This is a genomic window from Nostoc sp. CHAB 5836 (genome assembly GCF_020829445.1).
In the GTDB taxonomy this organism is placed as follows: Bacteria; Cyanobacteriota; Cyanobacteriia; order Cyanobacteriales; family Nostocaceae; genus Nostoc.
The window spans coordinates 1-57671 of record NZ_JAIVFV010000002.1; the positions used below are offsets into that span (position 1 = coordinate 1).

Annotated in this window: 59 protein-coding genes; 29 read left to right on the plus strand and 30 right to left on the minus strand. The window is 41.5% G+C overall.

The features are described 5' to 3' along the window. Positions 1–261 precede the first annotated feature (261 nt). Genes phoU through LC605_RS00520 form a run of 3 tightly spaced genes read right to left on the minus strand, consistent with a single transcriptional unit; the run spans position 262 to position 3084 of the window. Positions 262–930 (minus strand): phosphate signaling complex protein PhoU, encoded by a 669-nt coding sequence (gene phoU / locus LC605_RS00510; RefSeq protein WP_229545625.1) that lies wholly within the window; start codon positions 928–930, stop codon positions 262–264. A 28-nt stretch (positions 931–958) separates the two neighbouring features. Further along, a complete protein-coding gene (locus LC605_RS00515) occupies positions 959–2278 on the minus strand; it encodes a cell wall metabolism sensor histidine kinase WalK (RefSeq protein WP_229545626.1) in 1320 nt (439 codons plus the stop codon). A 53-nt stretch (positions 2279–2331) separates the two neighbouring features. Continuing rightward, a complete protein-coding gene (locus LC605_RS00520; RefSeq protein ID WP_229545627.1) occupies positions 2332–3084 on the minus strand; it encodes a winged helix-turn-helix domain-containing protein in 753 nt (250 codons plus the stop codon). A 443-nt stretch (positions 3085–3527) separates the two neighbouring features. Here LC605_RS00520 and LC605_RS00525 point away from each other — a divergent pair, with 443 nt between their 5' ends. Then, positions 3528–4511, plus strand: a complete 984-nt coding sequence (locus LC605_RS00525) for a hypothetical protein (RefSeq protein ID WP_229545628.1) — start codon at positions 3528–3530, stop codon at positions 4509–4511. A gap of 182 nt (positions 4512–4693) precedes the next feature. Then, the gene (locus LC605_RS00530; protein ID WP_229545629.1) at positions 4694–5773 is read left to right on the plus strand and encodes a hypothetical protein; all 1080 of its coding nucleotides are present in this window, start codon (positions 4694–4696) and stop codon (positions 5771–5773) included. 233 nt (positions 5774–6006) lie between these two features. On the opposite strand, the gene LC605_RS00535 is transcribed toward LC605_RS00530, so the two are convergent. The 4 genes from LC605_RS00535 to LC605_RS00550 all read right to left on the minus strand — a co-directional run bounded on the left by LC605_RS00535 (position 6007) and on the right by LC605_RS00550 (position 8595). Next, entirely contained in the window at positions 6007–6678 is a 672-nt protein-coding gene (locus LC605_RS00535; protein WP_229545630.1) for a Uma2 family endonuclease, read from the minus strand. Between the two features lie 117 nt (positions 6679–6795). Then, a complete protein-coding gene (gene hisA / locus LC605_RS00540; RefSeq protein ID WP_229545631.1) occupies positions 6796–7569 on the minus strand; it encodes a 1-(5-phosphoribosyl)-5-[(5-phosphoribosylamino)methylideneamino]imidazole-4-carboxamide isomerase in 774 nt (257 codons plus the stop codon). 258 nt (positions 7570–7827) lie between these two features. Next, positions 7828–8127 (minus strand): DUF3593 domain-containing protein, encoded by a 300-nt coding sequence (locus LC605_RS00545; protein WP_229545632.1) that lies wholly within the window; start codon positions 8125–8127, stop codon positions 7828–7830. Positions 8128–8268: 141 nt separating this feature from the next. Next, entirely contained in the window at positions 8269–8595 is a 327-nt protein-coding gene (locus tag LC605_RS00550; RefSeq protein WP_229545633.1) for a DUF2499 domain-containing protein, read from the minus strand. Between the two features lie 280 nt (positions 8596–8875). Here LC605_RS00550 and csaB point away from each other — a divergent pair, with 280 nt between their 5' ends. The 3 genes from csaB (at position 8876) to LC605_RS00565 (ending at position 12348) form a co-directional block, all read left to right on the plus strand. Further along, the gene (csaB, locus tag LC605_RS00555) at positions 8876–9919 is read left to right on the plus strand and encodes a polysaccharide pyruvyl transferase CsaB (RefSeq protein ID WP_229545730.1); all 1044 of its coding nucleotides are present in this window, start codon (positions 8876–8878) and stop codon (positions 9917–9919) included. Between the two features lie 425 nt (positions 9920–10344). Then, the gene (locus LC605_RS00560; protein WP_229545634.1) at positions 10345–11796 is read left to right on the plus strand and encodes a glycosyltransferase family 87 protein; all 1452 of its coding nucleotides are present in this window, start codon (positions 10345–10347) and stop codon (positions 11794–11796) included. Between the two features lie 99 nt (positions 11797–11895). Next, complete coding sequence (locus tag LC605_RS00565; RefSeq protein WP_229545635.1) at positions 11896–12348, plus strand: retroviral-like aspartic protease family protein; 453 nt, start codon at positions 11896–11898, stop codon at positions 12346–12348. A gap of 282 nt (positions 12349–12630) precedes the next feature. Here the strand turns inward: LC605_RS00565 and pgeF are convergent, their stop codons facing one another. Beyond that, positions 12631–13413: a peptidoglycan editing factor PgeF gene (pgeF, locus tag LC605_RS00570; protein ID WP_229545636.1), complete on the minus strand. Its 783-nt coding sequence runs from the start codon at positions 13411–13413 to the stop codon at positions 12631–12633. A 78-nt stretch (positions 13414–13491) separates the two neighbouring features. Here pgeF and LC605_RS00575 point away from each other — a divergent pair, with 78 nt between their 5' ends. Both LC605_RS00575 and LC605_RS00580 read left to right on the plus strand, forming a co-directional pair. Beyond that, positions 13492–14310 carry a biotin--[acetyl-CoA-carboxylase] ligase gene (locus LC605_RS00575; protein WP_229545637.1) on the plus strand — a complete coding sequence of 273 codons (819 nt, stop codon included), beginning with the start codon at positions 13492–13494 and terminating at the stop codon, positions 14308–14310. A 90-nt stretch (positions 14311–14400) separates the two neighbouring features. Continuing rightward, positions 14401–15957, plus strand: coding sequence for a M23 family metallopeptidase (locus LC605_RS00580; RefSeq protein ID WP_229545638.1), 1557 nt, complete (start codon positions 14401–14403; stop codon positions 15955–15957). Between the two features lie 193 nt (positions 15958–16150). On the opposite strand, the gene pgsA is transcribed toward LC605_RS00580, so the two are convergent. Both pgsA and LC605_RS00590 read right to left on the minus strand, forming a co-directional pair. Next, positions 16151–16669, minus strand: coding sequence for a CDP-diacylglycerol--glycerol-3-phosphate 3-phosphatidyltransferase (gene pgsA / locus LC605_RS00585; RefSeq protein ID WP_229545731.1), 519 nt, complete (start codon positions 16667–16669; stop codon positions 16151–16153). 20 nt (positions 16670–16689) lie between these two features. Beyond that, a complete protein-coding gene (locus LC605_RS00590) occupies positions 16690–17253 on the minus strand; it encodes a Uma2 family endonuclease (protein WP_229545639.1) in 564 nt (187 codons plus the stop codon). A 170-nt stretch (positions 17254–17423) separates the two neighbouring features. Here LC605_RS00590 and LC605_RS00595 point away from each other — a divergent pair, with 170 nt between their 5' ends. Then, positions 17424–18854: an aspartate ammonia-lyase gene (locus LC605_RS00595; RefSeq protein ID WP_229545640.1), complete on the plus strand. Its 1431-nt coding sequence runs from the start codon at positions 17424–17426 to the stop codon at positions 18852–18854. A 135-nt stretch (positions 18855–18989) separates the two neighbouring features. On the opposite strand, the gene LC605_RS00600 is transcribed toward LC605_RS00595, so the two are convergent. After that, entirely contained in the window at positions 18990–21737 is a 2748-nt protein-coding gene (locus LC605_RS00600) for an HAD-IC family P-type ATPase (RefSeq protein WP_229545641.1), read from the minus strand. A gap of 294 nt (positions 21738–22031) precedes the next feature. Here LC605_RS00600 and LC605_RS00605 point away from each other — a divergent pair, with 294 nt between their 5' ends. Next, positions 22032–23114 (plus strand): ATP-binding protein, encoded by a 1083-nt coding sequence (locus LC605_RS00605; protein ID WP_229545642.1) that lies wholly within the window; start codon positions 22032–22034, stop codon positions 23112–23114. 52 nt (positions 23115–23166) lie between these two features. Next, positions 23167–24138, plus strand: coding sequence for a DUF362 domain-containing protein (locus LC605_RS00610; protein ID WP_229545643.1), 972 nt, complete (start codon positions 23167–23169; stop codon positions 24136–24138). Positions 24139–24297: 159 nt separating this feature from the next. On the opposite strand, the gene LC605_RS00615 is transcribed toward LC605_RS00610, so the two are convergent. The 5 genes from LC605_RS00615 to LC605_RS00630 form a co-directional block, all read right to left on the minus strand. Beyond that, positions 24298–25146 carry an A24 family peptidase gene (locus LC605_RS00615; RefSeq protein WP_229545644.1) on the minus strand — a complete coding sequence of 283 codons (849 nt, stop codon included), beginning with the start codon at positions 25144–25146 and terminating at the stop codon, positions 24298–24300. Between the two features lie 102 nt (positions 25147–25248). Continuing rightward, positions 25249–25509, minus strand: a complete 261-nt coding sequence (locus tag LC605_RS00620; RefSeq protein ID WP_229545645.1) for a hypothetical protein — start codon at positions 25507–25509, stop codon at positions 25249–25251. Positions 25510–25546: 37 nt separating this feature from the next. Then, positions 25547–25672 carry a hypothetical protein gene (locus tag LC605_RS32700; RefSeq protein ID WP_267868355.1) on the minus strand — a complete coding sequence of 42 codons (126 nt, stop codon included), beginning with the start codon at positions 25670–25672 and terminating at the stop codon, positions 25547–25549. A 410-nt stretch (positions 25673–26082) separates the two neighbouring features. Further along, entirely contained in the window at positions 26083–26439 is a 357-nt protein-coding gene (locus LC605_RS00625; RefSeq protein WP_229545646.1) for a translation initiation factor, read from the minus strand. A gap of 95 nt (positions 26440–26534) precedes the next feature. Next, positions 26535–27029, minus strand: coding sequence for a hypothetical protein (locus tag LC605_RS00630; RefSeq protein ID WP_229545647.1), 495 nt, complete (start codon positions 27027–27029; stop codon positions 26535–26537). Between the two features lie 327 nt (positions 27030–27356). Between LC605_RS00630 and LC605_RS00635 the strand changes: the two genes are divergently transcribed. From LC605_RS00635 to LC605_RS00645, 3 genes are all read left to right on the plus strand, one after another. Further along, positions 27357–28013 carry a hypothetical protein gene (locus LC605_RS00635; RefSeq protein WP_229545648.1) on the plus strand — a complete coding sequence of 219 codons (657 nt, stop codon included), beginning with the start codon at positions 27357–27359 and terminating at the stop codon, positions 28011–28013. A 114-nt stretch (positions 28014–28127) separates the two neighbouring features. After that, positions 28128–29939 (plus strand): P-loop NTPase fold protein, encoded by a 1812-nt coding sequence (locus LC605_RS00640; RefSeq protein WP_229545650.1) that lies wholly within the window; start codon positions 28128–28130, stop codon positions 29937–29939. Positions 29940–30064: 125 nt separating this feature from the next. Then, positions 30065–31510, plus strand: a complete 1446-nt coding sequence (locus tag LC605_RS00645; RefSeq protein WP_229545651.1) for a DUF1802 family protein — start codon at positions 30065–30067, stop codon at positions 31508–31510. A 141-nt stretch (positions 31511–31651) separates the two neighbouring features. Here LC605_RS00645 and LC605_RS00650 read toward each other — a convergent pair whose 3' ends face one another. The 4 genes from LC605_RS00650 to LC605_RS00665 all read right to left on the minus strand — a co-directional run bounded on the left by LC605_RS00650 (position 31652) and on the right by LC605_RS00665 (position 33210). After that, on the minus strand, positions 31652–31954 hold the full coding sequence (locus LC605_RS00650; protein ID WP_229545652.1) for a type II toxin-antitoxin system RelE/ParE family toxin: 303 nt from the start codon (positions 31952–31954) through the stop codon (positions 31652–31654). Then, on the minus strand, positions 31951–32217 hold the full coding sequence (locus tag LC605_RS00655; protein ID WP_229545653.1) for a type II toxin-antitoxin system ParD family antitoxin: 267 nt from the start codon (positions 32215–32217) through the stop codon (positions 31951–31953). The genes LC605_RS00650 and LC605_RS00655 overlap by 4 nt, the downstream gene beginning before the upstream one ends. Before the next feature lie 316 nt (positions 32218–32533). Then, a complete protein-coding gene (locus tag LC605_RS00660; RefSeq protein WP_229545654.1) occupies positions 32534–32896 on the minus strand; it encodes an aspartyl protease in 363 nt (120 codons plus the stop codon). Continuing rightward, complete coding sequence (locus LC605_RS00665) at positions 32893–33210, minus strand: hypothetical protein (protein WP_229545655.1); 318 nt, start codon at positions 33208–33210, stop codon at positions 32893–32895. Before LC605_RS00665 ends, LC605_RS00660 begins: the two co-directional genes overlap by 4 nt. A 278-nt stretch (positions 33211–33488) precedes the next feature. On the opposite strand from LC605_RS00665, the gene LC605_RS00670 reads away from it, so the two are divergent. Beyond that, the gene (locus tag LC605_RS00670) at positions 33489–34148 is read left to right on the plus strand and encodes a Nif11-like leader peptide family natural product precursor (protein ID WP_229545656.1); all 660 of its coding nucleotides are present in this window, start codon (positions 33489–33491) and stop codon (positions 34146–34148) included. Positions 34149–34893: 745 nt separating this feature from the next. On the opposite strand, the gene LC605_RS00675 is transcribed toward LC605_RS00670, so the two are convergent. From LC605_RS00675 to LC605_RS00685, 3 genes are all read right to left on the minus strand, one after another. Continuing rightward, positions 34894–36480, minus strand: a complete 1587-nt coding sequence (locus LC605_RS00675; RefSeq protein ID WP_229545657.1) for a glucose-6-phosphate isomerase — start codon at positions 36478–36480, stop codon at positions 34894–34896. Positions 36481–36592: 112 nt separating this feature from the next. Further along, positions 36593–36850, minus strand: a complete 258-nt coding sequence (locus LC605_RS00680) for a cytotoxic translational repressor of toxin-antitoxin stability system (protein WP_229545658.1) — start codon at positions 36848–36850, stop codon at positions 36593–36595. Positions 36851–36932: 82 nt separating this feature from the next. After that, positions 36933–37130 (minus strand): hypothetical protein, encoded by a 198-nt coding sequence (locus tag LC605_RS00685; RefSeq protein ID WP_229545659.1) that lies wholly within the window; start codon positions 37128–37130, stop codon positions 36933–36935. A gap of 314 nt (positions 37131–37444) precedes the next feature. Between LC605_RS00685 and LC605_RS00690 the strand changes: the two genes are divergently transcribed. The 4 genes from LC605_RS00690 to LC605_RS00705 all read left to right on the plus strand — a co-directional run bounded on the left by LC605_RS00690 (position 37445) and on the right by LC605_RS00705 (position 40396). Next, a complete protein-coding gene (locus LC605_RS00690) occupies positions 37445–38578 on the plus strand; it encodes a branched-chain amino acid ABC transporter permease (protein WP_229545660.1) in 1134 nt (377 codons plus the stop codon). Then, positions 38568–39350 (plus strand): ABC transporter ATP-binding protein, encoded by a 783-nt coding sequence (locus LC605_RS00695; RefSeq protein WP_229545661.1) that lies wholly within the window; start codon positions 38568–38570, stop codon positions 39348–39350. The genes LC605_RS00690 and LC605_RS00695 overlap by 11 nt, the downstream gene beginning before the upstream one ends. A 37-nt stretch (positions 39351–39387) precedes the next feature. Continuing rightward, entirely contained in the window at positions 39388–39636 is a 249-nt protein-coding gene (locus LC605_RS00700; protein ID WP_229545662.1) for a type II toxin-antitoxin system HicB family antitoxin, read from the plus strand. A 184-nt stretch (positions 39637–39820) separates the two neighbouring features. Beyond that, a complete protein-coding gene (locus LC605_RS00705) occupies positions 39821–40396 on the plus strand; it encodes a Uma2 family endonuclease (RefSeq protein WP_229545663.1) in 576 nt (191 codons plus the stop codon). 364 nt (positions 40397–40760) lie between these two features. Here LC605_RS00705 and LC605_RS00710 read toward each other — a convergent pair whose 3' ends face one another. Next, entirely contained in the window at positions 40761–41351 is a 591-nt protein-coding gene (locus tag LC605_RS00710; protein WP_229545664.1) for a Uma2 family endonuclease, read from the minus strand. A 734-nt stretch (positions 41352–42085) separates the two neighbouring features. Here LC605_RS00710 and LC605_RS00715 point away from each other — a divergent pair. Both LC605_RS00715 and LC605_RS00720 read left to right on the plus strand, forming a co-directional pair. After that, positions 42086–42955: a substrate-binding domain-containing protein gene (locus tag LC605_RS00715; RefSeq protein WP_229545665.1), complete on the plus strand. Its 870-nt coding sequence runs from the start codon at positions 42086–42088 to the stop codon at positions 42953–42955. A gap of 12 nt (positions 42956–42967) precedes the next feature. Beyond that, positions 42968–44983, plus strand: a complete 2016-nt coding sequence (locus LC605_RS00720) for an ATP-binding protein (RefSeq protein WP_229545666.1) — start codon at positions 42968–42970, stop codon at positions 44981–44983. Positions 44984–45019: 36 nt separating this feature from the next. Here the strand turns inward: LC605_RS00720 and LC605_RS00725 are convergent, their stop codons facing one another. Beyond that, positions 45020–45610 carry a Uma2 family endonuclease gene (locus tag LC605_RS00725; protein WP_229545667.1) on the minus strand — a complete coding sequence of 197 codons (591 nt, stop codon included), beginning with the start codon at positions 45608–45610 and terminating at the stop codon, positions 45020–45022. Between the two features lie 261 nt (positions 45611–45871). Between LC605_RS00725 and LC605_RS00730 the strand changes: the two genes are divergently transcribed. Further along, positions 45872–46585 carry a Uma2 family endonuclease gene (locus tag LC605_RS00730; RefSeq protein WP_229545668.1) on the plus strand — a complete coding sequence of 238 codons (714 nt, stop codon included), beginning with the start codon at positions 45872–45874 and terminating at the stop codon, positions 46583–46585. Between the two features lie 14 nt (positions 46586–46599). Here the strand turns inward: LC605_RS00730 and LC605_RS00735 are convergent, their stop codons facing one another. From LC605_RS00735 to glpX, 3 genes are all read right to left on the minus strand, one after another. Next, complete coding sequence (locus LC605_RS00735; RefSeq protein WP_229545669.1) at positions 46600–47160, minus strand: metalloregulator ArsR/SmtB family transcription factor; 561 nt, start codon at positions 47158–47160, stop codon at positions 46600–46602. A gap of 100 nt (positions 47161–47260) precedes the next feature. Then, positions 47261–48547 carry a glutamyl-tRNA reductase gene (locus tag LC605_RS00740; RefSeq protein WP_229545672.1) on the minus strand — a complete coding sequence of 429 codons (1287 nt, stop codon included), beginning with the start codon at positions 48545–48547 and terminating at the stop codon, positions 47261–47263. A 464-nt stretch (positions 48548–49011) separates the two neighbouring features. Next, a complete protein-coding gene (glpX, locus tag LC605_RS00745; protein ID WP_229545674.1) occupies positions 49012–50049 on the minus strand; it encodes a class II fructose-bisphosphatase in 1038 nt (345 codons plus the stop codon). Between the two features lie 311 nt (positions 50050–50360). Between glpX and LC605_RS00750 the strand changes: the two genes are divergently transcribed. The 4 genes from LC605_RS00750 to LC605_RS00765 all read left to right on the plus strand — a co-directional run bounded on the left by LC605_RS00750 (position 50361) and on the right by LC605_RS00765 (position 52981). Continuing rightward, positions 50361–50933, plus strand: coding sequence for a DUF981 family protein (locus LC605_RS00750; protein ID WP_229545675.1), 573 nt, complete (start codon positions 50361–50363; stop codon positions 50931–50933). Between the two features lie 47 nt (positions 50934–50980). Then, positions 50981–51295 (plus strand): glutaredoxin 3, encoded by a 315-nt coding sequence (gene grxC, locus LC605_RS00755; protein WP_229545676.1) that lies wholly within the window; start codon positions 50981–50983, stop codon positions 51293–51295. A 329-nt stretch (positions 51296–51624) separates the two neighbouring features. Beyond that, complete coding sequence (tadA, locus tag LC605_RS00760) at positions 51625–52110, plus strand: tRNA adenosine(34) deaminase TadA (RefSeq protein ID WP_229545677.1); 486 nt, start codon at positions 51625–51627, stop codon at positions 52108–52110. 112 nt (positions 52111–52222) lie between these two features. Further along, positions 52223–52981: a 1-acyl-sn-glycerol-3-phosphate acyltransferase gene (locus LC605_RS00765; RefSeq protein ID WP_229545678.1), complete on the plus strand. Its 759-nt coding sequence runs from the start codon at positions 52223–52225 to the stop codon at positions 52979–52981. Between the two features lie 119 nt (positions 52982–53100). On the opposite strand, the gene LC605_RS00770 is transcribed toward LC605_RS00765, so the two are convergent. Further along, on the minus strand, positions 53101–53250 hold the full coding sequence (locus tag LC605_RS00770) for a hypothetical protein (RefSeq protein ID WP_229545679.1): 150 nt from the start codon (positions 53248–53250) through the stop codon (positions 53101–53103). 736 nt (positions 53251–53986) lie between these two features. On the opposite strand from LC605_RS00770, the gene LC605_RS00775 reads away from it, so the two are divergent. The 3 genes from LC605_RS00775 (at position 53987) to grxD (ending at position 55489) form a co-directional block, all read left to right on the plus strand. Continuing rightward, positions 53987–54592, plus strand: coding sequence for a hypothetical protein (locus LC605_RS00775; RefSeq protein ID WP_229545680.1), 606 nt, complete (start codon positions 53987–53989; stop codon positions 54590–54592). 224 nt (positions 54593–54816) lie between these two features. Further along, complete coding sequence (locus LC605_RS00780; protein WP_229545681.1) at positions 54817–55074, plus strand: BolA family protein; 258 nt, start codon at positions 54817–54819, stop codon at positions 55072–55074. A gap of 91 nt (positions 55075–55165) precedes the next feature. Beyond that, positions 55166–55489, plus strand: coding sequence for a Grx4 family monothiol glutaredoxin (gene grxD / locus LC605_RS00785; protein WP_229545682.1), 324 nt, complete (start codon positions 55166–55168; stop codon positions 55487–55489). Between the two features lie 563 nt (positions 55490–56052). Here grxD and LC605_RS00790 read toward each other — a convergent pair. Then, positions 56053–56301: a DUF6761 family protein gene (locus tag LC605_RS00790; protein WP_229545683.1), complete on the minus strand. Its 249-nt coding sequence runs from the start codon at positions 56299–56301 to the stop codon at positions 56053–56055. 585 nt (positions 56302–56886) lie between these two features. On the opposite strand from LC605_RS00790, the gene LC605_RS00795 reads away from it, so the two are divergent. After that, positions 56887–57660 (plus strand): response regulator transcription factor, encoded by a 774-nt coding sequence (locus LC605_RS00795; protein WP_229545684.1) that lies wholly within the window; start codon positions 56887–56889, stop codon positions 57658–57660. The last annotated feature ends 11 nt before the right edge of the window (positions 57661–57671 follow it).

Genomic DNA, 57671 nt, shown 5'->3' on the forward strand with positions numbered 1-57671 from the left:
TGGTTCGAGATTATGAGTTATTGCCCGAAACATCAGAGACTTTTATTTATCTTGCCATGATCCGTATCATGGTGAAGCGATTAGCATAGTTTTTTACTCCTAAAAACTTTTCAAACAACCTCTTAGACGACTTTCGCTACAAGAGAGGTGAATTCATTCTGAGGCGGGCTAGATGAGAATGAAATAGCCCTGCGTGTGGGGTGCAAAGACTGTGGGAATCACAATTAATTATGCGGACATGATACTTAGTACAGAATTGAATTAAGAGCGTTGACCGGTGACAATATATGCTACCCTTTGACCAATATTAGTGGCGTGATCTGCCATACGTTCCAGACAACGAATTGCCAGTGCTAGCAGTACAATTGGCTCGACTACACCAGGCACATCGCGTTGTTGGGCTAAAGTCTGATAAACGCGATCATAAGCATCGTCTACAGTATCATCTAAGTGCTTTAAACGGCGTCCGCCGGCTTCATCGAAATCTCCCAAAGCCTTTAAGCTAGTTGCTAGCATCGCCTGTGCGTGAAGGGACATAGCTTCAATCTCAGATAAACACGTATGAGGCGCATAAGGAAAAATTTTAATCGCAATCTCAGCTAAATCCTCAGCATAATCACCAATGCGCTCTAAGTCTCGCACCAACTGCATAAAGGCACTCAAGCAACGCAAATCTTGAGTTGTAGGCGCTTGCAGCGTCATAATTGCCGTACAGTCTGATTCGATTTGTCTATAAAAGCGATCAATCTTTTTATCTAATCGGGGAAGTTCGTCAGCAGCTGTCAAGTTACGAGCAAATAACGCTTGGTGGCTGAGGCGAAATGATTGTTCTACCAAAGCACCCATGCGCAATACATCACGTTCTAAGCGCCTAATGGCGCGTGCGAGTTGGGGTCTTTGCGGATTGGAACTGTAATGAACAGCTTTCACACTTGTTGTCTCAAACGTGAAGATATTACTAACTATAGTCTTGGCTTAAGGAGTTTGCCATAACTTCAGGAAATTGGAGTTGTATCCACGCACCTCCAGTTTCTGGATGATTCATAGCTTTGATTGAGCCACCGTGGGCGATTATAATTTGCTCAACGATCGCTAATCCTAACCCACTACCAACGATCGCCCCGATGGAGTTACCATCTTGGGGGGAATGGGTTCGGGCTTTATCTCCGCGATAAAATCGCTCAAAAACGTGGGGTAAATCTACCTCAGAAAACCCGACTCCCGAATCAATAAGATTTATTTCTAGGATTGGGGAAGCAGCATCATTATCCTTTGTGGATAAAATTTTCGCTTCAATGTAAATACTTGTACGAGGAGAACTGTACTTAATACTATTGTCTAGCAAGTTGAGAAAAACTTGGTAGATACGGGCTTGATCTGCCTTAATCCAGAGATTTTCTGGGCCAGAATAAGAAAGAGACAGATGTTGGCGCCCTGCCAAAGGTTCTAGTGTTTCCCAAACAGATGCAATCAGCGATCGCAATTCTACAGCTTTGGCTTGTAATTGCATATTTGGGTTTGCTTCCATTTGGGTGAGGTCTAGCCAGCTTTGCACTAAGTTAATCAGCCGATCAACTTCTTGCATTAGGCGGTTAACCCAGCGATTGAGAGGTGGTTCCAAGCGGATTTGTAAAGTTTCCGCAACCAAGCGAATCGAAGTTAGTGGGGTTCTGAGTTCGTGTGCTAGATCAGAAAAAGAGCGATCGCGTACTTTATTTATATCTAATAGGGGTTGACGATTTTCTAAAAACACCCCTACTTGTCCATTGGGTAAAGGCAAGCTAGACGCCCGCAAAGCCAAAGATTTTATTGTTGCCATCTCTGCCGCATCATCACAAGATGGATGAAATATCCATTCTCCCATCTGTGGTTTTTGAATATCACGAGTTTGCTCAATTAGATGGTCAAGTTCATAAGACCTTACCAACTCCAGTAACAAGCGCACCTGTCCTGGTTGCCACCTTTGCAAATCCAAAATTTCCTGCGCCTGTCGATTGCACCACAGCAGTTGACTTTCCTCATCCACCTGCAAATATCCCACTGGTGCAAAATCTAGCAGGTCTTGGTAAGTTTGCAACGACTGCTGCAAATCTTGCTCGTGCTGTTTCACCATCGCTATTTCCTGCCGCAACCCAGGAATCAGCAGCAGTCGCATCTTGTAAGAATGGGAGGTTAACGGTGGGAGTAAGCGCCCCAGGTAGCGGCTAAGTTGAACCTGTTGCCAAACCCAAAACCCAATGCCTACCGCTAAACCCAGAAAAAATCCCAATAAAAGCATTTGAGTTGTTAGTTTGTTGGTGACTACTAAAAACTAACAACTATCCCAACTAATTATCCAAATCTATAGCCAAAACCTCGTACAGTCACAATATATTCGGGATGACTGGGGTCTTGCTCTAATTTTTCGCGCAACCACCGAATGTGAACGTCTACAGTTTTACTATCGCCAACGAAATCTGGCCCCCAAATCTGATCTAGCAATTGTTCCCGTGACCATACCCTGCGGGCGTAACTCATAAACAGTTCCAGCAACCGGAACTCTTTGGGGGAAAGACTCACCTCGACATCACGAACCAGCACACGACATTCTTGGGGATTCAAGGTGATATCCTTGAATTTTAATACTGGTACTTGTGGTAAATTACTTAGGCGTTGGCGGCGGAGTAAAGCCCGACAACGAGCCACTAACTCCCGCATACTAAAGGGTTTGGTCAGGTAGTCATCTGCTCCCACCTCTAACCCCAGCACGCGGTCAGTTTCACTACCCTTAGCACTCAGCATTAAAATTGGTACTGGGTTTCCTTGATGACGCAGCAAACGGCAAATATCTAGCCCATTGATTTGAGGGAGCATTAAATCAAGAATGAGCAAATCAAAGGGAAGTTCCCCTGAATTGGTTTCAAAACTTTTGAGATACTCTATAGCAGATCGCCCATCGGGTGCAGTTACCACCCCATAACCTTCCTCTTCCAGAGCTACAGCTAGCATTTCCTGGATTAATTCTTCATCTTCTACTACTAGAATCCGGCTGGTTTGTCCAATGTCCGTTCTAGGAGAATATTTGGTCGATTCACTGGTATACATTGATATCACAAAAGTCTAGGACTGTGCTTGTATCAATTACGATGATTACATCTATTATCTCCCCTGACTGCAACCACGCTTCTACTAGGGTTAATTCTTTTAGATTTTCTTTATAAAAAGTAACATATGCCACAGCACTCTCATAAATCAAATATAACTTATGCAAAAAACTCTTAAACTCTTATCTTGACAAGAGCAGATTAATTTAGGTATATTTATCTTAGTACAAAAATACTATTACCAGAAAGGGAAAACTATACTTGAAAAACAGAAGGACATATATGTGGAAAATTCGTACCCAACTAAGTGTCCTACGTTGATTATTCTAGTATTTCCACGGTGCTAAAAAGCTTGAGTAAAAGGCTACTCTGATGTCTGCATAGGGTAGTCATTGGTATGGCTTGCTACCCAATAAATCATTGCCTATTGAAGGGAGTTGGAAGATGACTATAGTTGCAGTCAAGGACAGCAAACAACAACTAATGCAAGCATTTCAACAAATTATTATCCAAAGAAAAAAGCTGGAATCTAAAATAGCAACCAAACAAGAGGAAGCAGAAAAGGCAAAAAGTCAAGAAATTCTGCAAGCAGCTTCTACATATACGGTTGATAGTATTGTCAAAGGTTTAGCTGATTTACAATTAGAGTTTGGCAGTATTCTCAACGGACTATCTGAAAAACTAGCTCAGGAAAATTTGAAGTTAGATGAATTGAACCGAGCTATAGAAATTGAAACTCAACGCCTACAAGAGCTTCAGCAAATCAGAGTCGTTGCAGATACTCTAGATATTTTAAGTCAAGAACACCAAGAAAAGTTAAAAACCCTAGAACAAGATACTATCAGCAAAAGGGAAGCATTAGAGAAAGAAATTACAATCAGACGAAAAGAATGGCAAAAAGAGCAAGCAGAGTATGAAGAAAAGCTCCAAATATATAACAATTTATTAGCCAAAGATCGCCAGAAAGAGCAAGAAGAATTTCAGTATATATTAGAAAATACTCGGAAACTAAATACAGACAGCTACGAAGCTATAAAGCGTCAACAACAAAGGGAAATACAAGAAAACTCTCAAAATAAAGACAGAGATTGGGCACAACGAGAAAAGATATTGACTGAACGCCAACCACTCTTTGCAGATTATCAACAAAAAGTAACTACATTTCCTAATGAACTGGAAGAGGCTGTTAAAAAATCGAGAGAAGAATCCATTAAAGAAACAAGCCAGAAAGCTAAAATTGAGGCTGATTTATTTGAAAGAGAATGGGAATCGAGCAAACAGAGTTATGAACTAAAAATTCAATCTCTGGAAGAAACAATTAAGAAACAGTCTGAGCAAATAGAAGGTATTTCTGCTCAATTGCAAACTGCATTAAAACAAGCACAAGACTTAGCTATGAGGGCTTTTGGTAGTTCTACACCTAAATAGTTATGAATCTGTAAGTAGAGCGACGCAAATAAAGCTAACTGGCTAAGGCTGTCATTTGTCATTTGTCCTTACTCATTTATAAGGGTTTAAGGTATATTTACGTTTCGTAGTATAGTTTGATTTATTGTTGCCGACTTACTTAGCATCTTAATCATTTTTAATTCCTGAAGAGGAGGTTTGTTGTGGTGGGAAAGAAACCGACTGATAAGAATACTAAAGTAGAAATTCTTCAGGCGTATGAGGAGTTAGCTAAAGAAAAAGCAGTGTTGAAATCGCAACTAGAACAAATTGGTAAAGAAAACAAGTCTGGAACTCAAGAACAGCCTAAATTAGAACAAAAAACACCTATGAATCAGCTTTCTAGTGTCCAACAAAAGATGAATAATACAATTGAAAGCTTGGCAAAGATTCAATTAGGTTTTGGCAGTGCGGCTAATGAATTATCGGAACAACTAACCACAAAAGCCTCTAATTTAGAAGAAATCAGGCGAAATTTAGAAGAAGAAATCCAACAATTAACACAGTTGCACAATTTAGAGATTTCTGATGATATCTTGGATACTCTCATTGACGCCTATGAAGATAATACTAAAACTTATCAGGAAGAATATAGTCGGCGTTCTGAAGTTTTATTCCAAGAAATACTAGAGCAAAAGAATGCTTGGGGTAAAGAACAAGAGGAACAGCAACGGGCGATAAAAGAACGGAATGAAAACTTGAATAAAACTCGACAACGGGATACTTCCGAGTATAAGTATAATTTAGAACTCCAGAGGCAACTGCAAAATGACGAATACGAACAAGAGCAGAAAGCACTATATAAACAACTAGAAGAATTACTACAAAAAACAGAAAAACAGTGGGCTGAACGGGAGAAAGCAATTTCTGAGAGAGAGAAACAATTTGAAGAATTAAAAGCCAAGGTAGAGGCTTTTCCCAAAGATAAGGAAACAGCTATAAAAAAAGCTACAGAAGAAGGCAAAGGCATCGCCTACTACCAAGCTAAAGTAAAATCAGACTTATATTCTAAGGAAGTGGAAGGGCAAAAGCGTTTCTATGAACAAAGGCTGCAATCTCTAGAACAAACTATTACTAATCAAGAGACGCGGATTCAAAATCTTTCTAAACAACTTGAATCTGCTCTCAAACAAGTTCAGGATTTGGCAGTTAAAGCTATTGAAGGTACTTCAAATGTTAATTCATATCAGGCTATTAAAGAAATAGCTTTAGAACAGGCAAAGACTCAAGCGAAAAATAAATAAGCTAATTTATTTCTGATCACAATTGTAGAGACTTAATTTAAGTCTCTACAAGGAACTATAATGCTTTTTATCCAAACTTGATGTTATATCATGTCCGGTTGATTACTTAGTAAACCCGAAGAACCCCACCCCGCCAAAGCTATGCTTTGTCTCCCCTCCCCGCTTGCGGGGAGGGGATTAAGGGGTGGGGTGCAATGACTGTGGGAATCATAACTAATTATGCGGACATGATATTACTGCGCTAATGCCTCACGCACCCACTGCCTAAATGCTCGTCGCGCTGTACTAGATCCTTCTGTCAGGCTGAATTGTAAAAACTGCAATATTCCCTCAATCACAGGCAAATTGCCAAATGTGGGACTAGTTTCCATCTCAACGTATTCTGCTTGATTTAAGACAAATACTTGCAACTTGCCACCTCCGTAACACCAAAGTTCAGGTACACCCAATGCCACATAAGCACTAAGGTGGGTCTTTGAGGTAACATCGATTTCAATTGCTAAATCTGGTGGTGGATCAACTGACAAATCTAACCGTCGCTTGCCGATCATTTGGCGAGCATTTTGGATATAAAAGTAGGTATCCGGTTCTATACCTGCTGCCATTTGCGTAGGCGCAGCCCGCTGTAGGCATCGCTTAAATGTTGTTGAGCCGTAAGGTTCCCAGTCAAGCTCTAACTCATCCAGTACAATTTTAACCATGTCGCCAATTAATTCTTTGTCAACTTCATGTTCTGGTGAAGGCATCCGAATCTCTAACAGCCCTTGATAGTAAGCAACTCGTGCAGCGCGATGTTCTCCAAGTTCCTCTAGAATTGCTTCAAACTCTGCCCAACTGATCTCGCGCAATGCCAAGCACTGCCCTGGTTGAACGTCGATCTGGCGCAGTTGCAGTGTAACAACCATTTCATCCTCCGTACCGTTCACTCTTTAGCTAAAACAAATAGCCGGACTGGTTAAGAGAAGCCACTACTGTACTTGGTACTCCGAGTACAGTAGTGGCTTCACCAAAGACAGAAAATGTCAAGCAAAGGTGGAAAAACCTAGATTGGGGGGGATATCCTGAATCCGCCCAGGCCCGATCGCTCGTAATGCTTCTTTAAGTAAAATATCCCCAGTATACAAGGCACGTCCGACAATCACACCACTCACGCCTTGAGGTTCTAATGCCAATAAACTTAACAAGTCGGTAATAGAACTTACCCCGCCAGAAGCAATTATGGGGATGGAAATTACTGCTGCAAGTTCTCGCAAAGCTTCTAAATTGGGGCCGATAAGTGTACCGTCACGGTGGATATCTGTGTAAATTATGGCGGCTGCACCCAATTCTTGCATTTGTACAGCCAGTTGAGTTGCTAAAACTTCTGAGGTTTCTAACCAACCGCGAGTTGCGACGCGACCGTTACGGGCATCAATACCGATGATAATCTGTCCAGGAAATTCTTGGCAGAGTTCTTGCACTAGCTGGGGTTGTTCTACGGCGACGGTGCCGAGAATTGCCCACTGTATGCCCAGATTGAATACTTGTTGCACGCTGGTGCGATCGCGCAATCCTCCACCAATTTCAATGGGCACTGACACTGCATGAGCGATCGCTTCAATTGCCCCCAGGTTTACTACTTTACCTGCTTTGGCACCATCTAAATCAACTATATGCAATCTGGTAGCACCTTGATCTACCCACTGTTTGGCAACATCAGCCGGATTTTCGCTAAAAACTTGCGAGCGATCGTACTCTCCTTGATACAGTCGCACACAGCTACCTTCTAATAAATCAATTGCTGGAATTACGTCCATTTATTTTTTCCTCATAACTCAATGCAATCAAAACGCTACCTATAGTAGTTCTAAATCATTTGTAATAATAAATTAACCGCAGAGGCGCAGAGAGCGCAGAGAAAGTAATTGCAGATTTTCACGACTTATTGAGGATTGCTATAAGTACGTTGGTGCGAAAAAAACCAAGTATGTTACGAAACGTAAATAAGCTTAAAACCCTTACTAATGACAAATGACAAATGACCAATGACAAATGACAGCCTTAGCCAGAATTTACTATTTTTCATGTTTCATTTTTAATTGCCTTACAGCTTGCTCAAAACCCAGCACAAGCAAGATGTTAGAAAGGGTCAAAAATACTTCTGCACCACCGTGCAACCAATCTACATTGGCCAAAGACTCGCCATAATGCAATTGGGCATAAATTCCGGCTGGGATGGTGATGGCAACAAAGACGAGAGTACCGTAAAATCCATACAGCGCTAAACGCGGCATTTGTGGACTGCGGCTGATAAACCACAAGAAACCCAAATAGGGAAACAGTGAAAGTGCAAACAGGGTTTCTTTAGAAATCATTGCTCTGATTTAAGTAGGTCGGCACAATTAAAGCTAACTGGTTAAGGCTGTCATTGGTCATTTGTCATTTGTCATTTGTCATTTGTAAGGGTTTTAAGCTTATTTATGTTTTGTAACATACTTTAATTTTTTCGCGCTAACTTACTTAGTAGGTTTTGGTTCAACAGTGTTATTGGACTTGCTAGAACGCCAAATTAAAAACGCCGCCGCCCAAAGTGTAAAATTACCAACTAAGGTCATGGTAGCTTGAAGTGTTACCAGCCATTCTAGAGATTCGGCGTTGTCGAAATAATGCCAGGTACAAGCACACATGGCGCTGACTAAAGCTGGTAACATGGCAAGGGATAATCCCCACCAATTGCGATTACCAGTGAGTTCGCCATAAGTCCAAATTAACCAAATAGCTACAATCCACTCAATAACGCTAGAAATATGAATAATCCAGGTGGGAATCGATAGGGCGTGCATAAGAAAGTTAGGAGTTAGGAGTTGGGAGTTGGGAGTTGGGAGTTAGGAGTTGGGAGTCCTTTTTATCTTCCTCTGTTAGGAAGTTGGAAAATATCAACGACAGATATTCTGTATAAGTAAGTTGGCGCGAAAAAATCAAAGTATGTTACAAAACGTAAATAGCCTTAAAATCTTTACTAGTGACCAATGACAAAGGACAAATGACAGCCTTAGTCAGTTAGCTTTAATTGCGCCGACCTACTTAAAAAAAGTTGTTAATCTAAAATCCAAAATGGTTAAGATGCGGGCGTTATTGTCTGGATATTACGGTAAAGGTAATGGTGGTGACGAAGCTTTGTTGGCGACGCTTTTGCAAATGTTACCATCTCAGGTAACGCCTGTGGTGCTTTCTGGTAATCCAGACCAAACGCGCGATCGCTACAATGTAGAGACCTGTGATCGCATGGCTCTCTTCCCTGTGCTGCAAGCTTTACGCTCTTGTGATGCCTTGATTTGGGGCGGTGGGAGTCTCATTCAAGATGTCACCAGCACTATCAGCCCATTTTATTATGGGGGATTGATGGCATTGGCGCAGAAGATGGGTTTGAAAACCATTGCTTGGGCACAGGGTATTGGGCCGTTAGTGCGTCCGCAAACTCGTTGGCTGGCACGGCAAACCTTTAGTAATTGTACCAAAATCAGTGTCCGCGATGGCGCCAGTGCGGCTTTGTTATCTGATTGGCAAATCCCTTACATTATTGCTCCTGACCCGGTTTGGGCGTTGGAGTCGAAACCAGTACCAGGACTTTGGGATTTACCTGCGCCGAGAGTTGCGGTAACATTGCGATCGCATCCCCAACTTACAGAAACACGCCTAGCAAACTTAACTCGTGCTTTGGTGGATTTTCAAAAAGCCACACAGGCTTTTATTTTATTACTGCCATTTCAAAAAAGTGAAGATTTAAGTATTGCTGAAGCCATTCAACCCCAACTTCAAGATGTTAGCAAGATTTTATGTCTGGAAGATCCGCAACTTTTAAAAGGTGTGTTTCGTGGCGTTGAAATGGCAATTGGGATGCGTCTGCACAGCTTGATTATGGCTGCTGCTGAAGGTTGTCGCTGCTTTGCTCTCAGTTATGATCCCAAGGTAAATCGCCTCATGGAAGACTTGGAAATACCTGGGTGGGATTTGGCGAGTTTACCTGATGACCCCAATTTGATTAGTTTGACTTGGATGGAGCATTATGCTAACGGTGATCCTTTATCATCAGAGCAAATACAATCTTTAGTAGATAGGGCATTAATGCACCACGAGTTATTGAGCCAAGCTTTTTGTAATAAGTAGGTTGGCGCAATTAAAGTTAACTGGCTAAGGCTGTCATTTGTCATTCGTCATTTGTCATTAGTAAGGGTTTAAGCTTGTTTTCGTTTCGTAATATGCTTTGATTTTTTCGCGCCAACTTACTTAATAATTAAGTTTCAGGCGCTGAACAAAGCAAAATGTTGGGTTTCGTTCCTCAAACGCCACGTGCTACCCTGCGGGAACGCTAAAAGCGAACAAGTCGGGGAACCCGCAAGGGCGCTGTGGCTCCCCAACCTACCTACACATTTTTTATTTTTTTGCCAAAACCTACGCAGTATTGACATGGAAGCGGGGTTTTTGGTCAAAATTTTTTAAATTGATCACGCTCAAAAGTTAGTAATTTTTATCCCTGAATTTAACAGTAATTTTATGTAAAATATACATCAACAATTCTTGAGATTATTCCGATGATCAGCTTTGGCTTTTGGAACCTACTTATAGTAATTGTAGTTGCTTTAGTTCTCAAAAATAATTGGCGATTAGATGATGAAAAGGCAGCCTGGAAAAACTCTTTATTCTTAAAATCTTCTGTAATTCAACGGTTGATGCAATTTTTTCGTCAGCCAATTGTTAACTTTATTGTCCAAGCAAGTGTTGTATTAGTCGTTACAAGATTTCTCTGTTATACAGGTTGGCTAATTTATTTACTAAATCAACCAAATCCACCTTTATGGGATTTTAAGTGGTTTTATGTGGCGAGTAAATTGGCTCATCAGCATTTAAGCCCCTTTAATGTCGAGATTTTTAGCCAAAGTTTCTGTACCCTGACAAAGGTGTGTGGATTTATTCCACCCTTTGTCTATCCACCTAATATTATTCCTCTTATTTGGTTTCTGGCTGATTTTTCGATCAATACTGCATTTACAATCTGGATTGGAATGCATATATTAGCAATTTGTTTGATTTTATGGGGAGCGAATATTCTGCTGGAATCGAAGTCACGAGTTTTCAGAACTATTTGCACAATCTCCGTTGTCTTGATTTATGGTTTAGTTCGCGATCTTCAAGTTGGTAATATTGCCATTTTCGTTGCGATTCTCATTTTATGGATGTTTATCTGGGCTAGAAAAAATCAGGATATTCCAGCAGGAATTTGCTTAGGTATTGCTGTTTGTAAACCAACATTAGCTGCATTATTCATTCTGTATTTTCTACTTAAAAGACGGTTTTCTCTAGTTTTTGCATCTATTGTCACAGGAACTTCTCTAGTATTTTTAGGTCTAGCCTTGACGGACAATTCTTTGACACAATTTCTATCGGATGCAGATCGTGGATTTTCACTGTGGCTAAATGATCCGTCGAATAGTCCTTATCTTTCAATGAGTCGCCTCGATTTGATGGTCGTGGGGCCAAGATTCTTCCCCAATAATCCCTTTGTTGCCAAGCTTTTATCAGACTTCATTGTTCTAATACTTGTTGGTTTTGTGGGTTGGTATTGGTATCTCCAACAATCTCTCACCGCCTGGTCAAAAAAAATCTACTTAGAAGAAATGGTATTAGTTTCTTGCTTGAGTATTGCGGTCAACTATTCACAGCAAACTAGTACTGTGATGTTAATACCTGCTGTTGTTTTTTTGCTAAATGATTTGCTATATCAGATTAGGTATTGTACATTCTCTATGAGAAGAATGTCTGTTTGGTTAGTAGGAGTTTGCTCTCTTGCAGTGCAAACAGGGGTGATTCATGGCTGGCTCATCGGTTATTTAGCAAATCGCTGGAATGTGAAAGCAGGGGAATTGCCATACATTTTGAAAGTAACTATCTTCGCCCTACCGAGTTATGCCATTTTAGCAATTACCCTGAGTGTTTTAGTTTTAGCAATTAGTTCCCTACCTCAAAAACAGGTTCTGAAATTTTGACTAATTTTGGGGGTTTAAGTAAAAAGTTTCTACAAGCAATTTGGTCAGCACAGGATACTCTAGAAGGAGATTAAAGAATTTTCCAAAAGATACATAATTATGGTAAATCTCAATCGTTACCATGCTGCCAGCAATCAACCTATGGGTGCAGTTCGAGTCCAAGTCAAGCTCACTAATGCCATTGATGAAGCGCTTGTTAGCCGAGGAATGCTCAATCCAAATATGCTGCGAGTGTATGAAACAGAAGCATTAGTGGACACAGGGGCAGTACGCACTGTACTACCCATGTCGATTGTCCTGCAACTTGGTTTGAGAATTCGAGGACAGCAGATTGCTCAATACGCTAACGGTAGTGAAGAATCTATAGGCGTTACTGAACCTGTAATTATTGAATTGACAGGACGAGAAACTACTGAAGCCACATTAGTTACAGGCGATATAGTTCTGATTGGACAAACGGTGCTTGAGACGCTGGATTTACTGGTGGACTGTAGAAATCAGCGACTTATCCCGAATCCTGAACATCCTAACTATCCTGTGATGAGAATATAGGCTAGTACTCGACCAACCCAAAATTGCTGGGTGAGGGTCGTCATTTGTGCTAAATCACCTATTTAGGGGTGCGATCGCAGCCAAATAACTGTTTTTATTGAGAATCTAGCTCTCTAACTGAGAATTAAAGTTCGATCTAACAAAATCGCATTGCTCCCCTCAAGCTTTTGGTGCGTTACGGCTTACGCCTAACACACCCTACAAGTACTTAGATTTTTTCAGAAATCAAATATGATTCCTATATGTCAGTTGCGTAAGTCCAAAAAAGTAACATAGTTTGGTTTATTGCCGTTTACGGCTAACAATCCCTGACCATTGAACTTTTTTCTCCTTCTCCCGGCGGTAAGAAAAGAAATGCTCTGGAGTTTGGAAAGTACAATAAGGTGCGATCGCAATTTGTTCTGCACTAATTCCCAAATTTTCCAGTTGTAAAATATTCACTCGCCTGACATCCACCCGTACTTTGCCAGCATTGGGATCTTCTAGTAAAGGTGAATTTGGTAGCTCATTTAATGCAGTTATAATCTTTTGTTCGTCCTTGTGTGGTATAATGCTAGCGCCGATTTCGCCAGCCACTTCCATAGAGACTTGGTAAACCTCACCAGCGATCGCAGGGCCCATTGCAATGCGTAAATCATCAAGTTTGCTACCTTGAGATTGTAATCGAGCGATGGCTAAGGGGACAATCTTCTTAGCAGTGCCCCGCCAACCCGCGTGTAATGCTGCCACCCGTCCAGTTTCCACATCGCCAATCAATACGGGTGTACAATCTGCACTAGCTACCCAAAGAGCTTGTAGAGGGCGATCGCTAACTAAACCATCCGCCGATGCTAAATCTTCCCCAACAGTGCTTAAGAGGCTTTCAACTTCTTGGGGGGTGAGAACAGTATTGCCATGAACCTGCTTTAAACGATAAACTGATGCCTCTGGTTGCAATACTTCGGTGATAACTTCTGGCGATCGCGGCCAAAACTGCTGGGTAAAAAAGCCGTGATGCCAACGTTCTAGAATACTACAAGTTAGATAGGGTAGTCCTTCCCAATTGCGCCAGTGCCAAGTGTGCATCTTCAACCAAACCTAAACGGAAAATCACTCATCAGCCAATCAATGCTAACTTGAACAACGGAATTTGGGTTAACTGCTGTGGAATTTAATCTGCAAAACTTGGAAGCAGCGTTGAAGGCAGCGCGTAAGTATACATATTTACCATTTTCCCTCCACTTTTTTGAAAGCGTCTCCTCAACAAATCAAACTCTCTGGAACTTACTCAACCAAGGCGCTATTTCCGGAACAGTAGTAATTGCAAGTGTCCAATCTGCTGGGCGGGGACAATGGGGCCGCCAGTGGATTTCTCCTGTTGGGGGATTATATGTTTCCGTAGGGATTTCTTTTGACCACAAAATAGAGGCTACAGACGGCTACCAGCTAACTTTCGCTACTGCTTGGGGAATTGCGTCTCAATTGCGCCAGTGCGGTGTAGATGTTGGGATAAAATGGCCCAATGATTTAGTTTTAAATGGTCGTAAACTAGGCGGCATATTGACAGAAACCAAAGTAAACAAAGGACAAATCACCCAAGCAGTAATTGGTGTTGGTATTAACTGGATAAACCCAGTACCCGAAACTGGAATCAATCTGGAATCGTGGCAAGCTTCCCAAAATTTCAGACCAATTTCTTGTCTGGAAATGCTAACCTCTAAAGTCTTACTGGGAATAGAATCCGGTATGGAGTGCCTTTGCCAAGAAGGAGTAAGCATACTCTTGTCTCGCTATCTAGATTTGCTTACAAACATGGGTGATCAGGTATATGTCAATAATCTTTCAGGTACTGTAGTTGGGGTGACATCTCAAGGAAACTTACGAGTTGATTTACAAACAGATCACACAAAAGAACTAATTACATCGGAAATTTATATTGAACCCGGTACAATCAGTTTGGGGTATCATAAATCTTCCGTTTAAATTTGAGGTTTGTTCAAAATTTCGCTCTTTGGGCAAGACAAACCACTAGCATCATCTCTTTAGGCTAATTACACACAACTGAGAGAACAAATGACGCAGCGCAATAATTCTGCCCATCATCCTTTGCATTACTTATGGCAGCAAGGTCTAACAAGAAAACGTTTTGCCTCAACGCTACCTGCTCAAAGCCTCTGCTGGCTGAGTAGCGTCAGCCTCCTGAGCGGCGGCTTTGTGTTTGCCCAAACGGAAACACAAATAGATAACATCGTTCCCACTGTTGAAAGTTCCCAACCAACAGCAGTTATAAACCCAGTTAACAAACAAGCCGTTGCGCCCGAAACAGTTCAAGCGCAACCAGAATTTTCCCAAAGACGAGCCAGACTCAAACAGAGACTACGCAAGCCAGAGGTTGCTCAATCAAAAGAACCAGTTAGGCAGTCTACACCGAAAATCGAAGCTGTCCAACCTGTTGTGATTATCAGACAGTCAAAGCCCAAGGTAGAAGCCTCCCAGGTTACTCCTGCAAGGGTGATACCGGAAAAACCCAATACCCCTGCCCACTCTTTACCTGAAAAACTCCCACAAGTTGCTCAACCATCAAATAACTCAAACAATACCGTCAGTGCAACGGCAGGGAAAACAAGGGATTATAATAACGCCTATATTGATCCTAATAGTTATGACAGTGGTGCCACAGGTACTTACCAAGCACCAAATTCCGTAATTCTCACAGAACGTTCCAGTGGTTGTCGAGCCATTTTGCCTTCAGGGCAGAGCGTATTAGGCGGCGCCTGCGCCAAAGTACCCCAAAGGAGCGTAGCTGATTCTAATGTTAAACCAGCACCTAATTGGCTCAGAAGAAGTCAAAATGCACAATTACCAGTAGTTCCACCCGTGCGGCAGATTGCAACTCCTGGCAACACCAGCAGATGGCGTACTGCTCAAAGTGGTTCTAGTGGTGACACCAAGAGTGCATTTCGCCCGAATCGGTTTATCCCGAATCCTAGCGAGTTCAGCCCCACAAGAGTGAGTGCAACTCCCATCGCGCCCAGTGGCGGTACTTTACCTCCACCAATGGCAGATGGCAACATTGCACCCCGCCCCAGCAACGTCGCTTATGACTTCTCATTGGCATCAGTATTGCCGCAAATCCCCTACGTGGGGAGAGTCGCCTATAGTGGTACGGGAATGATGTATCCATTGTCTATTCCGGCTTCTATTACTTCTGTGTTTGGTTGGCGAATTCATCCAATCACAGGTAATCAACGCTTCCATGCTGGTACAGACTTGGGTGCGCCTACGGGAACACCAGTTTTGGCAGCTGCTGCTGGTCAAGTAGAAACTGCTAACTGGATGGGTGGTTATGGTTTAACTGTTATTCTGAATCACAAATCGGCTGAACAAACTCTCTACGGTCATATGTCAGAAATCTTTGTTCAACCTGGTCAGTGGGTACAACCTGGAACTGTCATCGGGCGAGTTGGCAGCACCGGGGCTTCCACAGGCCCTCACCTGCACTTTGAAGTCCGTCACCTGTCACCGAATGGGTGGGTTGCTACTGACCCAGGTGTGGGATTACAAAGCGCCCTAAGCCAGTTAATACGAGGCTTACAAACTGCTCAAGTCAGCCAGGAACCAGGCAGTTAGAAGAAAGTTAGGAGTTAGGAGTTAGGAGTGAGCAGTTAGGAATTTAAAACTTCTAACTCCTAATAGACATCTGGTGAAATTAAATATGCGTTACCCCGAACCCTTGTAGAGACGTAGCAGTGCTACGTCAAAACAATTCTTTTTCACCAGACGTCTAAATCTCAGACCGACAGGGATGATACAGTAGATGTTGTTAATTAGCAGTGCTAGCTTTTTGCGGTAAAAGATAAATACCCCCAGAAATTAAAGTTAGAGCAACAGAAACCCAAAAGGCAATCAGAGAGGGAGTTTGCCAGACTTCAGGTAGGGGTGCGATCAGAAGTGCGATCGCAACTATTTGACTAACAGTTTTGAGTTTACCCCAAATATTCGCCCCGGTAATCGTTGTTTGATTCACCCGCCAACCAGCGATCGCTAATTCCCGCGCTAAAATCAAAAACACTCCCCAAGCTGGCACTTTTCCTAGTTCAATAAAAACCATTAACGGCGCAAGTACCAGAAATTTATCCACTAAGGGGTCAAGAAATTTACCCAAATCACTAATTTGGTTAAGTTTTCGCGCTAAATAACCATCTAACCAATCAGTCAACGCAGCAACGATAAAAATCGCCAAACATAACCACCTAGCCTGAGAGGTAGGGTTGTACAAACCATATAGCAAAAATGGTACACCCAGAAGACGAGAGAAGGTAATCCAGTTAGGTAAAGTCATGATTTGGGTTGAGGAATTATCTATAATTTTAACCAAGCAAATAATTGCCCTAATGTCAAATGTAAATCACTGACTAAATCCGGTACTGGCAATATATCTTGTTCGTTTTCTAAATATATTAGTTGCTGGTGAGGCGGATAAACTAAAACACAACATTCCTCTGGGTCAATTAACCAACCTAAGCGAGTACCATGATTTAAACAATGTAAAATATTTTTGGTAACTTTTGTGGTACTTTGTTCAGGCGAGAGGATTTCAATTGTCCAATCTGGATGTGTATTAAACGTATTGCCGATATTACCTTTTTCATCTACAGGAATTCGTTCCCAAGCGAATACTGCAACATCTGGAACAGTGGAACGTCCCCCAAAGGTACAGCGTAATTCTGGAAAAGCTAGGGCGATTTTTCTGGGTTCTGCTACACCATTAATTGTAGTCACTAATTTACCTTGAAGTCTGCTATGTTTACCTTGAGGCATAGGTTTTTGAATTATTTCCCCATCAACATATTCACTGGCTGGCTTAGTTTCTGGTAATTGTAAAAATTCCTCTAAAGATATACGGCGAGTTGGTGTTTTAATCATAATATTTTCCCTGCTCGTATTTAATGAATTCGCTAACGGTATCAGTATCTCGGCGGACACCCTTTTAGGGATTGAAAATTTCAAGGTTGACTGTTTTTGAACACAGTAAAACGCGCGTGAGTATCATTTGCATGGCATGATCTGTATTTTAAGATCATCCAAACAATACTATGACTGACAATATAGATTTTCGCATCGAAGCCGATTCGATGGGCGATCGCCAAATTACTAGTAGCGTTTATTACGGGATTCAAACGCTACGCGCTATCGAAAACTTCACCATTAGCGGCATAAAGCCTTTAAATACCTACGTAGATGCTGGGTTAATCATTAAAAAAGCTACAGCAATTGTGAATGGAGAACTCAATTGCATTCCTCAAGATATTAGTCAGGCGATTGTGCAAGCAAGTGATGAAATCTTAGCTGGGAAGTTCCGCGATCAATTTGTTGTGGATATTTATCAGGCGGGTGCTGGAACATCTCACCACATGAATATCAACGAAGTTCTAGCAAATCGCGCCTTAGAAATTCTTGGTGAAGAAAAGGGTAATTACAAACGTGTTAGTCCCAATGACCATGTTAATTATGGACAGTCTACCAATGATGTGATTCCTACCGCGATCAGAATTGGTGGATTATTGGCATTATCTAAGACATTACATCCAGCAATAGATGGGGCGATCGCATCTTTAGAAAACAAAGCTGTAGAATTTCAAGATATCGTCAAATCTGGCAGAACCCATTTACAAGACGCAGTACCCGTGCGTTTGGGTGAGAGTTTTCGGGCTTGGGCGCAAATCCTTACAGAACACCAAAACCGGATTTATACTGCCTCTGGGGATTTGATGGTGCTGGGTTTGGGAGGTAGCGCCGCCGGAACAGGATTAAATACTCATTCCCTCTATCGCGCCCGTGTGATAGAAGTTCTCTCAGAATTGATTAATACTCCCCTTGAACCTGCGCCCCATCTCATGGCAGCTATGCAAAGTATGGCACCATTTGTGAATGTTTCCGGTGCTTTACGCAATTTAGCCCAGGATTTAGTCAAAATATCTCACGACTTGCGGCTGATGGATTCGGGGCCAAAAACAGGCTTAAAAGAAATTCAACTGCCTCCAGTGCAACCCGGTTCCTCAATTATGCCAGGGAAATATAACCCAGTGATGGCAGAGATGACATCAATGGTGTGTTTTCAGGTGATGGGTTACGACAGTGCGATCGCTTTAGCGGCACAAGCCGGACAATTAGAATTAAATGTGATGATGCCACTAATTGCCTATAACTTGATTCACAGTATCGAAATTCTGGGTAATACCATCGCCGCACTCTGTGAACGTTGCATTGAGGGAATTACTGCTAACAAAGAACGTTGTTTAGCATACGCTGAAGGCAGTTTAGCTTTAGTAACCGCATTAAATACTCACATCGGTTATTTAAACGCCGCAGCTGTCGCCAAAGAATCTTTAGAAACTGGTAAATCCCTGCGCGAAATTGTTTTAGAACGAGGATTGATGAGTGAAACAGACTTAGCCACAGTGTTAAATCTAGAACAAATGAGTGCTATTTTACCTCTGAGTCGAGAATCAAAGCAGATCGATTAGTATCAATTTTTTTTTAACGAACCACAGAGGCGCAGAGTACCCAGAGAGAAAAATAAAAAGGAACGATTAACTGAACAAAAAATCTCTCATGACTCTGCGTTCTCTGTGTTCTCTGCGGTTCGTTTTTGGTTGTATTTAATTTGGCGGATCAAAACGATTTACCACCGTAGCCCACAAAATCATTGGTGAACCTACTGCTAAACACAACAACCACTGCTGTAAATTTAATGGTGCCGTTTCAAAGACTTCATTAATTAATGGCACATGAGCAAAGACAATTTGTAAAATAATTGCCCCGATAATCCCAAATCCAATTGCGGGTACATCGACATTCTCTTTAATTGTGCCATCCATCTTAGCAATCAAATTCGGGATTAATTGACTAATGCTCAATAAATAGAATATCCGTCCGGCAATCAAAGAGTTAATCGCCATTGTTCTCGCTAAATCTATATTGCCTGTGGTTTGGCGAATATATTCAAATACTCCAAATATCACAATCCAGTTAAACAGAGAAATTGCCAAAATTCTTTTTACACGACTGCCTGAAAGTAACGGTTCATTAGGATGACGCGGTGCTTGTTGCATGACATTTTGCGCTTTTGGCTCAAAGGCTAAAGGAACTGTCATGGTGATGGAATTGAGCATATTGAGCCACAGAACTTGTAAAGATAAAATTGGTAAATCTCTGGCTAATAATGTGCTAATTAAAATTGTCATTGATTCGCCACCGTTCACTGGCAAAATAAAACAAATCGCCTTCAGGAGATTTTTATATACCGCCCGTCCTTCTTCTATAGCAGCTTCAATGGAGGCAAAATTATCATCGGTAAGCAGCATATCGGCGGCTTCTTTGGCGACTTCTGTACCAGCGCCACCCATCGCAATTCCAATATCTGCTTGTTTTAAAGCCGGTGCATCGTTGACACCATCTCCTGTCATGGCGACGACTTCACCTTTTGATTGCAAGGCTTCAACTAAACGCAGTTTTTGTTCTGGGGCGACACGGGCAAAAACTACACCTTCTTCGGCAACTTGGGCGAGTTCTGTTTGATCCATTTTTGCGAGTTCTGCACCTGTAAAAGCCAGAACTGAACCATTTTTGTTGATGCCCATGCGGCGAGCGATCGCCTGTGCTGTGATCGCATGATCGCCAGTAATCATTTTGACTTGAATCCCAGCTTCCTGACACGCTTGCACCGCTTTAATGGCACTCTCACGCGGCGGATCGATCATTCCCTGCAAGCCGATGAAAATTAACCCAGTAGCAATATCTGGATGATCTACTGTATTTTGCCCATCGGCTACTGCTTTCTTTGCCAAAGCTAATACCCGCAAACCTTGGCGTGCCATAATATTGACTTCCCGTTCGATGCTAGTTTGTCGTAATGTTTCTACACAATCTAACGGGCGGGGTTCTCCCTCAGTGTTCAACATCCAGGTGCAGCGTTGAAGAATTGCCTCGACTGAACCCTTAATATAGATAGTCTTACCTTGGGGTGTGGCGTGCAAAGTCGCCATGTATTGAAAGTCCGATTCAAAGGGAATTGCATCTAACCTCGGCATTTGTTTGGCTAAGGTTGGCTGACTAAAACCTGCTTTGTTTCCGGATGTAATTAACGCCCCTTCTGTAGGATCTCCCATGACTACCCACCTACCATTCTTCTTCTCTAGCTGGGAGTCGTTACACAACAACCCGGCAATTAAGCATTCTTGCAAACCCTTATTGTTGTTGAGGTTCACAGGTTTGTCATCTATGAGGATTTCGCCGTCTGGTGTGTAACCAATACCACTGACAGTATATTGATGTCCCCCAGTATAAATTGCTTGTACTGTCATCTGGTTTTCTGTCAAAGTCCCGGTTTTATCAGAACAAATAACAGTTGCACTCCCTAATGTTTCTACGGCTGGCAATTTGCGGATAATCGCGTTGCGTCGTGCCATGCGGGAAACACCTATGGCTAACGTAACTGTAACTACTGCTGGTAATCCTTCCGGGATGGCACTGACTGTTAAAGTGACTGCTGCTTCTAAAGCCTCTTGGAAACCTCGAGAACTTAATCCGACTACGAAGCAGAGGGTTGCCAAACCTAAGACCATATACAGCCAATTCTGGCTAAATTTATCGAATTTTCTAGTTAATGGTGTAGAAATATCGGCGTGCTGTTCCATTAACTGGGAAATCCGCCCTGTTTCTGTGGTGTTACCTGTGGCAACTACAACACCAGTACCTTGCCCAAAGGTAACGAAGCCACCCGCATAAGCCATGTTTTTGCGTTCGGCTAAAGCAGTGTCCAGCTTGACAATTTGAGTATTTTTTTCTACCGCCACAGATTCACCAGTCAGGGCAGATTCATCTACCTGCAAATTTTTAACTTGAATTAACCGTAAATCTGCTGGGACTTTATCACCGGAAGTTAGTAAAACAATATCCCCAGGCACTAACTCACCGGAAGGGATGCGTATTTTTTGACCGTCACGGATGATGGTGGCTTCTGTGGTGATGGCTTTGGCAAGGGCGGCGATCGCACCTTCGGCTTTCGATTCCTGAATAAACCCAATGATGGCGTTGGTGGTAGTCACGCCCCAAATTACACCAGCATTCACCAAGCTGCCAGTCACAGCTTTGACTAAACCCGCACACAATAAAATAATCAGCAGCGGTTGGTTAAATTGTAGTAAAAATTTTAACCACCAAGGTTTACTTTTCTTACCTGTGAGTTCATTTGCCCCCACCTCAGACAATAGCTTTTTGGCTGCTACACTACTTAAACCATTCTCAGTATCAGCATTTAAACGGGCGATCGCTTCGCGAATCTCCAATGTATGCCAAACAGCGGACTGTTTCTCTTCGGGTGTGATGGTGAATACTGCCTGTGCCATAATCTGTAATTTAATAGTGTTAACTATTTAATAGCACTAAAAATAAGTGTTAAACTAAAATAAACACTAAGAATATTTGATACAAATCATAGTTAGCTTCAATGGTTGCTCAGGAACCATTGAAGTGAGTATGCTTGCCATGATGGTGGGGATTAAAACCAATTCGCTTTTTCGCCCATTCGCAATTACGTTTTGTGACGGGGATTTAGATTTAGGCATCAAAACGCGCTGCCATAAGAGAAGAGGCAGGGGACTTAAACCCCCAAAGTTCGTTAAAACCAAGGGCGAAAAGTAGTGAGTTTGGAACTGTCTACTTCTTTACAATTGATTGGGCGATCGCTGGAATTTCAGCGCATTGTCGAAGTGCTGGCGCAAGATGGAGACTTGCTGATTACTGGCGTACCGGGTAGTGGGCGGCGGACTTTAGTGCGAGTCGCTACCCAAGAAGTTGGGGCGATAGTTTTGGAGATAGATTGCATCCGGGCGATCGATGGGGAGAGATTTATTCAACTGCTAGCAGAAGCGATTAGTCAAAATTGGCAAGCAGCACAAATTCAAGACTGGGTAAACAACTTTGGCAATGAGTTTTTTGTCTTTCATCCAGAAGGTAAACTCAAGCTATTGCGTTCTTTGAATCAAAAACAGCTATGGCAAGCATTTGAAATTTTGCTCAACTTGCTACAAATTATGGCTGTTAATTTGAATCAGCGTGTGGTGCTGATTTTGCAGAGTTTTCCGCACATTCGGTCTTGGGATCGGAATCATTTGTGGGAAGCTAGATTTAGGCGAGAAATCAATGTGCAAACTCATGTCAGCTATATTTTAGTAGCAACGATCGCTGAGACAGGTCATCAAACAGATGAAACAAATTATCCCCTAGAAACTATACAACTAGCCCCCTTACCTAACGACGTTTTAGCATTATGGGCGAGAGAAATATTGCATACACAAAAACTGAAATTTGATCCTCGCTCACTTGCATTGCAATTATTTTTAGATGCTGTACAAGGACACATCGGCGACGCTATGGCCATAGTTCGTCGCCTGCAAATTTTCTCTTATCCTGATGGGTTAATTAGTGAAGCAGCAGTGCAGGAGGCAATAGAAGGATTGCTCAAAGATTTATCTTTAACATTTGAATCTTTATTGATGTTATTACCAGCAAATCAGTTGCATCTTTTGGAATCTTTAGCTTTAGATCCTATAGATAAGCCACAAAGTAAAGAATATATTCAAAAACATGGTCTTTCAAGAGGTGGTAGCCTTCAGGGTTCCCTGACTGGATTACAGCACAAAGGTTTAATCTATAGTGCTGAACAAGGTTATCAACTTGCATTACCTTTATTAGCTTTGTGGTTGCGGGAGAGGTTAAGTTAGTAGGTGACTGTTGAGTGTTGGCGCTATTCACTACTTGGAACTCAAATTATCCATGCAGACTAAAAAACCATCTGTCAGTTTAATTCGGGCTACATCTTACGAACGAGAGGCTTTACGGGAATATTTAGTGACACTGCTGGAACCTTTTGGAGGAATAGGAGCATTTGTAAAAAAAGGCGATCGCGTTTTACTCAAACCGAATCTACTTACAGGGTCGCGTCCTGGTAAAGAGTGTATCACCCGTGCCGAACTAGTTTACCAAGTTGCCCAGATGATAATTGAGGTTGGCGGTAAGCCATTTTTGGGCGATAGTCCGGCTTTTGGCAGTGCCAAAGGTGTAGCAGTGGCAAACGGCTATCTGCCTATTTTAGAAGAACTCAATCTTGGGATCATCGATTTTCACGGTCAGCGTTATCAAACCGTTAGCGACAATTTTAACCATCTGCGGCTTTCTAAAGAAGCAATGGAAGCAGACGTAGTGATTAACCTACCTAAAGTGAAATCACATATGCAGTTGACATTAACACTAGGCGTAAAAAACTTGTTTGGTTGCGTCCCTGGCAAAATGAAAGCTTGGTGGCACATGGAAGCTGGAAAAGATGCCAATAGATTTGGTGAAATGTTAGTAGAAACTGCCAGGGCAATTAACCCTAACTTAACCATATTAGATGGCATCATCGGTCATGAAGGTAATGGCCCCAGCAACGGTGAACCTCGCCACCTGGGCATTTTAGCAGCCGCATCAGATATATTTGCCTTAGATCGGGCAATGATAGAAATCCTCAATGTTCCTCCTGAACAAGTGCCCACAGTAGCAGCTTCCCAAAGATTAGGAGTTTGTCCAGAACTTGCGGACATAGAGTTTCCGCATTTAAATCCTGACTTATTAAAAATAGAAGATTGGCGACTACCAGACAAGTTAATGCCCATCGATTTTGGTATGCCCCGCGTAATTAAATCTACGTTTAAGCATCTTTACACCCGATTTATCAAAGAACCGATAACTGTTTATGGAAGGAAGTAGAGACACGATTAATCACCTCTCCACTGGGGTATGGGAGAGATTTATTCAATAATTCCCCCTCATCCCCCTCATCCCCCTCATCCCCCCCATCCCCCTCATCCCCCCCATCCCCCTCATCCCCCTCATCCCCCTCATCCCCCTCATCCCCCCCACCCCAATTCACGAGGCTGGAAAAAATAACCGCAGGTAGCTAGACAAAATGGCTTCGCCACTAAACAGAGTAATCACAGATCCTAAAGCCAGAAAAGGGCCGAAAGGCATCTTTTGTCCTAACCTTTGTCCTGATGTCTTTTGACTCAAAGTTTTGCGTCTACCCATAATAAGACCGCTACCAACTAACGCTCCCAGCGCACAAGCAATAAAACTAGCCAAGAGCAAATACTTCCAGCCCAACCAGGCTCCCATCATGGCTGCTAACTTCGCGTCACCTGCACCCATTGCAGCTTTACCAAAGGCAATTGAACCCAATAGAGCGATCGCATCAAATAGCCATAAACCTAATACTGCACCGACTATTGCCGTCATCAGGTGATTTACCAATGCCACGAAACTAGCTTCTGGTAAAAAACCAACAACCATTTGAAACAAAATCCCCACCACCAAACCCGACTGAGTAAGTGGATTGGGTAGGGTCATTGTATCTAGGTCTATAAGCGATAGCGCCAATAACCAACTGCAAAAAGCCCAATAACCTATCGTTAAAGTCGAAATCTTAAATACCAAAAAAATCACTAAAAAAATTATGCCCGTTATCCCTTCTACCACAGGATAACGGACAGAAATTTTGCTTTTGCAATATCGACACCGCCCTCTTAACGAAATCCAGCCGAATACTGGTACATTGTCGTAAGCTTTTAGCTGGTTTAAGCATTTAGGACAGCGAGAAGGCGGCCAAAGAATTGACAACCCAGCAGGTAGGCGATAAACAATAACATTGAGAAAACTGCCAATAGATGCACCCAAACCAAAGATCATTACACTCGCCGGAACGGCGAACAAAATGTCCATACAGTCATTTGTCCTTTGTCATTTGTCCTTTGTCATTTGTCCTTTATCTTTTGTCCTTTGTCGAGAACTAATGACCAATGACCAATGACCAATGACTAATAACTAATACATATGGGATTCAATTTGGCTCAAGGGCACAAAACATTCTTGAGGTAAGAGAACTGGTTGGTTAGTAAAAATAACCTTGCCTCGATGATTCATACGATTAATTGCTACACCGGAAGGTTGCCCAGCTATTTCGGGATGTACTTCACAGTGAGTGTAGTAAATCTGCCCAGCAGCTCTGATTATGGCGGGATCAATCAAAGGCGTCTGGTGCTTTGGGGCAGTAAAATTTGTTTGTCCTTGTCGTAATGCGTACACTATCGACTGTTATTTGATTGCTAGATTTCACTCTAGTCTACCCGAAACTTCTAGCAAAGGTTGCCAGATTGGCCAGGTTGTACTTTAAAATTCGCAATTCTTCGGATTGATGTAAGTAGAGCGACGCAAATAAAGCTAACTGGCTAAGGCTGTCATTTGTCATTTGTCCTTCGTCATTTATAAGGGTTTAAGGTGTGTTTACGTTTCGTAATATAGTTTGGTTTATTCTTGCCGATTAATGTACAGGACAATATAGCGGTTCCCAATACTGCGTAGGTTTTGGAAAATCGTAGGTTGGGTTGAGGCTCTGCGAAACCCAACAAAGCCCCCCCAAATGTTGGGTTTCGTTCCTCAACCCAACCTACACGGGTTAAGGTTTTTGGGCAAAACCTACGCAGTATTGTAGCGGTTCCTAGTTGAGTCTCATACAGCCTCTCTCCGAAAAGGAGAGAGGTCAGAGTGTATTAGGCGTCTAGTGAAATTAAATATGCCTTACCCAGAACCCTTGTAGAGACGTAGCACTGCTACGTCTCTTTTTCACCAGATGTTTATTGCATACAAACGGAATTTGCGTTAACGGCGGGAATCGTGATCTGCGGGGTCGCCGTAGGGGTCTTCACTGGCTGGGCGGACGTTACCAAATTCCCCTTGGTCTGCGGGGTCGCCGTAGGGGTCTTCACTAGCTGGACGAACATTGCCGTAAGACGCGATATCTGCGGGATCACCGTAGGGATCTTCGCTGGCTGGACGTACATTGCCGTAAGATGCCGGATCTGCGGGATCACCGTAGGGATCTTCGCTGGCTGGACGTACATTGCGATCGCCTACGCCGGGGCTACGCCCATCGCGCAATTTGGCATCTTGTTCAGCTTGATCGCTGTTTGACCCCAAAAGCAACTCCTTCGCCTTTCGGAAAAATTCATCTACCATAATCTGTCTCCTGATTTAAGTTCGTGTTTCCGACGTGCGCGATCGGCGTTATCCTCCGGGAAACCCGCTTTCTTATTTACACACGCTTCGCTGATCTAGAGAGCTGGAGCTGCGGATGAAGTTATACCAGCGAGATCGCGACCTGTGGTACTCCGGTTATAGCCTTGGAATTCTCGATATTTTTGTGCTTCAGATTCTGGTACTCGAATTCCTTCTGCTGGTGGAGTTACCCAATGAGCGCGATGTTCAGCATCGCGGTAATATACACGCCCATTCTTAGAAAGATAGTATTTACCTTGCGCTCCTTCTTCGGGAGCATTCTTATGTTGGTTGTACATATAGTAGAGTGCCGCAGCTCCCGCCAAAAGTGCCACTTTTTGACCCGTACCCAATCCTTTCTTAGCTTCAGTTTGGTTTGTGGTATTGCGATCGCTCACTGTTCTACTAATAGTATCATCAACTGGTGGTGGAACTGAAGCCTTTTGGGAACCGCCTCCGCAGCTACTCAGCAAGGGCACCATTAACAATGCCGAAAGCAGCACTGCAAATAAACGCGAAACTATCTTACGTTCTTTATATATTGTGTTCATTGGATTTCTTCATCACCTGTATTTGCTAAAAGCCTAGCTGTTGCAAAAACAAAGTTGGAATTCCTGTTATTTCCCAAGGAAATAGAAAAAACATATACCACTCAATTTACAACTGCCACAGCGTTTCTCTATCATCTTCATGGATTTTCTCAAGTATTCCATCCTGCCTTTGAGAGAAACTACATTCATCCCAAGGAAATATATTGTTGATTTTTCAAGAGTCTATTTAGCTGAAACGCCGAAATCTTCAGCAATTTCTCGGTTATTTTTTTTGGGTAAATAATTTAAAAAGATACAGTTAGTATCATGATTTTTGTCAAACAATATATGACATCACAAAACACAGCCCTAATTAGCACTCGTCTCCTTTTGGCTTTATGGGATTTGGGAGGAACGCAGCAGGAAGTTAAGAAGGGTCAACTAAGTGACCGAATGAAATCTAAGGGCAAAAATGTAGCGGGTTATCTAGACATATTAGAGGAATTACAGAAGCAGGGTGCGATCGCAATTTCCAAAAAAGGATATTCTCTGACATCTGGCAAGGGTTTAGAGGTATTGGGTGAGGGTTTGAGAAGTGGCAATTTTAAGTTTGAAACTAATGTTGGATATTGGCTAGCAAATGCGCTAGTGAAATGGATCAGTCAGATAGATGTTGCCGTAAGTAGTGCAGATGTAGCAGTTAAGGGGAAGAGTAGGGCGATCGCATCTTACGACGAGTTTAAATCAGTGGCGTTGGAAGTTTATGACAAGTTGAACCAAAACTACAACCTAGATGATCTAGTGCCAATTTATCGTATCAGGAGAGAAATAGGCGATCGCGTTAGTCGTGAAGATTTTAATGAGTGGCTAATGGAAATGCAAGAGAAGGATATTTTGCAACTCCAAGGCGGTAGCTTATCAGACAGTGATCCAGACAAACTGGAAGACTCCATAACTACCCCAGTAAGTGGGTTACGTTGCTACGCCAAGCTTTTAAACTCATAAACCTATTCTTAGGTTGCTCTTCAGACTCACTGAAACGCCAGTTTAGATGTCGTGCAGCTACAAATACTGAGCAATCCAAAATCTACCATCCAAAATTAACCTCACTCTAGATCCATGTCTAACGACAACGACCTAATTAATACCATCAAAAGTCACAACCCATTTGACAGACCTTTAGTAGTTAGAAGTCAAGATATTTGGGTAACAGGTTTTCCTGACGTTCCCTCCTTAAATGCCCATGCCTCAGATGTTGTTTTTGATGCCATTGAGAGAGTTCGCACCAAGCAACAGACAGTCATAGGCATTACCATCAAGGCTGAAAGAGGACTAGGTAAAAGCCATCTGATCAGTCGAATTCGCCGCCGACTTCAGAATGATGGTAGTGCTTTATTTGTCTATACAAGTGAGATTAACGATTTAAATCGAATTAAAGCTGAATTTTTACGAAATTTAGCCAATAGCCTCAAACAAATCGGTAGCCAAGGAATGAGCCAATGGCGGGAATTAGCCACTGCTATTTTCAATGAAGCTTACAACAAAGCCTTCACACTTGATGAGATGGTTTCTCACTTTTCCGAAGTCTTAAAAGTAAATTCCAGGGTGGTTGAGCATTGGACGGATAGAGTCCTGGGAATTAAGCATGACATTGAAAATCCTGACATTATTGCTGCAATTTTATGGACACTCTCCTCTAATCCATCTGAGGAGCGCTACGCTATAAACTGGCTTGCTGGTCAAGAATTACCACAGTCAAGAGCTGATGCACTAGGTTTAGCAAATTCCAGCGTCCAGGATAGAGAAGCCCAAGCTTTCAGTACAGTTCGTCAAATTCTGGACTTAATTAGTCATTACAAACCAATAGTCATTTGTTTTGACGAATTGGAAAGTATCCTAATGTGTAATGATGCAGGATTCACGGCATCACAAGTTACAGCTATTTTAGCCAAAGACTTATACGACAAGATTAAACGGGGTGTTTTTGTAACAGCTATGTTTCCTCAAACCTGGACTGATCAAATAAGAGCTTTAAGAGAGGCTGAATCAGTCACAGATCGGATAGCTCAAAGAAGTATTGAGTTAACTTATCTCAAAGCTGAAGATGTTATTGCTTTAGTTTCCCAGTGGTTGAAAGACTTTTATGACCAACAGGAAGTAACACCACCTCATTCAGTTTATCCTTTTGATGAAGCAAAACTGAAGGAACTAGGAAGGGAGAAACCAATGGTTAGAAAGGTTTTACAATGGTGTGCAGAAAACTGGATTATTCCTACTGAAATAATACTACCACCACCGTTAAAGCACCCAGTAGAATCTGCTTACAATAAGGAAATAACAGCCATTGAAAGTAAGATAAAAGATGATATTGAGGATAATAATAAACTCGCTAATGCTCTAAAATTTAGCTTTTCTACCCTAGTTGGACAAATTTTGGGAAAAGTCCAAATTACAGAAATTACAGACATTAAAGCTCGTAGTATAGACCAAGGATATATTAATTTTAAAATTGTTGGTCAGGAAAACGGCAATGTTATAAAAATCGGAGTGGCTGTTCTTGAAGGAATTAGCGGTAGGTTTCTACAGGCTGGATTGAAACGCTTAATAGAATACAAAAAATTTGATTTAACTCGTGGCTGTTTAGTTCGTTCTAAAAACGTTAGTAGTGGTACTAAAGCCAAAGAGTATTTAGATATACTCTTATCACATCATCTAGGTGGAGAATGGGTATTATTAAAAGCTGAACAAATTAAGCCACTTTTAGCAATTTATTCTGTTATGAAAGCCCGAAATGATTATGAATTAACTGAAGCACAAATCATTGATTTTGTCCTACAGAATCGAATAGTACTCGACAATAATCTCATACGTGAAATTATCAGTGCCCCATCTGGGCAAATTCCTAAAGATGCTATTGATGAAGATATTTAAAACGAGTATATGGTATATGTTGTTGTAATAAATGTTCTTCAAGCTACCTGCGCGGGCTAAAAAAACCAAGCCCGCGCAGGTAGTCTCGATTTCTTTAGCCGCAATGTTTGAATTTTTCAGCAATAATGAATAATTCTCTTGTAATTAATACTGCTATTTGCTTGCCTGCACCTGATATTGAGGCATTAATTCAAGGACGAGTGATTGTTGCTATGTGCAAAAATTATATCGTTCCAGAGCGTCAATTTGCCCTTTATCCAACAGATGTTTCAATTAATATACTGCCAGTTGAGCAGTACTATAACTCAAATTTCTTAGCTAATGCCAAAACTGCTCTTGCCCAAGTAAGTGCTGAAACTATATCAGTTAAAGCCTGGGTGAGGTGTGAAAAGTGTGAACCTCTACATAATACTGAATTATTGTCTGCTTTATCACCGCTAACAATTTGGACTACAGAAGCATTACAAGAAATATTAACGCAACGACATAATATTTTTTTGTTATACTTGCGCGTCTATCAGTTACCCAAACTAATTACACTCTCTATAAAGGCAAACAGCCAATTTATTTATTTAAATGAGCCTTTAACTATTTCTGAAGCCAACCCAGTATTAAACGATCGCACCTTCGCCCAACGCAAACGCCAATTAGAAAAGCTAGAACCCCGGCTACATCCTGAATTGGAAGAATTGCAGAGTGCGATCGCATCCTTAACCATTAGCCAACCAGCAGCTAAACAATTAGACGACGATATCAAAATATTTTTAGGTTGGAGTAGTGATAAACCAACCAATTCATTAGATTTAGACTTACCTTGGATTCATCAAATTGCTGACATTGGGAACTCTAGCGACGGACATACATTTGAAAAATTGGTTCGTAGAGGATTACTAAAATTAGGCTTTACAGGTTCAGGCTTGAATCCAGATGCAACTGGTGGCACAGGAGGTATGGATTTTTATGCTGAACAACCTTATCCAATTATAGGAGAGTGCAAGGCAACTAAAACTGAAAAAGTTACTGATGGAACGCCTGCACAGTTACTAAAAATAGGTATGAACCATCTTGGTAAATTTCAGTATGACAATTCTATTAAATTAATTGTAGCTGCCGGAGAACTAAATTTTTACGCCCTGAGAACAGCAACCGAAAATCAAATGAATGTTATTAGCCCGGAAACTCTACAAAAACTAGTTGAACTGCAAGCACACTACAGAAATTCTATCAACTTGTTAGAACTAAAAGAGTGTTTGCAACAAGCTCCTTTTGGTTTAGCTGAAGATAAAATTAATAATTATATAGATAAAGTTGAACAATCAATAAGGTTGCGATCGCACATTACACAGCTTGTCAAAAATTATTTAGAAAACTCAGGTATAGAATCTACTGGTGTTGAAGCTCTACATGGCGCATATTTCGGCTCACATCCGCCACAGCCAATAAAACCAGCAGAAATGCACGAAATTCTGATAGAACTTTCCTCACCTTTAACAGGCTACTTGGGGCGAATTAAAGGTAGTGATTCTAAGAGCGATCGCTTTTACTTTCTCCGCGATTTACTTATTAACTAAAAATAATACAATATATCTCTTTTCTTACCTTCGCGCTCTTTGCGTCCTTCTCCCAGGGGGAGACGCACTCGCGAATGCGGTTCGTTTCAAAATAACTCTAAAATAGCTAGGAGATAATTATAAATAAACTAAAACACCAACTTACTCATCTGATTCTGCAAATAAAGATTCCAAATTTTGATAACCACTAACTACACGGACAATTTCAATTCCACTATTTATAACTCGATAAAGAATAATGTAATTATCTAAAGGAACACCACGCAAATCAGGTTTAATATTTCCGTAGCTGCGTCCCATATTTGGGAAATTAGCTAAATTTTTACACTTTTTATCAAACTTCTCAACAAAATGTTCCCCAGTATCAATATTTATCCTGACAAAATAATCAATAATTTCTGATAAATCCTGACTAGCTTTTGGAGAGATAATATGTTGTTTCATCCTTGTATTTCTCTCGCTTTACGCAGTTTTTCTCGCAATTGTTCAACTACAACTTCCCCATCAATACCTTCCCCTCTATCCAGTTGCTCAATAGCAACCTCAACTTTTTCTCGCGTTTTTTCAACCCACTGCTGATAACCTTTTTCCCACTCTAATAACAACTTCAATGCTTTACTAATAACTTCTTCAGGATTCGCATATCTACCTGTAGCAATTTGCGCTTGGATAATTTGCTCTAGTTCAGGTTTAATTTGGATATTCATGATTGATATTGCAGTTTATTGACAGCTTTAACCTTATTGTAACAACATTTAAAGTCAGATAATTTGAATAGCGATCGCTTTTACTTTCTGCGTGATTTACCTATTAATTAAAGATAGTAAAATATATCTCTTTTCTTACCTCTGCGTTCTCTGCGTCTTTGTGGTTCGTTTCCAAATAACCGAAGTTTGTAGGCGTAGCCAGCACTTCTCTACGAGAGGCTGCGCCAACGACTGCGCGGTTCCTGAGCGTAGTCGAACGCGAGTGCGTCTCGCAGAGAAGAGCAGTACAAGTCAGTAACCATCCTAGGCATCAAAGTTATCCCAAAGTTAATATATCAGCCTGATAATTAACTACCAATGGGAGAATTTTTAGCCACTCTGAACCTAACAAAACCTCAGTAATTTCATCCCCTGCATAAACAGGAATTTCATACTCTTGTTCGTTTAATATCAACTTGCCGGAATATATTTTAAATAAGGTTTCACCCTGTGCAGTTCGCAAAGTTTCCTTACCAATATAAGCCCAGTCCAGACTCTCTAAATCTTGTTTGTTAATAGCCAGAAAGCCTGTGAAACCCGTATCTAACATGGCATCCACAGGCAAATTTAATCCATCATAAGTTATTAACTCAATTTCAAAAAATAGTTGCCCTTTTTCCCAAAATTTACCCTGAATCATATTGTGCCAGTTGTTCCAGTTTCATTTAGACAAAAAACACAGTGGTCAGTATTTGGGTATTTTTCAAGGGCTTTTTTATGAGCCTGCATTTTATCCACATCAATCAAATAATCTCCACTATTAGGTTCCACAGCAATATACCAGCCATAGTGTTCCTGAATAAAATCGGGACGTACACGCTCAAAAATTTCCCGACAGCGATGATAAAATACCTCATCTTCAGCTTTGCGTCTAGCAAGTTCTTCTGGTGGTAAAATGCGTTCTGGAAAAATTCTGCCTCGACGTGCAGGTTGTTTTGCAGTGGATTCAGTCATAGTAAACCCATTTATTGATGCTGTCTTAACTTTATTTTACGGGAAGCAACAACAAGCGTAGGCATAGCCCGCCCCAGCGATCGCAATCCTTCCTCTTTTTCTCAGTAACTGCTATTTATCGTGACAAACTTTACAGAAAATTCATACTCAGCCACTATGTAACTTCATTTACATGATATAAGAGATTTTATACGGTCGAAGAAACACATTATACTTACTACACTGGTGTTCATTAATCACAAACCTCTGCCAAGTTTAAAACTGAGGCGAAATGACCCATGTATTATCAAATTTGGAATTTCTTTCTTAAAGAAGATAAATACATTTATTGGAAACAAAAAATAAAAATTAACAAAAATTTTGACAAAGTTACATGGCAAAAGATTATTGATTTTTTGTTACTAGTAGAGCAAACTTTCCAGTTAAAAAGTCAACTAGCACGAACCGATAGTCTTGAGCCGTTTCTCAAGTTAGCAACAGAAAATGATTACAATTTAACCGCAGAAGAACTTGCCTGGTTTCTAGTTACGAGAAGACAGATTTGGGATCTTTTTGATTTTGCACAAAAAACACCATCTCTCAAAGAAGAATTGCTAATAGCTAAACATCCGCAGCAGTTCGTCAATATAGCTGCCGATAATGGTTATTACTTTTCTGTAGATGAATTAGCTTGGCTGTTAATTGAAATCAAATCATCGTCAGAATTAGTATCTATTCACAACAGCGTTGGGGAGATTCTTACGGTATCAAGTTACGGCAGAATTGAAATAGGATATTGGATTTGGCTAGCAGAACACTGGGGAATTGTGCCACCATTCTGTCATCGGAATAAGCCAGGTACTTTTTTGTCTGAAAATAACAACAATCCTTTTTTACTTGATCGGTGTTTCTTACCCAAGAGTTACTTTAGTCAACGCCTCATGCTAACTAGTAATTAGTAATTACTTAGATCCAGCCCTTTCAAGGTGACTCGTAAAATTTCTTGTTTTTTCGCTATGTTCTCTGTGGTTCTGTGGTTAAATAAATTACTTTCAAACAGCAGAGGCACAGAGAACACAGACAATAGGGTTCGGTTAAGGTTTTTTGATGAAAATTCTAGATCAAATTTGACCTCTCTCCAAACCTCTCTCCTAAGAGGAGAGAGGCTTTGAATCTCAATACTGCGTAGGTTTTTAATATTTGTAGGTTGGGTTGAGCAAAGCGTTACCCAACAAACCCCGCTCTTAGGTTGGGTTTCGTTCCTCAACCCAACCTACACATTTTTTATTTTTTTGCCAAAACCTACGCAGTATTGCTTTGAATCTTACTCCCCAACGCTAGAAGGGAAGGGGCTGTTCTTGTTAGGTCTGTATTCCATGCAATTGGGAACCGCTATATATCTTCTATAGACCAATACAGTTCAGTTAAGCCCCAAATCCTTTGTAGAGACGTTGCAATGCAACGTCTCTACATACCTAAAATCAATACCAAAAATCCTTAACTGAAGCGTATTGTTCTATAGACCTCTTGCATAAATCAAACAATTTAAACCCCAAAGAGCCAAAGCTACGCTTTGTCTCCCCTCCCGAAGAGCGGGGAGGGGTGTTAGGGACTTTTGCAAGAGGTCTTATCTAGGATGCTTCACAAAAAAATTGTTGTTGATACAACAATTATGGACAATATGTGATATCTAGACTAGAGCTATCAGCTAGCAGAAACGGTCAAACTACCCGGTTTCTGAAGATCACCTTGCAAAACTACACCTCGCTGATTAGCGTGGATATGACGCAAAATCTTGTAAATTGCCTCAACTTGATCTGATGCGCCTGCTTTCTCGGCGAGTTCGTCAAGAGAAAGGGGAGTCTTTTCTTTTTGTAGCACTGCGACCACTCGTGTTTGCAAATCGAGAATAGAGGCAGCAGCTTTTTTGCCAGCTTCTACACCTGGTTGATGGTAGGCGTTGACGTTGACTAAACTAGCGTATAAACCAACAGCACGCTCATACAAAGCAATTAATGCCCCTACAGTTCGGGGATTAACTTGAGGAATCGTAACTGTAATCGAATCGCGGTGATTTTCATAAAGCGCTTGTCGGGTTCCCTGGAGAAAACCGGAAAGATAATCGCCTGATGTAACTCCCGGATCTATTTCAGTGGATGGGCCCTGACGATCTTCTAACACTTCAATGAAGGTAGCAAAGAAATTCGCTACGCCCTCGCGTAACTGCTGGACGTAAGCGTGTTGATCTGTTGAGCCTTTGTTGCCATAAACGGCGATGCCTTGATAGACAATGTTGCCGTCTAAGTCTTTTTCCTTGCCCAAGGATTCCATCACCAGCTGTTGCAAATAGCGACTGAATAAAAATAAGCTGTCCTTGTAAGGTAGGACAACCATATCTTTTTCGCCCTTGCCATTGCCTGCAAAGTACCAAGACAAAGCGAGCAAGGCTGCTGGGTTGTTTTTCACATCTGGGACGCGGGTGGCGTCATCCATTTCTTTTGCACCATCTAGCATGGCACGAACATCAATGCCCTGTAATGCTGCTGGTACTAGCCCCACAGCAGACATTTCTGAGGTGCGTCCTCCTACCCAGTCATACATGGGAAATCTGGCCAGCCAGCCTTCATCTTTGGCTAGTTTATCGAGGTTACTATCAACACTGGTAATAGCTACCGCATACTGGGCAAATTCCAAATTGTGTCCGGCGTAGGCTTTTTTAACTTCAATCATGCCGTTACGAGGTTCTGGTGTTCCCCCAGATTTGGAGATTACCAATACCAAAGTGCTAGCGAGGCTATTTCGGAGATGATTGATAACGCGATCGATACCTGCGGGATCGTTGTTATCGATAAAGTGAAGTTTCAGGGGCGGGAAATCAGGAGCGAGAGCTTCTGCGACAAATTGGGGGCCGAGAGCGGAACCACCAATGCCAATGGAGATAATATCCGTAAAGCGGCTTGCTCTGGGAGGATGAATAGCACCTGTTTGGACTTTCTCCGCAAAGGCTTCGATTTGTTCTAGGGTTTGGACTATTTCTTGTGTAAGTTCTGGATCTGGCGCTAAATCAGGATTTCGCAGCCAGTAGTGTCCAACCATGCGCTTCTCGTCGGGATTTGCGATCGCACCCTTCTCTAGTTGAGCCATATCCGCAAACGCCTTGTCAAACTTCGGCTGCAACGATTCCACAAAGGCATCATCGAACCGTATGCGACTTACGTCTAAGTACAGCCCCAATCCCTCGTGGAAATATAACCAGTTTTGGTATCGTTGCCAAAGTGCCCTAGCATCCATAGGGAAATCTCAAATAAAGTGTTTTTCAAAAACCAGTTTAATGGAAGGTTATAGCGATCCCTGCCTAGCCTTATACAGTTTACAGTTTTAAGTGTTCCCTTGACTCCTGACTTTAAACATCTGGCATAGGGATGACACGCAGAAATTTCACAATTTCGCCCCTGATTTCTATACCAATCAGATAATTATCCAGGGTGAAGCGGTGAAAAATGCCTTCGTTATCAAGCTGTCGTAGTTCTTGTAAATCACTCAACTGCCACTTTTGGGCCAATTCAATAAAGACAAAATCATGCACCCGCTCGTAGGCGGCAGGTTCTAAATTTTTCAGGTCTAGCAAAAAAGACCTTGCATAGCGCATTTCTAGACTCACTAGGCGTTACCTTAACCAAAACTTGAGGGGCCACTGGCACAAGAGAGGGGCCACTGGCACAAGAAAAGAAAGCGCTGCTGAATTAAAAAAACATCAACAGTCTTACCGCTTCTTCATGGGTTAAAATATCCCACGGTTGCTGCGATCGCTTTACTTGTTGTATCGCTTTGAGCATATAAAAGTCATAATGTAAAGCTTCGAGAACGTTCCAAATCTCTTGCAAGTCGTCATCGCCTAACTGCTCGATTAAATGATGCATTCTAAGACGTAGCAAATTCATACGTCAATTATTCCCTACAACCCAACACCAACAATAAATAGTATTCCCATAAAATTAGCTCCGCTCAAGCTACGCTAAAATTTATTCGCCAAGCGTTGAGGGGTAGGGGGATGAGGGAGATGAGGGAGATGAGGGAGATGAGGGAGATGAGGGAGATGAGGGAGATGAGGGAGTTTTGAGCGGGGAATCTCGCTTTTTTACTCGGAACTGTTTTGCCTAACTCCTAACTCCTAACTCCTAACTCCTAACTCCTAACTCCTAACTCCTAACTCCTAACTCCTAACTCCTAACTCCTAACTCCTAACTCCCTAAACATGGTTGACTATCTAATTTTCTTAGCAATTTCTACAGCAATTTTCGCTCTATTCGCACTAGGACTCAATTTACAGTGGGGCTTTACGGGGTTAATTAACTTTGGTCATATTGCTTTCATGACTCTGGGAGCATATACAACCGTATTGTTAAGCCTAAAGGGTTTGCCCCTACTGATATCGGCTGTAGCTGGGGCAATTGTCGCCGCCTTGTTGGGTTTGATAATTGGTTTTGCAACTCTCCGCTTGCGGGAAGATTATCTGTCGATTGTCACTATTGGCACAGGAGAATTAATTCGTTTGGTGGTAAATAACCAGGAATTACCTGTGGGTGATACCTGGATTTCTGGGGCGTTTGGTGTGCAAAGTTATCCCATACCCCTATCAACAGAGCCGAATTTGTTTGTCAGATTAGCGATGATTGGGTTGTTAACGCTACTAACTGCTGTAACTTTATTTACATTATGGCGATGGATTCGCACCACCCAAATATCTCGGACTACTGATTTAGGTAAAAGGACAACTAGCAAGCAAGAATTCGCATCCCGTTTGGGTGTAGGAATTGTATTAGCAATTTTGGCAGCAGCAATTTATATTTCTGGGGTAATCGGACTGTATAACTACAATCCAAAAGCGGGTTTAATGCTAGTATTACTGCTGGTTTTAGCATTTGTATACTGGCGGTTAGAAATTTTGGTGCGATCGCCTTGGGGTAGAATTCTCAAAGCCATCCGCGAAGATGAAGAAATTCCCAAGGCGCTGGGAAAAAATGTTTTTTGGTATAAATTACAATCTCTCATGCTGGGAGGTGCGATCGCGGGTATCGCTGGTGCTTTCTTTGCTTGGCAATTGGGCGCTATTTACCCTGATAATTTTCAACCCCAAATCACCTTTGATACTTGGATTATGGTGATTTTAGGCGGTTCTGGGAACAATGTTGGCACAATCTTAGGTGCGGTAATTTTCTTTGCTTACGATGCACTAACGCGGGAAGTCTTACCTAGAATCGTTCCCCTTGATGAAGCCCGTTTGGGTGCATTTCGGATCATGGTAATCGGACTAATTTTGATGGTACTCATGATTTGGCGTCCTCAAGGTATCTTAGGGAAAAAGGAGGAACTCACCCTTGGTAAATAACTATTCATCCCCACTTCCCCTTTTGGTAGCCACTGGACTTTCTAAAAGCTTTGGTGGTGTCAAAGCAGTCAATGAAGCGAAAATCGAAGTTGCCAAAGGCAGCATTACGGGCTTGATTGGCCCCAATGGTGCTGGTAAAACCACTTTATTTAACTTACTCTCAAACTTCATCCGCCCAGATAAGGGACGAGTGATTTTTGATGGCGAACCGATTCACAATTTGCAACCATATCAAATCGCCCAGCAGGGAGTAATCCGCACTTTTCAGGTTGCACGCACCCTTTCGCGGTTGTCTGTTTTAGAAAATATGCTGCTGGCGGCGCAAAAACAAACGGGTGAAAATTTTTGGCAAGTGCAGTTGCAACCGCACATTGTCGCTAAGGAAGAAACGCAACTCCAAGAACGGGCAATGTTCCTATTAGAATCAGTGGGTTTAGCAAAAAAAGCACACGATTATGCTGGTTGCTTGTCTGGTGGGCAACGTAAGCTGCTGGAAATGGGACGGGCGCTGATGACTAATCCCAAATTAATTTTGTTGGATGAACCGGCGGCTGGGGTGAATCCGAGATTGATTGATGATATTTGCGATCGCATTATCACTTGGAACCGCCAAGAAGGCATGACCTTTCTGATTATCGAACACAATATGGATGTGGTTATGTCCTTGTGCGATCGCGTTTGGGTACTTGCGGAAGGGCAAAATTTGGCTGACGGTACACCCGCAGAAATTCAAACCAATCCCAAAGTTTTAGAAGCTTATTTGGGAAAATAAACTCAATGCCAAAATAATTTGGCTAAGAACCAGAAGCATGAAATATACAATATTAATTCAATGGTCAAATGAAGATCAATGTTATGTAGTTTCATTACCTGATTTACCGGATATTATGCAGCCTTGTACTCATGGAGACACTTATGAGGAGGCTTTGAAAAATGCTCAGGAAGTCTTAGAAATGTTAATCGAATCTTACTTAGAAGATGGTCAGCCTTTACCAGAACCACAAACATTAGATAAGGCTCGTGTTAAACCAATTCGCAATTCGCTTTTTCGCCCATGACGCTACGCACAGTCGCTAACGCTGCGAAGAGAGCAATTACGTTTTGTGTTAGCGAAGCGTTAGCGAGTCTGCGAGCGTCCGGGGATTTAGCTTAGGCTTCAATTCGCGCTGCCTATATTGCTGGGGACTTAAACCCCCAAAGTTCGTTAAAATCGAGTCAAAATATTAATGGAAAAAGCTTTTTATGTCAATGATGACAGTCAGAGATTTAGAGCAAGTCCAAACCGCTTTTACCGAAGCGGGTTTAGATTACCAGCTGGAACTCGAAAATGGGAAAATTTCAATCATGGGCCCGTCAGATATTGTATCCAGCGAAATTAGTAGTCGTCTCATCGCTTTTCTGTTTGCTTGGATAAATCCTCGTCGCTGGGGAAGAGTATTTGATTCCGCAGGCGGTTTCATTATGCCAGATACAAACCTCAAAGCACCCGATGTTTCCTTTGTTCGTGCTTCCCGACTTCTCCAAAGTCCTCGTTACTTTGGAGAACTTGTCCCTGACTTGGTGGTAGAAATTAAATCTCAGAGCGATAAAATTAAACTTATAGCAGCCAAAATACTTAAATTTATAGAACTAGGAGCGATCGTCGGCATTCTGATTGATCCTGATGAAGAGACAGTTACAATTTATCGCTCTACAGGCGAACCTACAGTTTTAGAAAATGGCCATATTTTAACGATACCAGAACTGTTTCCCGGTTGGGAATTGCCCATTACTGAATTGTGGCCTCCGATCTTTACCGAGGGAGAAACACAAATTTAGTGAAGAACTTTGGTCACGACTGAACCGTATTATCACTTTGAACCACCAAGACGGGATGACCTTTCTGATTCGCTGCTAGAAAAAGGGTTTGTGCTTAGTACAACATTTCATTAATTCGTAGCAAATTCTCTGCAAACCTTTGCGCTTCCCTTTGCGTTCCTACCCTGCGGGAAGGCGAGGCGCCTATGCGTTTAAATTTCTCAGTCGTCTAAAGACGACTTTCGCTATTAGACTGGTGAATTCATTCTGAGGCGGACTAGATGAGAATGGAATAGCCCTGGGGGGTTAGGGGGGATCTAAATAAAAGTGCCTAAAGTCACAGCGAAACAGTTTTAAAACATCCTCTTACTCTAGCAAAATAATTTTATTCTTCGTTATTCGCTGCAAAACTTACTTGCTCATAAAGGTCGCGCAATTCAATTTGAAAATCAACTGTTTGCAGTGATAAAGTTGCAGATTCATGCTCAAGTTCAGTAAATGACCATTGATTTTCCGCAATTTTTAGATACTGCATCACATGATATTGATATTGGTCAATTAAAATATATTCCTTGAATTCCGCAATAGAGCGATAATAAAGAAACTTGTCGCCTTGATCATAATTGTTAGTAGATTTAGATAAAACTTCAGCAATTAACATCGGGTTCATAACCGTTATTGTCCTGGTTCCTGTATAAATAGGTTGTCCCTCAATCACCATTACATCGGGATACGTATGCTGGCGATAACGAGGTATCCACATACGTACATCAACCATATAAACATTATAATTTTGACGCCTTAAAGCAATTTTTAAGGATGCAGCTAAATTCAAAGCAATTTTATGATGATTTTTAGTGCCACCCGTCATCGGTATAATTTCTCCATCACGGTATTCGCTTTTATATTCCGCTTTCTCCTCCATTTCTAAATACTCTTCAGGCGTGTAATAGAATTTTTGTGTTTCTAACTGCATAAAAATACAACCTATGATTGTGCGGCTAAAACTTATGGTTATATCACCATTTTAAAGTGCGATCTGAAGTTAGTCCGCACACGGCATCAAATCCAATTATGTAGAACTCGTATTTTTTTTTTAAAATTAGTACGCCCCCAAAAGACTTCTTCCCGGATTTCTCACCAGATCTCTCAAAGCCTACCCTTGTGTTCTTGAGTAGGGGAGAGTTCTTTCCCCTCTGCTCCTCTACCCCTTCTTCTCCTCAAGCTTGTGAGAAATAGGGATTCTTCCCCACTCCCCAGTACAGACGCGATGTTTCTCGCCTCTTTTCCTACTCTCTGTCTACAGGGCTATTTCATTCTAGACATAAACCACCCGGAACTGAAGTTCCTCTCTTATAGCTAAACTCCGTTAAAACGGACTTAGGACTTACGCAATAACTCTCTGAAACTCCTATTTCTTGGCGTACTTGGCGTACTTGGCGGTTCGTTTTTTCATGATTTTGCGTAAGTCCTAGAACTAAAACTTTTTCTCAGTCGTCTTGAGACGACTTTCGCTATTAGACTCAGAATTCATTCTGAGGCCGGCTAGATGAGAATGAAATAGCTCTGCTTTGTCTATGGCGCTTGCGCACCACGGAAATAATTTCAAGAATCAAAGCGGACTGCTATAGATTTTATGAGTATTTGGGAATACTAAGCCATGAAAGCTCACACCAGATATCAGATTTAGGATATCTTAAAGGCTCACTTATGAAAAATATTGCTGACTCAATAATCATCGGAATCATCCTCCTTGGACTTTGCAGTTGCACCTCAGCCAAACCGACTGATTTGACAAATTCTAATCAAGTTGTTAGCCAATCTGATTCTCAACCCAAAACAGTTATCAAAATTAGTAGTTCTAGTTCAACGATAACTGTTTTAAAACTTTTAGCACAAGCATATCAATCCCAAAATAAAACTGTCAAAATTGAGTTTATTTCCAATAGCCAATCTGAAGGAGCGATCGCAGCCCTAAAAAACGATATCATTGATATCGCTGGTAGCAGTAAAAAACTCAAACCAGAAGAAGATAACGGTAAAATTCAATATCGTGAAATTGCACAAGATTTGTTAATTGTCGCCACTAATAATAGTGTTAAAGGTGTTACCAACTTATCAACCAAGCAATTAAAAGCAATTTACAAAGGTGACATTACAAATTGGCGAGAATTAGGCGGTGCTGATGCAGACATTGTAGTGTTGGATAGACCCGAAGATGAGTCAGCGAAAAAGTTATTGCGAAAATATTATTTAGGAGAAGAGAAGACTACAGCTAAAGCCGTGGTTTTAAACAAAGAAGGAGAATTGATGGAAGCTTTACAAAATACTCCTAATTCCATCGGCACTTTTTCTTTAGCATCTTCCCTCATAAATAAATTGCCTGTCAATCGTCTCAGTCTCAATGGTGTTGCTCCCGAAAGACAAAACTTCGCCAGTGGTCAATACCAAATGGTGCGTCACATAGGTATTATCTGGAACAAAACACCTTCAGCACCTACTAAGAATTTTATTGATTTTATCTTTAGCAATGAAGGTAAAAAACTACTACAAAATAATGGCTTAGTTCCTGGTAAATAAATTGAATCTGCCATGCAAAAATTTTTCAGGAAGCTGAAACTTAGCCAAAAGATTGTTCTCCCACTGCTTGCAGTTTGTTTGAGCGTATTCATGCTGGGCTTAGTGGTGCTAGGAAATTGGTTTACCAATAGTTTGCAGCAGAATCTTCGCCAAGAAATCGGAATGTTTGCTGAACGAGTTTCTGAAGATATTCAGTACGAACAGCAAACCTTAGAAACTGAAATCGAACTGATCGCTAATCGAGAGATGCTGAATCAGGCTGTGAAACAGGGTGATCAAAGTTTGCTTTTGCAAATATTACTACCACTTAAATCTATTTTGAAATTGGATTGGATTAAGGTAATTGATACTCAGAGTAATGTACTCGTAGATTTACGAAATAACTCCTTGAGCCAAGCCAAATTATTAGACAGAGTAGTTACTAATACAGCTAGTAAAGGGGCAAATTTAGGCGATTTGGTAGATGTAGAAGGCCAGCAACAAGTTCTCCAAGTGGTAACAAATGGGATCAAATCATCAGCAGGACTTTTAGGAGGAATCATCATCGGCAAATTAGTAGACAATGCCCTACTGCAAAAAATTGCTGCGGGTTCCTCTAAACACCTGATTATCCACAGAGAAAATCGTGTATTTGCAGCAACTTTGTTGATAGCAGCCAAGGAGAGAAATTGGCAATTTCCTGCTCCTGATTTGCCTCCTACACGAATCTCTATTGACAACAAAAACTATTTAGGCAAAACTATCGTATTTCCAGGAGCAAGTCATTCTTTAAAAACTACAGTTTTGTATCCTATCTCGCTGCTAGAGCTTGAACAATGGAAGTTATGGAAGCATTTAGGACTGCTGTTTTTGTTGGGAAGCAGTATTGTGGCAGTTATTGGATTTTTAATTGCGCGAACAATTACTCGTTACCTCAAAGTTGTCACACAGGTTGCACAACGAGTCACCCAAGAATCTAATTTTGATCTCCAAGCTCCCGTAATCACTGAAGATGAGGTTGGAATCTTAGCTATTTCTTTTAACCAGTTAATTCAACAGGTAAAGCAACTGCTAGCAGAACAATATGAAGCGAACCAAAAGCTAGAGTTTTACAGCGAAACACTAGAAGGAAAAATAGAAGAGCGAACCCAAGCACTGCGACAAAAAAATATCGCTCTCAAGGATACTTTAGAGGAACTCAGACGTACCCAATCCCAATTAATCCACAACGAAAAAATGTCTTCTTTGGGGCAATTGGTTGCTGGTATTGCTCATGAAATCAACAACCCAGTGAATTTCATCTACGGTAATCTCAAGTACACTGATGATTATACTCAAGAGTTGCTGTCGTTACTTCAACTTTATCAAAAGTATTACCCCTACCCAGAACCAGAAATTCAAAATGCTCAACAACAAGCCGATATTGAATATTTAACAGATGATTTGCCGAAAATGTTGGCTTCCATGAAGATTGGAGCCAATCGCATCCGGGAAATTGTGCTTAGTTTAAGAATTTTTTCTCGTTTGGATGAAGCCGAGTTTAAAACTGCTGATATACATGAAGGGATTGACAGCACCCTGTTAATTTTACAACACCGTCTCAAATCCCAAAAGGTAGACGCAAAGCGGGTTGTCGATAGACATCGCCCTCAAATCACAGTGATTAAAGATTATTGTGAAATACCTAAAATTCAGTGCTTTGCAGGACAATTGAATCAGGTATTTATGAATATCTTGGCAAATGCTATCGATGCTTTAGAAGAGGCTTTTGAAAAGGGCCTTTGTCCAGAACCGATAATTCGTATTTTTTCAGATCAGGTGAATGAAAATGTCGTTGTTCGTATTGCTGATAATGGCACAGGAATTCCAGAAACAATCCAGTCACATCTATTTGACCCCTTTTTCACCACAAAACCTGTTGGCAAAGGTACGGGCATGGGATTGTCAATTAGCTACCAAATAATTACTGAAAAACACGGTGGCTCCTTACGCTGCATTTCATCACCGGGACAGGGTGCAGAGTTTGTAATTACAATCCCCATTCGATAGATGATTTTGCACAATAGTTCGATAAAACTTCTTTTTCTAATCTTCATTATTTTCTGCAAAATTGACTTGCTCATAAAGGTTGTGCAATCCAATTTGAAAATCAATCGTTTGCAGTGATAAAGTTGCAGATTCATCTTCAAGTTCAGTAAATGACCATTGATTTTCCGCAGTTTTGACATACTGCATCACATGATACTCATATTGGTTAATTAAAATATATTCCCTGAATTCGGGAATAGAGCGATAATAAAGAAACTTATCGCCTTGGTCATAATTTTTAGTCGATTTAGATAAAACTTCAGCAATTAATATCGGGTTCATAACTGTTGTTGTACTGGTTCCTGTATAAATAGGTTCTCCCTCAATCACCATCACATCGGGATACGTGTGCTGCCGATAACGGGGTATCCATAAACGTACATCACCAATATAAACATCATAATTATTGCCTCTCAAACCAAACTTCAAATAAGCATAAAAGTTGCCTGAAATTTTATTATGATTTGTAGTGCCACCCGTCATCGGTACAATTTCTCCATTACGATATTCGCTTTTATATTCTGCCTTTTCTTCAATTTCTAAATACTCTTCAGGTGTGTAGTAAAATTTTTGTGTTTCTAACGGCATAAAATACAACCTATGATGTGCTGTTATTGTGCGGCTGATTTTTTTTTATTTATTATAGCGTTTCCTAGTCTGCTGAGGTACAAATCTCTGCGTACCTCTGCGCTTTACTTTGCGTCCATTTGCGTTTAAAAATATTATTTGTACCTCACGTAACTGGGAATTGCTATACCATTTTAAAGTGCTATCTAAAGTTAGTCAGCTACAAGTTTTATGTGAATTGTCCTAAACTATGAGAATATCGAAGAGTGGAGGCGTAGCATTATGGTAATCACTCCTAATACCGCATCTGAGGTCATCTACCCCGAAAGCGACGGACAACCAATGGCGGAGAATACCAAGCAATTTCGCTGGATAGTAACTATTAAAGAAAATTTAGAAATTTTATTTGCATCCCAACTAGATGTATTCATCGCTGGAGATTTATTTTGGTATCCAGTTGCAGGCAACCCTAACATCAAACAAGCACCTGATACTCTGGTAGTGTTTGGTAGACCCAAAGTAGATAGGGGTTCTTACAAGCAATTTGAAGAAGATAATATTCCGCCACAAGTGGTGTTTGAAATATTATCTCCTGGTAATACAACTAAAGAAATGGCACATAAACTCCTGTTTTATCAACGTTATGGAGTTGAAGAATATTACATTTACGACCCAGACCGAAATGAATTAACAGGGTTTGTGCGCTCAGAAGATTGGTTGCAAGAAATCAACCAGATTCATGGTTGGATAAGTCCCCGTTTGGGAATCCGCTTTGAACTCACCCCACAAACTCTAGAAATATATCGCCTTGATGGATATAAATTTCTTACACCCGTTGAGCTTGACCAAGTACGTACACAAGAACGTCAACGCGCTGAACAAGAACGTCAAGCCAAAGAAGTAGCTCTCCAACAACTTGAGGAAGAACGCCAACGATATCAAGATTTATTGACACGACTGCAAGAACGGGGAATTAACCCAGAACAACTGTTGTGAAACATCTTTCATACCTATGTTGTACGCCAATAAACCCCATTCTCTCGTTGCATTAACTTATAGCCAATCAACTCTCGTCGCAGAGTGGCGCAGTCGGGATGGTAGCGTTTGAGAATGTCATTTAGCAGAGGTTCAGGATAGTTGATTCCCACTTCAAATTGGTTTACTAACCACTTGAGAATTACTAAACGTTTTTTGCGACTAGCGGGGATTTCCTTCAGAGATTCACCCTCGAAATAATTTTTCAACACTTTGCTTTCCCAAGCCTCAGTATCCACATCCTCAATCAAAGATGCTATTTTCTCAGGTGTGAAAATTTCCTTACTGATGCTTTGCAAAGCCTCGCTATCCAATTGATACAGGTGACTATTACCCTCCGGGCGCATTGTCACCAAATTTAGTTCCTTAAGTTTGGCTAAATGATGGGATACCGTCGGTTCTTTGAGTTGCAGTAGCACCGCCAATTCTTCAACGCTGCACTCCTGATTCGCTAGGATACCTACAATCTTCAATCGGCTATCATCCGCTAATGCCTTGAAAAAGCGCAGTAAGATGTTAAATTGCTCTGGTTGCATAACTAACTTCTAATTAGATATCTATCTAATTAGAAGTATATCTAATTGAAAAGCTCAGATCCCCAACTTCTCACAAAAGCTGAGGATTTTGTTGTTCAATTTAACTAAATTGTTCCTCTGCATCGAGGTTGAACAGCATTTGCAGAGTTTGCATACAGCGCCGTCTGGCTTCCACATCTTGCTGCGATCGCAATTGCACCATTGGGTCATGTAAAATTTTATTGACAATTCCCCGTGTTAATGCTTCAATAACCTCTTGGTGTTTTTCGGCAAATTCCGAACCCAATCTCGACAAAGCTTTTTCTAACTCTTGTTCGCGGATGGTTTCGACTTTATTTCGCAGACAGCTAATAGTGGTAACAGTTTCTAAACTGCGCCACCAAATATCAAAAGCTTCCACTTCTTCTTCTAAAAGTCTTTCGGCTTCCTGTGCAATCTTCCGACGGCTTTCGTAGTTTTGTGCTACTACTGCTTTCAAATCATCGACATTGAAAGCTTGTACATTTTCTAATTCATTTACATCCGCATGAACATTACGCGGCACAGAAATATCAAATAACATTAAAGAGCGCTGAACTTCTAAAACCATTTCTAATTTGGCACGATCAAGTATTGGCTCTGTTGCCGAAGTACTTGTAAACACCAAATCACTATCGGCAATTACAGTCATCATTTCCGATAGCGGATGAATTTGGATCAGTTGTTGGGGGAACTGCTTTGCTAATTCTTGGGCGCGATCGCGAGAGCGATTTACAATACTAATTTGCACAGCACCTTTAGAAAGTAAGTGCTGCACCAGCAGGCGCGACATTTTACCAGCACCTAAAATTACCACTCGGCAAGCTGCTAAATTTGCCACTTTTATCTGGGCTAATTCCACAGCTGCCGAACTGATAGAGACAGCGCCAGTACCAATACTAGTTTCAGTGCGAACCCGCTTCCCAGCTGTCAGCGCTTGTTTAAATAACCGATTCAAAATGGTTTTTATACCGTTATATTGCTGCCCCAGTTTGTGAGTAGTCTTCACCTGAGCCAGAATTTGACCTTCTCCAAGTACCAGACTATCTAAACCACCTGCTACCCGCATCACGTGCATGACTGCATCATCATGTAGCAGCATAAACAAGTGTTGTCGCAGAGAAAGAACGGGTAATTTACTGTGTTCCGCAAGAAACTGCGTTACTTCCCGAATACCTTGGTCTGCTTCACTGGTGACAATGTAAATTTCCAGGCGGTTACAAGTGCTAAGAATTGCAACTTCGTCAATATGGGGATAGCTGGCCAGTTGAGCGATCGCACTTTCTATTTGTGGTTCGGGAATACTCAGTTTTTCCCGGACTTCTACTGGGGCTGTTTTATGGCTTAACCCCACCACTGCTATATTCATTTGCTAAATCGTAGTTACTAAGTAAGTTGGCGTGAAAAAATCAACGTATGTTACGAAACGTAAATAGCCTTAAAATCTTTACTAGTGACCAATGACAAAGGACAAATGACAGCCTTAGCCAGTTAGCTTTAATTGCCCCGACCTACTTAGTTGGTAGTTGGCAATCTGGCATTGAGTGAGAATAGGGAATGGGGAATTTTTGTTTATTGATTGGTAGTTTTTCCCGGCAACAAACAATAACTAATCACTAAATACTAACTACTAACTAGTGTAGGGATGAAGCCTTTTGGGAAATTTTTTCCGTTTTGGAGAAAAATTTATTTCCCAATAGACATTTGGTGAAATTAAATATGCGTTACCCAGAACCTTTGTAGAGACGTAGCACTGCTACGTCAAAACAATTCATTTTCACTCCTATGTCTAATACTTCAACCCTACTTTAACCATTCCCCATTCCCTAAAAATTAGTTCAGTTGGAGAGTCTTGGGTTCACCAAACATATGAATTGTATCAACAAATCGAGCAGTTTTCGACTGGTTGGAAATTACCAAGCTTTGAGTTCTTGCTCCACCGCTAAAGAAACGCACACCTTGCATCAGATTACCGCTGGTAATGCCGCAAGCAGCGAACAGAACAGTTTTACCAGATGCCAGTTCATGAGCATCATAGACCTTATCGGCATCATTGATATTCATAGACTTTAAACGATCAAGGTTAGCTTCCCTGCTTTCTCCAATCAGGCCTGTTTTAACTATTGCCGGATCGTAGATCAGTTGACCTTGGAAGTGTCCACCTAAAGCACGCATTGCTGCTGCCGAGATTACACCTTCAGGAGCCGCACCGATACCCATCAGCCCGTGGATATTAGTTCCAGCAAAACCACAGCTTATGGCTGCACCAACATCACCATCGGAAATTAGTTGTACTCTCGCTCCAGCCTCACGGATTTCTTTAATTAAATCATTGTGGCGTTCGCGCTTCATGACTATAATTACAAGTTCTTCAATCGAGCGCTCTAAACACTCAGCCAGAATCTTCAGGTTTTCCGTTGCCGACTTGTTGATGTCTACCTTACCCTTAGCTGCGGGAGGTGCTGCTAACTTCTTCATGTAAAAGTCAGGAGCAGCAAATAATCCCCCTTTTTCAGAAATTGCCAAGACAGCCATCGAGCCAGGTTGTCCATATGCTACCAAGTTCGTACCTTCACAGGGGTCAACGGCGATATCAATTTCAACTAGTTCATCAGGATTACAGAGAGCTTCGGCATTTGGTTGAGTACAAATACCAACTTCTTCCCCGATGTATAACATAGGTGCGTTGTCGCGTTCGCCTTCCCCAATCACAATGCGACCCCGCATATAGATTTTATTCATCCGCTCCCGCATAGCTTCCACTGCTACTTGGTCAGCAATGTCTTTTTCGCCTTTGCCCATCCACTTCGAGGATGCGATCGCGGCTTGCTCTACTACTTCAATAATCTCTAACCCAAGTGTATTTTCCACAGAGTCTGCCCTCTCAGCTGCTTGAATTTCCGTCGTTTCATAGTTTTCAAGTCTACCAAAGGGCGGATACACGTGGAGGAAAGTTAAGTTTTGCTGCTAACTCGTTAGAAAAGTGCCAGTTAGCACATCCTTATTTTTCAGTCATACTACTCCAGTAGAAAACGTGTTCAAATATTTGTCACAGTACATATCTAGAACATTGCTTTTCTTAAGTATCTATCTTCAGGTATAAAATAATAAATAAAAAAGCTGGTAAATTCACTAAAAACGAGGCGCAAAAGTCAAGACCTTGTCAAATTAAGAGGTGAATCGTGTTTATCGACTACATCACACTAATGTTGATCAATATGGTAGCTGGGTTATTTCTACTGGCTGACTATGTGTATCGTGGTATAGATACTTCTAACCAAAGGCCGTGGATTCCGGGATTTGGGATTACAGGCGCGATCGCACTAACAACTGGTTTGCACATGAGCTTCACCTGGCCAGTAATCGGTAGCTTTAATATTGCCTTCGGTGAAACAAGTGTCTTATTTGGAATCTTGTTTGTTGCAGCAGCGATCGCCCTGGCTCAAGGTTGGGATTTATTGACAATAGCAGTTTACGGCTTCTTTGCTGGTTTAGCTGCGATCGTGGTCGGTATCCGCATCATCAACTTGAATTTGACAAAGCAACCGCTTTTATCAGGAATCGGCTTTATTCTAACTGGATTAGGTGGTATTTTTGCAGCGCCAACCCTCTATTGGAAAACCAACAGAACTTGGCGGCTAATTGGCGTAGCAGTGCTGATAGTAGCCGCTCTAATTTGGGCATTGACTGGATATTTGGCTTACTGGAATCATTTAGAGGGTTTCCAAAAGTGGGTTCCAGCACCGATGCGGTAAGCAATGATCTAGGCTAGAGACATAGTTAAAACCTTGCTTAAGAAAATATGCTGGACTTTCTTAATCCTTTCTTAAATCGCCATCCAGAGCGAGTCAAAGCCAACGTCGAACTTTACACATGGCAAACTTGTCCTTACTGCATTCGTGCCAAAATGCTGTTGTGGTGGAAAGGTGTAAACTTTACCGAATATAAAATCGACGGCGACGAAGCAGCCAGAGCTAAAATGGCAGAACGCGCAAACGGACGCCGTACTGTACCGCAAATTTTTATTAATAACCAGCACATTGGCGGCTGTGATGACCTCTATCAACTAGACAGACAAAGTCAACTCGATCCCCTTTTAGCCCAAACCGCTATTTAGCTTCAGATTTCTAGTCCTTGTCATTACCCCCATTTTTGTAACACTTAAAGTATTCCAGTGACGCACATCCCGCCTAGAACTTAAGTTCTAGGCTAATAGCTAAAGTCCACTCAAGTGGACTGAAATTCTTGTTTAGTCCTCTTGAGAGGACTTTAGCTATTAGCCTTGGAATTCTATTCCGAGGCGGGATAACAGCGAAGCGGGGATTGTCAAATGTAGGTAATGACAAGACTTCTAGTCTGCGGTCTATATACTTTTACTTGCTTGTAGATGGTGTCTCACTCGTCCAAAAGCAAGCATAATTTTAAAATTTTTATATTGATAAGTATATGTTAACTCAATACACAGAATATCTTATACATCAACAATGGATGAATTATGCCCTAGAATTAGCAAAATCAGCAGGTGATGCAGGTGAAGTCCCTGTAGGTGCTGTTATCATTGATTCAACAGGCAAATTGCTGGCACAAGGAGAAAACAGAAAAGAGCGTGACAAAGACCCTACCGCTCATGCGGAAATTCTTGCTATCAAGACAGCTGCAACAACTTTACAAAATTGGCATCTTAATGAATGCACCCTCTACGTCACTCTCGAACCTTGCCCGATGTGTGCAGGTGCTATTGTACAAGCGCGTCTAAAAGTACTTGTATATGGAGTAGACGATACCAAAACTGGAGCCATTCGTACAGTTATTAACATACCCGATAGCTCTGCTTCTAATCACCGTCTCCAGGTAATGGGAGGCATTCTAGAGTCGGCTTGTCGTGAACAATTACAGGCTTGGTTTGCTACTAGGCGGCGTAAGGGAAACTAGCAGACAGAGGTAAAACTGTCCATCTAGTACGACACAAGTCACGCAAGAGAATCTACGGTGTAACTAATCAGACTTTTCGTTAAATTTTACGCGTCAATCAGCGGCATTCGTCATGATGGAATTTTACTCTTCATCCGATACCTGCCAGCAGACACCAGCAAATCCTGAAGTGGCCCCCACTACCTCAAGGGTTTCTCCTTGGTTAAGTCCTGTGGCATATTTATTAGGGCGTCACTGCCTATTACCATTATTCTTTGGACAAATTAGAATAACCGGACAAAAAAATATCCCTACAACTGGGCCTGTAATCTTCGCGCCTACCCATCGGGCGCGTTGGGATGCATTGCTCATACCCTACGCTACCTCTAATTGTCGGAGAGAACAAGACCTGCGGTTCATGGTGACTATTGATGAATGCCAAGGTTTGCAAGGCTGGTTTGTCCAACGTTTGGGGGGGTTTCCTGTAAATTCTAAGCATCCGTCAATCCGCACACTGCGACATGGAGTTGAGCTACTTCGCCAGCAAAAGACTCTGGTAATCTTTCCAGAAGGGAACATTTTTCGTGATGGTCAAGTTCACCAGTTGAAAGCGGGAATTGCTCGTCTTGCTTTGAGTTCTGAATCTAGTCATTCTGGGCTGGGAGTGAAAATTATACCCATAGGCATTAATTACAGCCAACCTTATCCAAATTGGGGTACAGATGTGAGTATTGACATTGGCTCCCCAATTAGAGTAACGGATTACATGAGTGGCTGTATAAAACAAGATGCCAAAAACATCACAGCTGATTTAGCAAAGGCACTGCAACAATTAAGCCATCAAGAAACAAAAATTACCAATCACGCATTTGCAGAAATTACTAATTCTTGATATAGGACTCCGATTTGATTTCTGAAAACATACTTGATTCCGGTTCCCCCCTTAAAAAGGGGGGTTAGGGGGGATCTAAAAGTGCCAAAGTCACAGCGAAACACTTTTCAAACATCCTCTCAAACGCACGCTCTATTTTTACTCAGATTATTGAAACTCCCGGTCTGTGCTTGTGCCCGACCATTTGCAATTAAGCCAGTAATTATATTTGCGAAAACGAAACCACCAGTGAGTCCGGCAATTTGACGACGAGAAAGATTATTAGACATTTTTTACTTCTAACCTCCTGCAATAGTTCAACTTTCTAGTCAAAATTTTCATTCTATAGAGCTTTTGCAAGCATCAGTAATTTAACATGATTTCAACAGGCTCATTGACAATAATTATTGAGATATATCCAGATTTTTCACAAAAAATCAAGCTATATTAAAGTCTAAAAACTAAAAAAATAACTGCAGTATACTCCAATACGCTTGGGTTAAGGCTAAAAACTAAAACTGGCGTAGGTGTAGGTTGGGTTGAGGAACGAAAGCCAACATTATCAAAGTTTTGTTGGGTAACCCTTAAGTAGGTCGGCGCAATTAAAGCTAACTGGCTAAGGCTGTCATTTGTCCTTTGTCAATTGGTCACTAGTAAAGATTTTAAGGCTATTTACGTTTCGTAACATACTTTCTTTGATTTTTTCGCGCCAACTTACTTACGCTCAACCCAACCTACTATTTTTCTTAACCCAACCGTATTGCGGTATACTCAACTTTCAAAAATAAAGTTTTAGTCTTACCTTGAGAAAACTACACTCTCAAATATCCAACCTAAGCTGAAATAATTATTGGGGAAGAAAGCCGGTAGCCGTAAGGACAGACAGTTGGGAACTCAATTAAGCGGATTTTCAGTCTAAATCAGAGATACTTAGGATGTGGCTTTGCTTTGTCCAAGACCAAAACAGAGTTAAGATACCCGAAGTTTCCATAACTTTTTTATATAGTTGTCGCACTAATTGATCCCATGAACACTGCTGCCACTGTTACCTTGATGCACCGTACTGTTTTATCAGTCATAGCAGTCATCAGCCTGCTATCACCTGTGAATGCTCAGGTATCACAGTCACCAAGCACTACTAGCCCACAACCCATTGACCCCAACGATCCTAACAATCTTCGCCCCATAACCCAAAGTAACAGCCTTTTGAGTATTGAAGGCGGCGATCGCCTCGTGAAAGATGCAGAACAAGCCGTTTCTGCTCAAAACTACCCCTTAGCTGCCAAGAAACTGCAAGAAGCACGTCAGGTTTATAATCAGCTATCTAATTTTTATCAAGAATTAAACGCTAGCTTTTCGGGAATTGACAATAGAGTTTCTGATTCTCAGCGCCAAAAGGCTCTATTAACGGCCCAAAAGCGAGATGAAGCCACCTTTCAGTTAGCATTGGTACATCGGGCACAAAATCAGCCAGAATTAGCTGTACCGTTGTTGGTTCAAATAATTAAGAGTCAAAACCCAACGCGGGATTTAGGCAAGAAAGCGTACAAACAGTTGTTTGAGTTGGGTTTTGTTGATTCTCCCTATCCCAGAGAAGGTGCTAATTCATCTTCCTCATCCCCAAAAAAATAAATTAAATTTTTGTTGCCTGTTTTTCCCTAACTCCATCTCCCTAAGCGATCGCTTGGAACGCTCCAGTGCTAAAATAGGGCTATCCGCCGTGGCCTTGACCCAGCCTGATCAAAAATACACCTCAAAGGCGTGTTTATCTACAGCCTTGGCGAAACCTGAACTTGGCACAGGTATTTGCTCTATATCTGTTAATAATAGAAAAGTAAGTTTTTTCAGGAATTGCGATGATTAGTCCGCAGCAGGTTGAGGCAATGATCAAGGCGGAACTGCCAGACGCCCAGGTTCAGGTGCAAGACTTGACTGGTGGCGGCGACCACTATCAGGTGACAGTAGTTTCATCGGACTTTGCAGGTAAAGGACTAGTGCAACAGCACCAGTTAGTTTATGGTGCGTTGGGTCAAGCTATGTCAACTGAAGCGATTCATGCCTTGGCGGTGAAAACATACACTCCCGAAGCTTGGCAAGCAACAGCAAGTTCCTAAAGTTAGGAGTTAGAAGTTAGAAGTTAGGAGTTATGAATTTTTAACTCCTCACTCTTGACTCGATCAATGCAACATAGGAAACATAAATACCATGACACCAGAACTCAAAGATAAAATTGATAGCTTGCTACAACAGAACAAGATTTTAGTTTTCATGAAGGGAAACAAGTTAATGCCCCAATGTGGTTTCTCCAACAACGTTGTGCAGATTCTCAATACTTTAGGAGTTCCCTTCGAGACGGTTGACGTTCTATCCGACTCTGAAATCCGTCAGGGAATTAAAGAATACTCTAACTGGCCGACCATTCCACAAGTGTATATCAATGGTGAATTTCTTGGCGGTTCTGACATTTTGATTGAACTGTACCAAAAAGGTGAATTGCAGGAAAAGGTAGAAGTAGCACTAGCTTCTTAACTATAGCGGTTCTCGAATGGAAGCAATACACTTTGACCTCTCTCCTTTTAGGAGAGAGGCTTTAAATCAGTGAACAGTTAATAGTTATCAGTGATCACAGTAACTCTCTCGGTGATTTGACAACGACACCAAACACGCCATGCCAGAGATATGGGAGATTCTAACTCAATACAGAAAAATTAACTGATAACTGATAACTGTTGAATCTTACTCCCCAACGCTAGTAGGGAAGGGGCTGGGGGTTAGGTCTGTATTGCACTCAATCGAGAAGCGCTATAATTCCTAATTCGTAATGGGCTACGCCCCGCTTCTCTACGCGAGCGCTAAGGTAATTCCTAATTTTTGGGTTCACTTCCCCAGATTTTGGAGGCGCACTTTTTTATAGCTAGCCAACAATCCTCCAGTCCCATTGGCTTTGCCAATGGGACTGGAGGATGGGTTTAATCAATACAATTTAAATCTCCAAAATCTCACACCACGACAACCTGTTGACCAATACAGATAATATGTTATAGTTATCTGCGGTAATTAACAGTTACTATTAATGACCAGGTAAATGGTAGTTAGTAGTAATCGGGTTGTGGCTGTGGTTGCGGCACTGCAAAGTTTGAGCCATCGTACAAGTAGCGGCTGGCTTCCTCTTCTAGGCGATGAATCAGAAAAGGTTCAATGACATTGCTCTGTCGCAGTGCGGCTAGATATCCATCCAAATACATCCGCATATCATCCGTGCGATAACCGCGATTCCATAACTCGACAAAGGCATCGGTAAGTCTTTGGTAATAGCGGATGGTTTGTGTGTCTTGGAGCATAACTGCTGTATTAATCTCTTTGGAATGAGAATTGTAAATGATTGGCGCTCAAATGTGAACTGTAATTTCACTTTGGCATCAACTTAAAGTAAACACATCTACTTTGGGTAGTACCCTCATATCAGCTACAATCTACTTTAATCCTATTCCAGAAAACATCGATTCTAGTTAGGTGCTAACTTATTTTTCTGATTTTCATATTCTACAGCCCAATTGTATTGACGTTATGTTCCTGGATGTGGGCACTGATTTTTGCGAAAAAAATCTACTTTTACCATCAGGTTGAAAGGCTCCTGTATTAACGGTTAGCCGGTTGGGTTATGGATATTTGCCGCACTACAACCCATCTCAATGGGAATGTTAAGCTAAAAGAACTTTTGATCAGTCTAACAATATTTTCGAGAAATTTAATAAAAATTTAATAAGATTTCTAATCGCCTTTCTGCAAGGCATAAATTAAAGATATTGCCACGCTTTTGATGAGGAAATGTAAAGCTGGTAGCAGTTGAAGTAACAAAGGCTACAAAACCTTAGAGATGGGCTTGTTACTTTGAAAGTCATCAGACGCTAAGGGGTCTTGCCACCGTGGGTTCGGTTTGTATAGAAATCATTGAGGGGAATCCCCATCTGAGGTCATTGTTGGGTTGGCACTTGCAACAACTGGAATACCGTGTGCATCAAGCTGCCAGCATTTATCAAGCAAGGGAAGTATTTTTAAGCCATCAACCAACACTGGTTATTTTAGATGCAGACCTACCTGATGGTGATGGCATTGAGTTTTGTCGTTGGTTGCATCGTCAGCAGCAGCCTCTAATTTTAATGCTATCTGCCCGTAATACTGAAGCTGATATCGTTGCAGGTTTAAAGGCGGGTGCAGATGATTACCTGAGTAAACCTTTTGGGATGCAAGAGTTTTTGGCACGGGTAGAGGCACTGATTCGCCGTCAGCGCACACCTACTGCACCAGCTTATTTGGATTATGGCACTTTGCAAATCGATTTAGTTCAGCGCCGCGTCCGCTTCCAAGGGGAGTTCATCGACTTAACGCCCCAGGAATTCAGTTTGCTGTATGTTTTAGCACAAGCTGGGGGGGTGCCTCTGAGTAGGTCGGAATTGCTGCGTCGTGCTTGGCCTGATGCTATCGATAATCCTCGTACCATTGATACTCACGTTTTATCACTGCGGAAAAAGGTTGAACTTGATCCCCGACAACCTAATTTGATTCAAACTATCCGCAATGTTGGATACCGTTTTAACATGGAAATTTTGAATACCAATATTTCACAGTCACAAACAACAAAGTTAGCTAGAGAGAGATTTAATAATCAACGTTCAACACTTACTAGTAGTCAAGTGTGATGGCGAATTGG

Bases quoted from the DNA above. Each gene is read 5' to 3' on its own strand.
- LC605_RS00685 (WP_229545659.1), bottom strand. From the start codon at position 37,130: ATGAATTTGCTACGTCTTAGAATGCATCATTTAATCGAGCAGTTAGGC.
- LC605_RS00645 (WP_229545651.1), top strand. From the start codon at position 30,065: ATGAATAATTCTCTTGTAATTAATACTGCTATTTGCTTGCCTGCACCT.
- LC605_RS00775 (WP_229545680.1), top strand. From the start codon at position 53,987: ATGAACACTGCTGCCACTGTTACCTTGATGCACCGTACTGTTTTATCA.
- LC605_RS00705 (WP_229545663.1), top strand. From the start codon at position 39,821: ATGTCAATGATGACAGTCAGAGATTTAGAGCAAGTCCAAACCGCTTTT.
- LC605_RS00580 (WP_229545638.1), top strand. From the start codon at position 14,401: ATGACGCAGCGCAATAATTCTGCCCATCATCCTTTGCATTACTTATGG.
- LC605_RS00660 (WP_229545654.1), bottom strand. From the start codon at position 32,896: ATGATTCAGGGTAAATTTTGGGAAAAAGGGCAACTATTTTTTGAAATT.
- LC605_RS00675 (WP_229545657.1), bottom strand. From the start codon at position 36,480: ATGGATGCTAGGGCACTTTGGCAACGATACCAAAACTGGTTATATTTC.
- LC605_RS00615 (WP_229545644.1), bottom strand. From the start codon at position 25,146: ATGGACATTTTGTTCGCCGTTCCGGCGAGTGTAATGATCTTTGGTTTG.
- LC605_RS00730 (WP_229545668.1), top strand. From the start codon at position 45,872: ATGGTAATCACTCCTAATACCGCATCTGAGGTCATCTACCCCGAAAGC.
- grxC (WP_229545676.1), top strand. From the start codon at position 50,981: ATGCTGGACTTTCTTAATCCTTTCTTAAATCGCCATCCAGAGCGAGTC.
- LC605_RS00715 (WP_229545665.1), top strand. From the start codon at position 42,086: ATGAAAAATATTGCTGACTCAATAATCATCGGAATCATCCTCCTTGGA.
- LC605_RS00630 (WP_229545647.1), bottom strand. From the start codon at position 27,029: ATGAACACAATATATAAAGAACGTAAGATAGTTTCGCGTTTATTTGCA.
- LC605_RS00520 (WP_229545627.1), bottom strand. From the start codon at position 3,084: ATGTATACCAGTGAATCGACCAAATATTCTCCTAGAACGGACATTGGA.
- LC605_RS00650 (WP_229545652.1), bottom strand. From the start codon at position 31,954: ATGAAACAACATATTATCTCTCCAAAAGCTAGTCAGGATTTATCAGAA.
- LC605_RS00560 (WP_229545634.1), top strand. From the start codon at position 10,345: ATGATCAGCTTTGGCTTTTGGAACCTACTTATAGTAATTGTAGTTGCT.
- LC605_RS00765 (WP_229545678.1), top strand. From the start codon at position 52,223: ATGATGGAATTTTACTCTTCATCCGATACCTGCCAGCAGACACCAGCA.
- tadA (WP_229545677.1), top strand. From the start codon at position 51,625: ATGTTAACTCAATACACAGAATATCTTATACATCAACAATGGATGAAT.
- grxD (WP_229545682.1), top strand. From the start codon at position 55,166: ATGACACCAGAACTCAAAGATAAAATTGATAGCTTGCTACAACAGAAC.
- LC605_RS00735 (WP_229545669.1), bottom strand. From the start codon at position 47,160: ATGCAACCAGAGCAATTTAACATCTTACTGCGCTTTTTCAAGGCATTA.
- LC605_RS00770 (WP_229545679.1), bottom strand. From the start codon at position 53,250: ATGTCTAATAATCTTTCTCGTCGTCAAATTGCCGGACTCACTGGTGGT.
- LC605_RS00565 (WP_229545635.1), top strand. From the start codon at position 11,896: ATGGTAAATCTCAATCGTTACCATGCTGCCAGCAATCAACCTATGGGT.
- LC605_RS00790 (WP_229545683.1), bottom strand. From the start codon at position 56,301: ATGCTCCAAGACACACAAACCATCCGCTATTACCAAAGACTTACCGAT.
- LC605_RS00690 (WP_229545660.1), top strand. From the start codon at position 37,445: ATGGTTGACTATCTAATTTTCTTAGCAATTTCTACAGCAATTTTCGCT.
- LC605_RS00590 (WP_229545639.1), bottom strand. From the start codon at position 17,253: ATGATTAAAACACCAACTCGCCGTATATCTTTAGAGGAATTTTTACAA.
- LC605_RS00595 (WP_229545640.1), top strand. From the start codon at position 17,424: ATGACTGACAATATAGATTTTCGCATCGAAGCCGATTCGATGGGCGAT.
- LC605_RS00635 (WP_229545648.1), top strand. From the start codon at position 27,357: ATGACATCACAAAACACAGCCCTAATTAGCACTCGTCTCCTTTTGGCT.
- LC605_RS00545 (WP_229545632.1), bottom strand. From the start codon at position 8,127: ATGATTTCTAAAGAAACCCTGTTTGCACTTTCACTGTTTCCCTATTTG.
- LC605_RS00625 (WP_229545646.1), bottom strand. From the start codon at position 26,439: ATGGTAGATGAATTTTTCCGAAAGGCGAAGGAGTTGCTTTTGGGGTCA.
- csaB (WP_229545730.1), top strand. From the start codon at position 8,876: ATGCGGGCGTTATTGTCTGGATATTACGGTAAAGGTAATGGTGGTGAC.
- LC605_RS00670 (WP_229545656.1), top strand. From the start codon at position 33,489: ATGTATTATCAAATTTGGAATTTCTTTCTTAAAGAAGATAAATACATT.
- LC605_RS00665 (WP_229545655.1), bottom strand. From the start codon at position 33,210: ATGACTGAATCCACTGCAAAACAACCTGCACGTCGAGGCAGAATTTTT.
- LC605_RS00655 (WP_229545653.1), bottom strand. From the start codon at position 32,217: ATGAATATCCAAATTAAACCTGAACTAGAGCAAATTATCCAAGCGCAA.
- hisA (WP_229545631.1), bottom strand. From the start codon at position 7,569: ATGGACGTAATTCCAGCAATTGATTTATTAGAAGGTAGCTGTGTGCGA.
- LC605_RS00525 (WP_229545628.1), top strand. From the start codon at position 3,528: ATGACTATAGTTGCAGTCAAGGACAGCAAACAACAACTAATGCAAGCA.
- LC605_RS00710 (WP_229545664.1), bottom strand. From the start codon at position 41,351: ATGCAGTTAGAAACACAAAAATTCTATTACACGCCTGAAGAGTATTTA.
- pgeF (WP_229545636.1), bottom strand. From the start codon at position 13,413: ATGCACACTTGGCACTGGCGCAATTGGGAAGGACTACCCTATCTAACT.
- pgsA (WP_229545731.1), bottom strand. From the start codon at position 16,669: ATGACTTTACCTAACTGGATTACCTTCTCTCGTCTTCTGGGTGTACCA.
- LC605_RS00780 (WP_229545681.1), top strand. From the start codon at position 54,817: ATGATTAGTCCGCAGCAGGTTGAGGCAATGATCAAGGCGGAACTGCCA.
- LC605_RS00740 (WP_229545672.1), bottom strand. From the start codon at position 48,547: ATGAATATAGCAGTGGTGGGGTTAAGCCATAAAACAGCCCCAGTAGAA.
- LC605_RS00725 (WP_229545667.1), bottom strand. From the start codon at position 45,610: ATGCCGTTAGAAACACAAAAATTTTACTACACACCTGAAGAGTATTTA.
- LC605_RS00535 (WP_229545630.1), bottom strand. From the start codon at position 6,678: ATGGTTGTTACACTGCAACTGCGCCAGATCGACGTTCAACCAGGGCAG.
- LC605_RS00720 (WP_229545666.1), top strand. From the start codon at position 42,968: ATGCAAAAATTTTTCAGGAAGCTGAAACTTAGCCAAAAGATTGTTCTC.
- LC605_RS00700 (WP_229545662.1), top strand. From the start codon at position 39,388: ATGAAATATACAATATTAATTCAATGGTCAAATGAAGATCAATGTTAT.
- LC605_RS00550 (WP_229545633.1), bottom strand. From the start codon at position 8,595: ATGCACGCCCTATCGATTCCCACCTGGATTATTCATATTTCTAGCGTT.
- LC605_RS00640 (WP_229545650.1), top strand. From the start codon at position 28,128: ATGTCTAACGACAACGACCTAATTAATACCATCAAAAGTCACAACCCA.
- LC605_RS32700 (WP_267868355.1), bottom strand. From the start codon at position 25,672: ATGACAAATGACAGCCTTAGCCAGTTAGCTTTATTTGCGTCGCTCTAC.
- LC605_RS00600 (WP_229545641.1), bottom strand. From the start codon at position 21,737: ATGGCACAGGCAGTATTCACCATCACACCCGAAGAGAAACAGTCCGCT.
- LC605_RS00610 (WP_229545643.1), top strand. From the start codon at position 23,167: ATGCAGACTAAAAAACCATCTGTCAGTTTAATTCGGGCTACATCTTAC.
- LC605_RS00515 (WP_229545626.1), bottom strand. From the start codon at position 2,278: ATGCTTTTATTGGGATTTTTTCTGGGTTTAGCGGTAGGCATTGGGTTT.